A 55,498-nucleotide genomic window follows, 5' to 3' on the forward strand; every position below is an offset into this window, starting at 1 on the left:
CGGGGCCCTGGCGGGAAACCTCGCCGCGCTTGCCTCGGCGCTGGGATTCGCGCTGTTCACCCTTGCGCTGCGCTGGGGGCGGCTGGGTGACATGATGCCCGCTGTTGCCATTGGCGGCATGCTGTCGATGGTCGTCGCGCTGGGGATGCTCGGGCTCACCGGCGAGCCGCTTTTGGTGCCCGCGCGTGACATCGCCATCGCCATGGCGATGGGCGCGGGCCTGCTGGCTGTGGGCATGGCGCTGTACACCATGGGCAGCCAGGTGGTGCCTGCCGCCGAACTGACGCTGATCACCATGATCGAGTCCATGCTGGCACCGGTCTGGGTCTGGTTGGTCCTCGGAGAACAGGCCAGCGCCGGTACGCTTTGGGGCGGCGCGATCATCCTCGCCGCCGTCGCTCTGAACGCAGTCAGCGGCATGCGACGCAAACCCGCGATCCCTCCGATGGCCTGACCCACAATCACCTGACCCCCTTGCCAAATCGCGCGCGGTACGGCACCCCCGGCACATGCAGTTGAACACGATCATCCTGGGCGCTGGCGCCGCCGGCATGATGTGCGCGGCCCATGCGGGACCGGGCACGCTGGTGCTCGATCATGCCCGCGCGCCGGGGGAAAAGATCCGCATATCCGGTGGCGGCCGCTGCAACTTCACCAATATGTACGCAGGCCCCGAGAACTTCCTGTCGCAGAACCCGCATTTCTGCAAATCGGCGCTGGCCCGCTATACCCAGTGGGATTTCATCGAGCTGGTGAACCGCCACGGTATCGCCTGGCACGAGAAAACGCTGGGCCAGCTCTTCTGCGACAGCTCGGCCAAACAGATCGTCGCCATGCTGCTCTCGGAGATGCAGCGCGCGGGCGCGACCCTCTGGCTGAACACCAGCCTCAAGGACCTGTCCCATGCCGATGGGCGCTTCCGCCTGATGGTCGAACGCGAGGGCAAGACAGAACGGCTCACCACCCGCAACCTGGTGCTGGCCACCGGCGGCAAGTCGATCCCCAAGATGGGCGCCACCGGGTTGGCCTATGACATCGCCCGGCAATTCGGCCTGACGATCACTGAAACCCGCGCGGGCCTTGTCCCGTTCACTTTCCCCGAGGGTCGTTTTGCCCCGCTCGCCGGGCTTTCCCTGCCCGCCCGCCTGTCGAACCAGCGCGCCTCGTTCGACGAGGCGCTGCTCTTCACCCATCGCGGTCTGAGCGGGCCAGCCGTGCTGCAACTCTCCTCCTATTGGCGAGAGGGAGAGGAAATCGGCGTCGACCTCGCCCCCGACCGCGATCTCTATACCGAACTGCGCGACCAGCGGCAGACCTCGGGCCGCCGCGACCTGACCACCGAACTGGCCCGCCTCCTGCCCGCTCGTCTGGTCGAGTTCCTGGCGCCGAAACTGGGCTTCAAGGGCCGCCTCGCCGACCAGTCAGACAGCGCCTTGCGCGGTCTCACCGACGCCCTGCACGACTGGCGCCTGACGCCCTCGGGCACCGAGGGCTATCGCACCGCCGAGGTCACGCTTGGCGGCATCGACACGGACGGGCTCGACGCCCGCACGATGGCGGCAAGATCCCTACCCGGTCTCTACGCAATCGGCGAGGCGGTGGACGTCACCGGCTGGCTCGGCGGCTATAACTTCCAATGGGCCTGGTCCTCGGGCCACGCCGCCGGAACCGCGATTGCCAAGGCACAGCGCTGACCGCAAGCGCCGATGCGAGGCGCTGCCTGGCGCTCCGGAGTATTTGCGGCGAAATGAAGCCCGGACAGTCCCCATATCTTCATTTCGCTCAAAATACTCCGGGGGAGTCACCGCAGGTGACGGGGGCAGCGCCCCCTAACCCCCCAGCCGCCCCCGCACCTCGGCCATGAAATCCTCGCCGCGCCGCTCGAAATTGTCGTATTGGTCGAAACTCGCCGCCGCCGGGGCCAACAGCACGGTATCGCCGGGCTCAGCCTCGGTCATGGCGCGGGCGACCGCCTCGTCCATGGTGGTGCAGACCTCGCTCTCGGCTTCCAGTTGCAGCGCGAAACCGGCGGCCTCGCGTCCGATCACATAGGCCTTCAGCACCTCGCCCAGCCCGTCGTTCAGCGCCGCGATGCCACCCTCTTTCTGCAAGCCGCCGCAGATCCAGCGGATCCGCTTGAACGCGCCCAGCGCCTTGAGTGCGGCATCCACATTGGTGGCCTTGCTGTCGTTGACATAGGTGACCCCGCCCGCCTCGGCCACGATCTGGCTGCGATGCGGCAGGCCGGGATAACTGCGCATTCCCGCCTCGATCACGCGCGGGCTCAGCCCCAGCGCCCGGCAGGCGGCATAGGCCGCACAGGCGTTCTGGTGGTTATGCGCCCCCGGCAGGCCGCGAATGTCGCGCAGGTCGATTGACCCCGCCTGCCGCCCCTTGCGGTACTCGCTCAGATACCCCTTGCGGGCAAACACCTGCCAACCCGGCCCGGTCAGCTTGCGGCTGACCGACACCCGGATCACCCGGTCATCGCCCGGCCCCTCGGACATCTGGCCCGCCAGATACAGCCCCTCGGCCTCGTCCACCCCGATCACCGCGCGGTCCGGCCCGCCCTCGGCAAAAAGCCGGCGCTTGGCCGCGAAATAGCCGCCCATGCCGCCATGCCGGTCCAGATGATCCGGCGAGAGATTGGTGAACACCGCCACATCCGGCGTCAGCGCGCGGGCCAGATCGGTCTGATAGCTGCTGAGTTCCAGCACCACGACCGAGCCCTCTTCTCCCGGCTCGATATCCAGCACCCCGCGCCCGATATTGCCCGCCAGTTGCGCGGGCCGCCCGGCCTCGGTCAGGATGTGGTGGATCAGCGCCGAGGTGGTCGACTTGCCGTTCGACCCGGTCACCGCCACCACGCGGGGCAGCGTGTCCATGCTGTTCCATTCGGGTCCCGCGAAGGAGCGGAAGAAGAGGCCGATATCATTGTCTACCGGCACCCCTGCCTCCAAAGCAGCGGCGATCACCGGGTTGGGTTCGGGGTAAAGGTGCGGGATGCCCGGCGACACGATCAGACAGGCGGTATCGTCCCAGACGCCCTGTTTACGCAGATCGCGGATGAGGAAGCCCTCGCCCTCGGCCGCCTCGCGCGCGGCGGGGTTGTCGTCCCAGCACAGCGCCTCGGCGCCACCCACCCGCAAGGCCCGCGCCGTGGCCAGCCCCGACCGGCCCAGACCCAAAACCGCCACCCTGGCGCCCGCAAACCCTTTGACCGGGATCATGCCTGCTCTCCCTCAAACCCGTTTCGCGCCACCCTGTACCGAGGCTCTGGCGGATTGCAAGCGGGGCAAGGGAGGGGAAAGGAACATATCCGTTCCTTGGCGCGGTTCGCGAAGCTTGCCCGCCTCGCCATCGAAATCCGCGCTGCCAACCGGGCACGTCACCGCTCTACCGGCGACACGGCTCGCAGATAAAGGTGCCAAGTCGTATGGCCGAGTATCGGCAGGGTAAAGATCAGGCCCAGGAATGCCGGAACCATCGACAACAGCATGGTGACCAAAATGATCGCAGCCCAGCCGAGCATCACCACCGGGTTCTCCCGCACCACACGAACCGAGGTGAGCATGGCGGTGATGAAATCGACCTCGCGGTCCAGCAGCATAGGCATGGCGACAACCGTCACCGAGAACAGCACCGCCGACAGCAACGCGCCGACACAGGCGCCGATCGCAAGGAAGATCCAGCCCTCCGGGGTGAAGAAGACCGTGTTCAAAAACCCGTCCAGATCCGAGAAGGACGAGTTCTGCAGGGTGATCACCAGAACGGTCCGGAACTGGTAGAACCACACCCAGAAGATGAACAGCGTGACAAAGGCCATCCAGCCCATTTCGCGCCTGCTCTGACTGCTCATGACGTTAAGGATGTCCGACCAGCCAAACTCCTCCCCGCGCGCCAGTCGGCGGGACATCTCATAGAGTCCGGCGGCGGCAAAGGGTGCAACAAGCGGAAAGCCGATCGCGGCGGGAATGACCATCCAGACCGCGCCGAGCCAGACCAGGCACCAGACGAACAGGATCCCGAACACCGCATAGAACAGGCCAAAGAACCCGCTCATCACAGGCCGCGCCAGAAAGTCGGCAAAGCCTGCCTTCAGTGACGCCCGGATATCATCCGCCGTCAGCCCGTTGACCTCGGGCATTCCCTGCTGCGGCGTCGCATGGTCCGACGGTGCGGGGTCCGAGCCACTGGATGTCATGTCTCCCTCCCTCCAAAGCATGCCACAGCCCGGGTCCGTTCGACCTTGAGACCCCGCAGTGAAACACTGCATCTCTTCTCTGAGCCAAAGTCTGCAACAGCTTGGGACACCGGGCAAGGAGGGAGTGTGGCGGCATGTACCGGGGAAATGCCCGCAAGCCTCCGCATCCTTGGCGTCGCCATTAAATGTCCGCTCTTCCTCGAAAGGCATGTTTGGCGGTCAGCGAACGTCAAAAACGAGGTCTGCCCGACCCCTAGAAAACGGTCAATTCGTAGGACAAAAGGCCCGCCTCAGCGGACCTTGAGTGTGGCCAGCCCGATCATCGCCAGGATCAGAGAGATGATCCAGAACCGGATCACGATGGTGGGTTCGGCCCAGCCCTTTTTCTCGTAATGGTGATGGATCGGGGCCATCAGGAACACCCGCTTGCCGGTCCGTTTGAAATAGAGCACCTGGATGATGACACTCAGCGCCTCGACCACAAATAGCCCGCCGACGATGGCCAGCACCAGCTCGTGCTTGGTCGCCACCGCGATGGCGCCCAGCGCGCCGCCCAGCGCGAGGCTGCCGGTATCGCCCATGAACACCGCCGCCGGGGGCGCGTTATACCACAGGAAACCCAGCCCCGCGCCAAAGAGCGCGGCGGTGAAGATCAGGATCTCTCCGGTCCCCGGCACGTAATGCACATCAAGATATTCGGTAAAGTCGACTCGCCCCACCGCATAGGCGATGACGCCCAGGGTAGAGGCCGCGATCATCGCGGGCATGATCGCCAGACCGTCCAGACCATCCGTCAGGTTGACCGCATTGGCCGAGCCGACGATGACGCAGATCGCAAAGGGCACATAGAGCAGCCCCAGATTGATCAGCGTGTCCTTGAACACCGGCAGCGCCAGCTGGTTCTGCAACTCGGCCGGATGGTTGTAGCCTGCCCAGAGCGCGGCGATCACCGCGATTATGATGCCCAGCGCCAGCCGCATCTTGCCTGACACGCCCTTGGTGTTCTGTTTCGACACCTTGGCATAGTCGTCGGCAAAGCCGATCAGCGCATAGGCCAGCGTCACGAACAGCACCATCCAGACAAACGGGTTGTCCCAGCGCGCCCAGAGCAGCGTCGAGGTCAACAGCGCCCCCACGATCAGCAGCCCGCCCATGGTCGGCGTGCCCGCCTTGGAGAAATGCCCCTCGGGGCCGTCGTCGCGGATCGGCTGGCCCTTGCCCTGCTTGCGGCGCAGCACGTTGATCAGGGGACGCCCGAACAGGAACCCGAAAATCAGCGCCGTCATGAAGGCCCCGCCCGCGCGGAAGGTGATGTAGCGGAAGAGGTTCCAGACATCCCCCCCGTCCGACAGGGCAGTCAACCAGTAAAGCATGCGACGGCGTCCTTGTTACGTTTCCGACTCTTTCGATCCGGCCCCATGGCCCATTTCACGCAGCCCGTCAACAAGACGCGCCAATCCCATGCTGAGCGAGCCCTTGACCAGCACCGCATCGCCCGGCGCGACCAGCGCGGGCAGTTCGGCCAGCATCTGGGCACCGGTCTCGGCCCAGCGCCCGCGTTTGGCCTCGGGCAGAGCCGCGTGCAGGGCGCGCATCAGCGGCCCGATGCAATGGACCTCGTCGATCCGCGCCATCGCCGGCAGCGCGGCCAGACCGGCGTGCAGCGCCAGTTCCTCGGGACCAAGCTCCTTCATGTCACCCAGAAAGGCCACGCGACGGCGACCCGGGGCGCTGGCCAGCACTTCGAGCGCGGCCCCGACCGAGGTGGGGTTGGCATTATAGCTGTCGTCGAACAGGGTCAGCGGCCCGCCGGGCAGGGTCACGATCTCGCGCGCACCGCGCCCCTTGTAGGGGGTCCAGCGCTGCAACCCTTGCAGCGACGCCCCCGCATCGGCCCCCAGCGCATCGCAGCAGGCCAAAGCCCCCAGCGCGTTCATCGCGAAATGCGTTCCCGCCGATTGCAGGGAGAAGCTGACCGGACCGGCCGGTGTGTCAGCGCGGGCATGGGTCATCCCATCCGCCACCTCGACCCCGGTCAGGCGATAGTCTTGCGCGGCACGCCCGAAGGAAACCTGCCGGGCGCCCTGAGCGGCAGCGCGCAGGATATCCGCCTCGGGAATATCGGCGTTCAGAACCGCCACGCCGCCGGGCTCCAGCCCCTCCATGATCGCGGCCTTTTCGCGCGCGATACCCGCCACGTCGTCAAAAGCCTCCAGATGCACCGCCGCGACGGTGGTGACCATCGCCACATGCGGGCGGGCCTGGCGGGCCAAGGGCGCGATCTCGCCGGGATGGTTCATGCCGATCTCGATCACCGCAAACTCGGTGTCCCGCGGCATCCGAGCCAGAGTCAGCGGCACGCCCCAATGATTGTTGTAGCTGGCGACGCTGGCATGGGTGCGGCCCTGAACGCCCAGCATGGCGGCCAGCATTTCCTTGGTCGAGGTCTTGCCGACACTGCCGGTCACCGCCACGACGCGTGCCTGCGTGCGGGCACGACCGGCGCGACCCAAGGCCTCAAGCGCGGTTTGCACGTCTTCGACCAGCAACAGCGGCGCGTCCGGGACCACCCCCTCGGGGATGCGCGCAACCAGCGCGGCGCCCGCGCCCTTCTCCAGCGCCTGTGCCACGAAGTCATGCCCGTCGCGGGCGGCGGTCAGCGCCACGAATAAATCGCCGGGCGCGATGTTGCGGGTGTCGATCGAGATGCCGCTGACCTGCCAGTCGCCCATGGCGCGGCCCCCGGTGGCCTCGGCGGCCTCGGTTGCGGTCCAGAGTGTCATGCCAGCCGTCCTTCCAGAGCGGCCACCGCGATGCTGGCCTGTTCCACATCGTCAAAGGGCAGCACCTGATTGCCCACCACCTGCCCCGTCTCATGCCCCTTGCCGCAAATCAGCAGCGCATCGCCCGGTTCCAGCGTGTCGACACCGCGCAGGATCGCCTCGGCCCGGTCGCCCACTTCGGTGGCACCGGGGGCGCCCTGCATCACGGCGGCGCGGATCAGCGCCGGGTCCTCGCTGCGCGGGTTGTCATCGGTGACAATGACGATATCGGCGTTTTCCACCGCCGCCTTGCCCATCAGCGGGCGCTTGGTCGCGTCACGGTCGCCACCGGCGCCGACAATGGCCACCAGCCGGCCCATCACATGTGGGCGCAGCGCCTTGAGCGCGGTCGCCACGGCATCGGGGGTATGGGAGTAATCGACAAAGACCGCAGCGCCATTGGCGCGGGTCGCGGCCAGCTGCATCCGCCCCCGGACCGTGCCCAGATGCGGCAGGGTCTCGAACACACGTACCGGTTCCTCGCCGCAGGAGATGACCAGCCCGCAGGCCAACAGGATATTTTCCGCCTGAAAACCGCCGATCAGGTCAAGCCGCGCCTGATAGGCCTTGCCTCGCCACGAAAACAGCATGTCCTGACCGGTGGCGTCAAAGCGCTGGTTGGTCAGGCTCAGGTCACAGGGGCCACGCCCCACCGTCAGCACGTTCTGGCCGCGCGCGGCGGCAATCGCGCGCATCTCGGCGCCCTTGGGGTCATCCATGTTGATGACCGCCACCCCGTCGGGCGGCAGCACCCGGCGAAACAGCCCCGCCTTGGCGGCGAAATAGGCCTCGAAAGTGGCGTGATAATCCAGATGGTCCTGGGTAAAATTGGTGAACCCGGCGGCCTTGAGCACCACTCCGTCCAACCGCCGCTGTTCCAGCCCGTGGCTGGAGGCCTCCATCGCCGCGTGGGTGACGCCGTTTGCCACCGCCTCGGCCAGACAGCGATGCAGGGTGATCGGTTCCGGCGTGGTATGGGCCAGCGGCGCGGTCCAGGCGCCCTCGACCCCGGTGGTGCCAAGATTGACGGCAGCATGGCCCAGCTCGGTCCAGATCTGGCGCACGAAGGTCGAGACCGAGGTCTTGCCATTGGTGCCGGTGACCGCGACCATTGTGGCGGGCTGCGCTCCGAACCACAACGCGGCCGTCAGGGCCAGCGTCTGGCGCGGATCCTCGACCACCACCAGCGCCGCCTGCGAGGCGTCCAGTTCGGCGGCCGCGATGCGGGCGCCCTCGGCATCGGTCAGGATGGTGCTGGCGCCCATGCGCAGGGCGTACTGGATGAACTCGCCGCCATGCACCCGGCTGCCGGGCAGCGCCGCGAACAGGAACCCGTCGCGCACCTGACGGCTGTCGACGGCCAGCCCGGTGATTTCAGGGTCACGCCCGCCCCGGGCGGTCAGCGCCAGATGGCTTAGTCTTCGTGCCGAGTCACCCATGGCGCCCTCACCTCATGTTCAGTTCGAGGTGAGCGTATAGCCAGCCCCCTGCGCGGGCTCAAGCTGTGGCCTGAGACCCAGAAGCGGCGCCACCCGGCCGATCAGTTCGGCTGCGACCGGCACCGCCGTCCAGCCGGCGGTGCGGCGCTTCTCGCCATAGGCCAGGATCGACGGCTCATCCAATGTCACCACCAGAACGTATTTCGGGTCCGAGGCCGGGAACAGGCTGGCAAAGGTTGCGATCACCTTGTCCTCGTAATAGCCGCCGCGCGGCTTGGGCTTGTCGGCGGTGCCGGTCTTGCCGCCCACCTGATAGCCCGGCACCTCTCCAAAGCTGGCGGTGCCGCTGGTGACCACCTTGCGCAGCATCGCCCGCGCCTGCCGGGCGGCGCTTTCCGACATCACCCGGGGGCCATATTGCGGGCCTTTCTGTTTCAGCACCGTCGGGCTGACATATTGCCCGCCATTGGCGATGGCGGCATAGCCCGCCGCCAGATGCATCGGGCTGGTCGACAGGCCATGGCCATAGGAAATGGTGACGGTGCTCAACTCGCCCCAATTCTTGGGCTTGAGCGGTTGTCCGCCCGAGGCCTCGACAATCTCGAACGGGGTCGGATCGAACATGCCCAGACTGTTGAGAAAGGCCTGCTGCCGCTCGGCCCCGATCTGAAGCGCAAGCCGCCCGGTGCCCCGGTTCGAGCTGTGCACGATCACGTCGGCGATGCTGATCTTGCCGTAATTCTTGTTGTTGAATTCGCCGATCGGAAACTTGCCGATCCGCATCGGCCCCGAGGTGTCGATGATGGTATCGGAACTGACCAGCCCCAGATCGACCGCCTGCGCAGCGGTGAAGATCTTGAAGACCGAGCCCAGCTCGTACACCCCCTGCACATAACGGTTGAACAGCGGGCTGTCCGAAGGGTCAAAGCCGCTGGTGGGCGGGTGTGGCCGGTCATTGGGATCGAAGGAGGGCAAGGAAGAGGCGGCAACCACCTCGCCCGTATGCACATCCATCAGGACGGCCGAGGCGCCCTTGGCGCTCATGATCTTCATGCCGCCGTCCAGCACCTGCTCCATCGCCGCCTGCACCGTCAGATCAAGAGACAGCTGCAAGGGCTTGGTCCCGTTGGCCGGGTCACGCAGGTAGCCGTCGAATTGCTTTTCGACACCGGCAACGCCGATCACTTCGGCGGCGTCCACCCCTTCGCGGCCGAACCCGGCACCACCCAGGACATGCGCGGCCAGCCGGCCATTGGGATAAAGCCGCATCTCGCGCGGGCCAAACAGCAGGCCGGGATCGCCGATATCATGCACCGCCTGCTTCTGCTCGGGGCTGATGCGTTTCTTGATCCAGATGAACTTGCGCTTGCCGGTAAAGTCGCGCACCAGCCGGTCGCGGTCGAGATCGGGGAAGATGCGGACCAGCCCCTCGGCGGCGGCGACGGGGTCGACCATCTGCGGCGGCTGGGCATAGAGCGAATGGGTCTCGAAATTGGTGGCCAAGAGCCGCCCTTCGCGATCGACGATATCCGCGCGCTGCGCCGCGATGGTGGCCCCGGGGGCACTTGCCATCGGCTCCTGCGCCTCGGACGAGGCCAGCATGCCCATGCGGGCGCCGACCACCGAAAAGGCACAGAAGAAAAAGACACCCAGCACCAGCAGCCGCCCCTCGGCGCGGGCGCGCGAACGGTCCTGCATCTCTTCATGGCGCAGGCGGATGTTCTCGCGTTCGATCAGATCGGGGTTCTCACCCTTGGCACGGGCATGCAGGACACGGGCAAGCGGGCGCAGAGGGGTGCGGATCATGGCTGTTGCTCCGGCGGCAGGGTTCCGGCGTCCGAGAAATTCGACACGTCGATCCCGTTGATGATCGGCAAGGCGGGATCCTCGGCATACATGATTTCCGAGACCCGCCCGAACTGGTCGGCGCGCATGGGCAACAGGCCCAGACGCTCGAAATTCAGGTCAGCAAGTTCGCGCAGGCGGTCGGGACGGTTGAGATAGGCCCATTCGGCGCGCAGCACGTTCAGCCGCACCTGCGCCTCGCCGATCTGGCGTTGCAGGCGCTGGGTATCCTTCAACACCTCCTGGGTGCGGTAATTCTCCTGATAGGCCCAGAGCGCCAGTCCCAGAACCGCCAGCGCGGTCAGCACATAGATCACACTTTTCACCGCGTTCCCCCCCTGAGTTGCGGCATGCCGATGGATTTGGCATCGACCGCGCCCGCCGGCGCGTCGGTGCGCAGCGCGACCCGCAGCTTGGCAGAGCGCGCGCGCGGGTTCTCGGCCAATTCCTGGTCGTCGGGTCCGACGGCCTTGCGGGTCAGCAGCTCGAACTGCGGTGCATCCTCGACGGTTTCAGGCGCATAGCGGTTGGCCCGCCCGCTTCGCCCGGCCCGCGCCTGCAGGAAGCGCTTGACCATCCGGTCCTCGATGGAATGAAAGGTGACAACCGCCAGCTTGCCGCCCGGTTTCAGCGCCCGCTCGGCCGCCATCAGCCCCTCGAACAATTCGTCATATTCAGCATTCACCGCGATGCGCAGCGCCTGAAAGCTGCGGGTGGCGGGATGCGACTGGCCCGGCTTGGGCCGGGGCAGACAGCTTTCGACGATGGCGGCCAGTTGCAGCGTCGTCTCGATTGGCGCCTCGGCGCGCGCCTTGACGATGGCCCGCGCGATGCGGCGGCTGGCGCGCTCTTCGCCATAATGAAACAGGATATCGGCCAGATCGGCCTCGGTCGCGGTATTGACCAGATCGGCGGCACTCGGCCCCTCCTGGCTCATCCGCATGTCGAGGGGACCATCCTTCATGAAGGAAAACCCGCGCTCGGCGAGGTCAAGCTGCATCGAGGAGACCCCGAGATCGAGCACAACTCCATCCAGATCGCTGGCATAATCGTCCATGCGGGAAAACACGCCCTGCTGCATCACCAGCCGGTCGCCATATTCGCCGGCCCAATCCGCCGCCAGTTCAAAGGCCAGCGGATCGCGGTCCACCGCGATGACGCGGTCAGCCCCGGCGGCCAGCAGGCCGCGGGTATAGCCACCGGCGCCGAATGTACCGTCCAGCCAGACCCCCGACACCGGCGCAACCGCCGCCAGAAGCGGGCGCAGCAGAACGGGAATGTGGGGATCGTCGGGAGAGGGGGCAGCGGTTCCGGACATGACCTCAGCTGCCCCCGGCCCCGTCGAGATACTGCATCGGATCGAAATCCTCGGGCAGCTCGTCCAGCCATTCCTCGGCGGCGGCCAGCTCTTCCTCTTCATAGGTGGCCGGATTCCAGATCTGGAACGTATCACCCGCCGCGATAAAAAAGGCCTCGTCGCCAAGCGCGATCTTGGTGCGCAGCTTCGCGGGCAACACCAGGCGCCCGGTCTCGTCGACGCTGGTGGGAAAGGACTGACCGTGGAACATGCGCTGAAGCATCTTGCGTTCCATCGAGCCGCGCGGCAGTGCGTCGATCTTGGCATCGACCTCGTCGATCGCCTCCATCGTGTAGCATTCGAGGAACTTGCGGCGGTGATCGCCATAGACGATTACCAGCTCGGGATTGCCGCCGGATTGCCAGTTCGGGTCGCCCGCCTCCAGGACACGGCGAAACGAGGCGGGAATGGACACCCGCCCCTTGCTGTCAACCTTATGGTTGCTTTCGCCTCTGAACCTGCGCGCCAAGCCGACTGTCCCTTTCGCCTGCGCCCCCGTTGAATTTCCGTCCCCAGAAACGTGAAAACGGCGGGTTGATCTGCTGCCACTGATCAACCCGCCGCCTTAGCCCGCTTTGCGGGGTGTCCGACTGCGCGCGCCACCTGGGGGGATGTCTGCTCGCTCGCGCGCCGGATCTCTTGGTTCGATGAAAGCGAAGTGCCTGTATGAAACCTTGTTATTTTTGGTTGGGGTCGTTTGGTGCCCCTGTCGCCTCGTCCTCATCGGATGAACAAGGGATGCCATGGGAAATTATGGAAATCAACACCAATCTATGGACCCACATCATAACCCCCTCTGAACAAATTAGGAACAAGCCAGCAGGATTGGATATCTCGACACGACATACAGACAGTGAGTTACAGATAACAACTAAATATGGGTATATTTACCCCATCCCAAAATTTCCCTCGATTTCCCAAAAAATTTCTACATCTAGCGATGCCCGGCTCTTTGTTTCTTTTTTGTTCTCATTAACGACACGAATCACCACCCGTTTCCCCTGAAAAACTGGATCGCATCGGCGAGCGGACCTATCCATCCCACGATTTCCCATGACGACCGTTCAGATCGGCCGCTCCCCAATTCCGACCAGCCGCGAGTCAGCGCGGCGGCGGCCGCGTCCGTTTTTTTTCGTGCCTAAAATCAAATCACGTCGCGTAAGTCTCAGACACTCGCTCTTGGGCGGTTCCAGACCGATAAATAGCGACCGAATGCGTCGGTTCGGAAAACCTCAATAAAATATGGCTCTTTGTGCGATTCCCGAACTTATCCAACTAATCTATGCACTTGCTGCATAGCAGCATTGAATCGAAGAGCTATTGTGCACTTGCAGCAATCGCCTATCTTCAGCCTCAAGCAAGCGCCACAACACGGTGCGGACGAAACGGATACGGATAAGAACGATGGCTGTGACAAGCGAACATAGCACCCTGAAAGGCCACCACGGTCTTGGCGTTCTGGCGCTGATCGAGGCCGCGCGGAGCCGGTTTGCCGAGCATCGCATCTATCGCCAGACGGTGAACGAACTGTCTGCGCTGTCGGGACGGGAACTGGCCGATCTGGGCCTGCACCGCTCGATGATCAAGCGCGTCGCCATGCAGGCGGCCAAGGACTACACGGCGCGCTGAGCGCCACGAATTTTCGGGATCAGGCCCTTCTCCTCCTCCCTAGGGCCTGAGACGACGCGGCGGCATCCTCCTCCTCCCTGATGCCGCCGCACTAATACCGGCAAAGAAAGCCGGACGTGGATACACCGGGCTCTCCTCCTCCCTGTCCGGTGTAGAAAGCGCGCGGCGGTGCTCTCCTCCTCCCTGCACCGCCGCGACCCTCATACCGGGCGTCGATCCCGGGTTCGGATACATCGGGGCTTCTCCTCCTCCCTGCCCCGGTGTTGCAAAGAACGGCGGTTCCCCTCCTCCTCCCTGGGAACCGCCGTTTTCTTTTGTTCGTGGAAAACCTAAACTGAAGTCACAATTTCCATGGGGGGATGCCGAATGCCTGCCTACTTCATTGCGCAAATAGAAATCCGAGATCCGACAGGATATCAGGAGTATCTCGCAGGCTTCATGCCGATTTTCGAACGCCACAATGGCCGCCTGCTTACGGTTTCGTCAAAACCGGTGGAATGCGTCGAGGGAACTTGGCCTGAAGGCGGGGTGGTGCTGATGGAGTTTCCAGATATGGAAAAAGCCCGGGCCTGGAAGAATGACCCGGACTATCAGGAGCTGGCGAAAATCCGACAGCGTACCGCGACAACCAACATGGTTCTTGTCGAAGGCCTCTAGAACGGCACGTCGTCTTTGGCAGACAGAAAACGGGCAACAACCTTCTTGAGTCCGGCCTTGTCGAAATCGACTTCGACCTTGTCGCCCTCGATGCCGATCACCTGTCCATAGCCGAATTTCTGATGAAAGACGCGCTCGCCCAGTGTGAAACTGGCCACCGCGTTGAGATCGATCACCGTGGTGCGGCTTTCGCGCGGTTGTGAAAGCCCATGTTGACCCTGACGCGCCTGGAGCCGTTTCCAGCCGGGCGAGTTATAGCCATCCGCCGCCGCTGCGCGACTTTCGATGCCGGGGCTGGACAGGCCACCGCCATAGAGGCCCGGTGGCGTCAACACCTCGACATGATCCTCGGGCAATTCGTCGATGAACCGCGAGGGCAGCGCGTTCTGCCACTGGCCGAACACCCGCCGGTTGGCGGCAAAGGAGATGGTACAGACCTCTTCGGCGCGGGTGATGCCCACATAGGCCAGCCGCCGCTCCTCTTCGAGCCCCTTGAGGCCGCTTTCATCCATCGAGCGTTGCGAGGGGAACAACCCGTCCTCCCATCCCGGCAGGAAGACGGCGGGAAATTCCAGCCCCTTGGCCGCGTGCAGAGTCATGATCGAGACCTTGGCCCCGCCGCTGTCCTGCTCATTGTCCATCACCAGGCTGACATGTTCCAGAAACCCTTGCAGGTTCTCGAAATTGTCGAGCTGGTTGACCAGTTCCTTGAGGTTTTCCAGCCGCCCCGGCGCCTCGGGCGTCTTGTCGTTCTGCCACATGGCGGTATAGCCGGACTCGTCCAGGATCACCTGCGCCAATTCGATATGCGACATTTCGGGCGCACCGAATTGCATCGGGGCGGTGTCATCGTCCACAACCGACTCGTCGTCGATCTCGATTCGCGGGCCGCGCGTCAGTGCAGCCCAGCGGGCCAGACCGTCGGTCAACTCGCCCAGCGCCTTGCCGCCCTTCCCCTTGATCAGGCCGTTCTCCACCGCGATCCGGGCACCTTCGACCAGCGACACCCCGTTTTCGCGCGCAACCGCGCGAATGGCCTGTTGCGCCTTGTCGCCCAGGCCGCGCTTTGGGGTATTAACGATCCGCTCAAAGGCGAGATCGTCCTCGGGGCTGGTGACCAGCCGGAAATAGGCCATGGCATCGCGGATCTCCATCCGCTCGTAAAAGCGCGGGCCGCCGATCACCTTGTAAGGCAGGCCGATGGTCAAAAAGCGATCCTCGAACGCGCGCATCTGATGCGCCGCGCGCACCAGGATCGCCATTTCATCCAGCGAGACCGGCTGCACGCCCCGTGTGCCGCCCTGCATCGCCTCGATCTCTTCGCCGATCCAGCGGGCCTCTTCCTCGCCATCCCAATGGCCGATCAGGCGGACCTTTTCGCCCTCTTGCGCATCGGTCCACAGCTCCTTGCCCAACCGCCCCTCGTTGCCGCGAATGACATTGGATGCGGCGGCCAGGATATGCGGGGTCGAGCGATAGTTCTGCTCCAGCCGCACCACATGGGCACCGGGAAAATCCTTTTCGAACCGCAGGATATTGCCCACTTCGGCACCGCGCCAGCCATAGATCGACTGGTCGTCATCACCCACGCAACAGATGTTGCGATGCCCGCCCGCCAGCAGCCGCAACCACAGATACTGGGCGATATTGGTATCCTGGTACTCGTCCACCAGCACATAGCGGAACCAGCGCTGATACTGTTCCAGCACATCCGGGTGGGTCTGAAAGATGGTGACCATGTGCAACAGCAGGTCACCGAAATCGACCGCGTTCAGCTCGCGCAGGCGGGTCTGGTACTGGGCATACAGTTCGGGCCCGCGATGGTTATAGGCGCCAGCCTCGGCAGCGGACAGCTTGTCGGGCGTCAGCGCCTTGTTCTTCCAGCCGTCGATGATATTGGCCAAGAGCCGCGCGGGCCAGCGCTTGTCGTCGATATTGGAAGCCTGCACCAGCTGCTTGAGGAGGCGCAGCTGGTCGTCGGTGTCGAGAATGGTGAAGTTCGACTTCAGGTCGACCAGTTCCGCATGCCGGCGCAGCAGCTTGACACAGATCGAATGGAAGGTGCCGAGCCAGGGCATGCCCTCGGCGGGTTGGCCCAGCATGCGGCCGACGCGGGTCTTCATCTCGCGCGCGGCCTTGTTGGTAAAGGTCACGGCCAGGATCTCGTTGGGCCGGGCACGGCCGGTCATCAACAGATGCACGATGCGCGCGGTCAGCGCCTTGGTCTTGCCGGTGCCCGCGCCCGCCAACATCAGGACGGGACCGTCCAAACGCTCCACCGCCTCGCGCTGAGCGGGGTTGAGGTCATCCAGATACGGCGTGGGGCGCGCCGCCATGGCGCGCGCGGAAAGCGAGACGCCTTCAAAGGCGTCCATGTCGTCATAACTGCTCATGGGGGCAAATTACGCCGGAACGGGGCCGAGGGAAAGGGTTTGTTCACGGCTTGTTCACAGGTTATTTCGGTTCTCCATCACGTTTTGCAGCAAGTTTAACGATTTTGGCGGAGCGCTGGGGGAATCTGTTAACGGCTTTGTAAACTCGCGCACCCAGCCTTGAGACGGTTTGGGCGAGCGCGGGAGAGAAGCTTGGGACACAGGGCCTCCGTCAGTTGGCAACTAAGATGGGTCGGCCTGGCCCTGTTTCTGAGCGCGATGGTGGGCGTCGCCGCCTGGTCGGTGTTTCGCCTGCCCACCCCGGTCGTCGACCGGATGATCGAGTCCGATATCCGCAAACAGGCGCAGCTGTGGACCCGCGGGATCACGATGCATCTGGAGCATCTGCCCGAGGTCTTTGCCAGCGGCGAGCTTGACGAACATGACATCGAATTCCTGATGTTGATGCCCAGTACCTCGGATGCCTACCGGCTCAAGCTGCTGAACGCAGAGGGGCGGGTGATCTGGTCCACCCGCAGCGCCGAGCTCGGCACGCTTACCCCGGATGCCCCATTCTTTGACGTGGTGGCACGCGGAGGAACCCACTATTCTCTGGTCGAGCGACCGATCACCGAGGTTGACGTCGCCATGCCCGCCGCGCGGGAGGGACAGCAGGACGACGCGCGTTGTATCGCCGAGGTCTATACCCCGGTGATCGTGGACGGCCAGTTTCTGGGAGCGCTGAAATTCTATGCCGATGTCAGCGAGCGCCGGCAGACCTTTGCCACGCGGTTGCAACTGGTGCTGGCGGCGCTCAGCAGCTTTGCCCTGTTGACCATGTGCGCGACGATGCTGGTGATCTACCGCACCAACCGCGCCCGTTTCGCGGCGCTGCAATCGCGCACGGCGACCGAGCGCTCGCTGATGGACGAACAGTTGCGGCTGGCGCGCGAGGTGCGTCTTCTGGGCGAGTTGAACGAATGGCTGCAGTCGTGTCGCGCGCTGGAAGAGCTGTTCGCGATGGTGTCCCGTTTCATGGAGCATATCCTGCCTGATGCCGAGGGTAGTCTTTATGTCTATTCCAACTCTCGCGATGTGCTGGATGGCAGTGCCGGATGGAACGGCGGCGCGTTCAAGGATCATATCCACCCCGAGGCCTGCTGGGGCCTGCGTCGGGGGCGGTCCTATGAATACGGCGCCTCCGAGGTCGATTTCGTCTGTGACCATGCCGAACCGCATGACGGCCGGCCCTATTTCTGCTTTCCGATCCTGGCTCATGGCGAAACCGTCGGGCTGATGCATCTGCGGGCGCGGGCCGGGGCCGAGGCGGATTTCTCGACCAGCAAGCGGTTGGCACAGATGTGCGCCGAACAGATCAGCATGGCGATTGCAAACGTGCGGATGCGCGACCAGTTGCACGACCAGTCGGTGCGCGACCCGCTGACGGGCCTGTTCAACCGGCGCCACCTGACCGAGACCCTGCGCAAGCAGCTGCTGCATTGCCAGACCCGTGGTGGCAGGCTCAGCCTGATCGCGGTCGACGTGGATCATTTCAAGAAGTTCAACGATATTCATGGCCACGATGCCGGCGACATGGTGCTGCGCGCGGTCGGAGCAGCATTGGAACAGGCCTGCGACCGGGACGAGGTGGCCTGTCGCATCGGCGGTGAGGAGTTCATGCTGGTGCTTCCCGACTGCACACCCGACGATGTGATGACACGCGCCGAATTGCTGCGCCAGTCGGTCGAAGAGGTCACCGTCCGCTATGGCGAAAAGACCCTGCCGCGCGTGACCATCTCGGCCGGGGTGGCGCATTACCCCCGCCACGGAACCATGCCACAGAACCTGATGCGCGCCGCGGACGACGCGCTGTACGAGGCCAAGGGAATGGGGCGCAATCAGGTGCGGGTGGCGCAATCCGCCGGTGCCGATCAGCGCGAACCGTCCGGACCGAAACCCGCAAAGACAGCCGCGCCCCCTGACGATCCACCTCGGGCCGAGGGGAGTTTTGCCGCAGAATAGGCCGGGGGCGGGTGACCAGCCGCCACCGCCGCAGCGCAGAAAAATCTTGAGGGAATGACATATCCGGGACTAGACTTTTCCCCGACGTCACCCATTAATGCGCCGCATGGATGTGCACAGTGCGTTTCCCGGTATCATGGACCTGAAATGGCGTGCCAAGCGGCGCCTGCCTCGCTTCGTCTGGGAGTATCTGGACAGCGGTACCGGGGTCGAGGCCACCAAGGCCCGCAACCGGGCGGCGCTTGATCGCATCGGGTTTCTGCCCTCGGTCCTGCATGGCCCGCTCGAACATGATCTGACCACGACGCTCCTCGGCATGACCTACGACCTGCCCTTTGGCATTGCCCCCGTGGGGATGTCCGGTCTGATCTGGCCCGATGCCGAAGGCCATCTGGCCCGCGCCGCCGCCCGCGCCAACATTCCCTATTGCCTGTCCACCGTCGCGGCGCAAAGCCCAGAGGACCTCGCCCCCCATATCGGGCCGCAGGCCTGGTTCCAGCTCTACCCGCCGAAGGACCCGGATATCCGCCGCGACCTGGTCGAGCGGGCGCGGCAGGCCGGGTTCAAGACGCTGGTCCTGACGGTTGATGTGCCAGTCGCCTCGCGCCGCGAGCGGCAGGTCCGTTCGGGCCTGACCCAGCCACCGAAACTGACCCCGCGCCTGCTGGCACAGGTGGCCATGCGCCCGGCCTGGGCGATGGGCATGGCTCGCAGCGGCATGCCGCATATGCGCACGCTGGACAAATACAGCCAGGGTCTGACCAATCTGCCACCCACCGCGCATATCGGCTATCTGTTGCGCACCTCACCCACCGAGGATTACGTGGCCTGGCTGCGCGATGCCTGGCAGGGGCCGTTTGTCGTCAAAGGCGTCCTGCGCCCCGAGGATGGCGAACGGATGGAGCGTCTGGGCGTCGATGCGCTCTGGGTTTCGAACCATGCCGGGCGCCAGTTCGACGGTGCCCCGGGCGCGGCCGAGATGTTGCCGCAGATCCGCGCCGCGACCAGTCTACCGCTGATCTTTGACAGCGGCGTCGAGGGTGGGCTCGATATCTTGCGCGCGCTGGCGCTGGGGTCCGATTTCGTGATGCTGGGCCGGGCCTTTCATTTCGCGCTGGCGGCACTTGGCCCGCAGGGCGTCGCGCATGCCATCGACATCCTGCAAAAGGACATCGAATCGAACCTGGGCCAACTGGGCGCCGCGCGCGCCAGCGACTTGCCGCCCACCCGCCCCCTGAGCGCCGCACAGTGACCCTCTCCGCACCCGGTCATATCGAAATGCGGCGGATGCGAGCGATAACATGCCGGTTCTACCCAGAACTACCAATATCACTGCGGCTATTGTCCGCGTAAACCCCACTGCCAACTGACCAATTACCGGGACCTGCCATGACCGAATTCAAGAAGATCCTGATTGCCAACCGGGGCGAGATCGCCATCCGCGTGATGCGCGCCGCCAACGAGATGGGCAAGAAGACGGTTGCCGTCTATGCCGAAGAGGACAAGCTGGGCCTGCACCGGTTCAAGGCCGACGAAGCCTATCGCATCGGCGAGGGCATGGGCCCGGTCGCCGCCTATCTCTCGATCCCCGAGATCATCCGGGTGGCCAAGGAAAGCGGCGCCGATGCGATCCATCCGGGCTATGGCCTGCTGAGCGAGAACCCTGATTTCGTCGATGCCTGCGTCAAGAACGGCATCACCTTCATCGGGCCGCGCGCCGAGACCATGCGCGCGCTGGGGGACAAGGCAAGCGCCCGCAAGGTAGCCATTGCCGCCGGTGTTCCGGTGATCCCCGCGACCGAGGTTCTGGGCGACGACATGGATGCGATCCGCGCCGAGGCCGCCGAGATCGGCTATCCGTTGATGCTCAAAGCCTCGTGGGGCGGTGGTGGACGCGGCATGCGCCCCATCCACAGCGAAAAGGAACTGGCCGAAAAGGTCATGGAGGGCCGCCGCGAGGCCGAGGCCGCATTCGGCAACGGCGAGGGGTATCTGGAAAAGATGATCATCCGCGCCCGCCACGTCGAGGTGCAGATCCTGGGCGACAAGCATGGCGAGATCTATCACCTGTGGGAGCGCGACTGCTCGGTTCAGCGCCGCAACCAGAAGGTGGTCGAACGCGCCCCCGCCCCCTATCTGAGCCAAGCCCAGCGCGAGGAACTTTGCGATCTCGGCCGCCGTATCTGCGCCCATGTGAACTATGAATGCGCCGGTACCGTCGAATTCCTGATGGATATGGACAGCGGCAATTTCTATTTCATCGAGGTCAACCCGCGCGTGCAGGTCGAGCATACGGTGACCGAAGAGGTGACGGGCATCGACATCGTGCAGGCCCAGATCCTGATCGCCGAGGGCAAACCGCTGGCCGAGGCCACCGGCAAGGCCAGCCAGGACGAGATCGCGCTGAACGGCCACGCGTTGCAGACCCGGATCACCACCGAGGATCCGCTCAACAATTTCATCCCCGATTATGGCCGCATCACCGCCTATCGCTCGGCCACCGGCATGGGCATCCGCCTGGATGGCGGCACGGCCTATGCGGGCGGTGTGATCACACGCTATTACGACTCGCTCTTGACCAAGGTCACCGCCTGGGCGCCGACCCCGGAAAAGGCCATCGCCCGGATGGACCGCGCCCTGCGCGAATTCCGCATCCGTGGTGTCAGCACCAATATCGCCTTTGTCGAGAACCTGCTGAAACACCCGACCTTCCTGTCGAACGAATACACCACCAAATTCATCGACACGACGCCGGACCTGTTCCAGTTCAAGAAACGGCGCGACCGGGGCACCAAGGTGCTGACCTATATCGCCGATATCACGGTGAACGGGCATCCCGAAACCCGCGACCGCCCGATGCCCGCCGCCGAGGCCCGCATGCCCAAACCGCCCGCCAAGCGGGGCGAGCCGCGCATGGGCACCCGCAACCTGCTGGAGCAGAAGGGCCCGCAGGCGGTGGCCGACTGGATGAAGGCGCAGCGCCAGCTGCTGATCACCGACACCACGATGCGCGACGGTCACCAGTCGCTGCTGGCAACCCGGATGCGTTCGATCGACATGATCCGGGTGGCACCCGCCTATGCCGCCAACCTGCCGCAACTGTTCAGCGTCGAATGCTGGGGCGGCGCGACCTTTGACGTGGCCTACCGCTTCCTTCAGGAATGCCCCTGGCAGCGACTGCGCGACCTGCGCGAGGCGATGCCCAACCTGATGACCCAGATGCTGCTGCGCGGCGCCAACGGGGTGGGCTATACCAACTATCCCGACAACGTGGTGCGCGAATTCGTGCGCCAGGCCGCCAAGGGCATCGACGTGTTCCGCGTCTTCGACAGCCTGAACTGGGTCGAAAACATGCGCGTCGCCATGGATGCGGTGGTCGAGCAGAACAAGATCTGCGAAGGCACGATCTGTTACACCGGCGATATCCTGAACCCCGACCGCGCCAAGTATGACCTGAAATACTATGTGGCCATGGGCAAGGAACTGCGCAACGCGGGCGCCCATGTGCTGGGTCTCAAGGATATGGCGGGCCTGTTGAAACCCGCCGCGGCCAAGGTGCTGATCCGCGCGCTCAAGGAAGAGGTGGGCCTGCCCATCCACTTCCACACCCACGACACCGCCGGCATCGCCAGCGCCACCATCCTCGCCGCGTCTGAGGCCGGGGTGGACGCGGTCGATTGCGCGATGGACAGTTTCTCGGGCAATACCAGCCAGGCGACGCTGGGTACCGTGGTCGAGGCGCTGCGCCATACCGACCGCGACACCGGGCTGGACGTCAAGGCGATCCGCGAGATCAGCGATTATTTCGAGGCGGTGCGCGGGCAATACGCGGCCTTCGAAAGCGGGCTTCAGGCCCCCGCCTCCGAGGTCTATCTGCACGAGATGCCCGGCGGCCAGTTCACCAACCTCAAGGCGCAGGCGCGCTCGATGGGGCTGGAAGAGCGCTGGCATGAGGTGGCGCAGATGTATGCCGATGTGAACCAGATGTTCGGCGATATCGTCAAGGTGACCCCCAGCTCGAAGGTGGTGGGCGACATGGCGCTGATGATGGTCAGCCAGGGCCTGACCCGCGCCCAGGTCGAGGACCCCAAGAGCGACGTGGCCTTCCCGGATTCGGTCATCGACATGATGCGCGGCAATCTGGGCCAACCGCCGGGCGGCTTCCCCACCGCGATCCTGTCCAAGGTTCTGAAGGGAGAGGCGCCCAATACCGAGCGCCCGGGCGCGCATTTGCCGCCCGTCGATCTGGAAGCGGTCCGCGCCCAGGTGTCCAAGGAGTTGGAGGGCAAGGAGGTCGATGACGAGGACCTGAACGGATATCTCATGTATCCCAAGGTGTTCATGGATTACATGGGCCGCCACCGCCAATACGGCCCCGTCCGCACCCTGCCCACACGCACCTTCTTTTACGGGATGGAGCCGGGCCAAGAGATCACTGCCGAGATCGACCCTGGCAAGACGCTGGAAATCCGCTGCCAGGCCATCGGCGAGACCGACGAGAACGGCGAGGTCAAGGTGTTCTTTGAACTCAACGGCCAGCCCCGCGTGATCCGGGTGCCGAACCGGCTGGTGAAGTCCACCACCATGCAGCGCCCCAAGGCCGAGCCGGGCAATGCCAACCACCTGGGTGCGCCGATGCCCGGCGTGGTGGCCACCGTCGCGGTGCAGGCCGGGCAGCAGGTCAAGGCGGGCGATCTGCTGCTGACCATCGAGGCGATGAAGATGGAAACCGGCATCCATGCCGAGCGCGACGCCACCGTCAAGGCGGTGCATGTCCAGCCCGGCGGCCAGATCGACGCCAAGGACCTGCTGGTCGAGCTGGAATAGGCCCGAGGCCCATCCCGAGACACAGGCCGCGCCCCCAACCGGGCGCGGCTTTTTCATACCTGTCCCCGCCCGTGCCAGCGCCCGGAAAACGGGGCAAAGAATTTTCCGCCCGGCCCGCATTTTCCACTTGCAGGCCCCGGCAGTAGTTTATATCTCCCTCCTCACTCAAACGGGGCGGGCGTAGCTCAGGGGTAGAGCATTACCTTGCCAAGGTAAGGGTCGTGAGTTCGAATCTCATCGCCCGCTCCAGATTGAGACCTCAGGCCGGATGGCCAAACGGATGCGGGCGTAGCTCAGGGGTAGAGCATTACCTTGCCAAGGTAAGGGTCGTGAGTTCGAATCTCATCGCCCGCTCCAGATCACTTCAGAACAGTTCGGATTTCTGTGGATCGGAGCGGTCCGTCTTGGGCCGGGTCAGCCCATTTCTTCCTGACACGCAATCGCGGCCTCCAGCGCGGCCATGCTGCCGGTAAGGTCGATCGACATCACCTCGCCATTCTCGTTGTACAGCGTCATCGTGTACCTGGCGGCGATGTCATACAGGAAATCGGGGTTGTCGAAGAGAATATCCGCACCCGGTAAACCTTCGAGATACATACCGCGCGCCTCGGCCTCGTATTCCTCGCCGTCAAGCGCGAACAGGACCGGATACCACTCCCCTTCAACGATACCGCCCCAGGCTTCGTTGAAAGCGGTCACGTAGCCCGCCCCCTGCAGGCGGTCGAAGCCGATACGCACGATCGAGCCGTCGGTGAATTCCGACTGGATCAGACAGCCGTTCCCAAGCGTCGGATCGATCATCACATCCCAGTAATCCGAGGATCCCCAGTGCTCCAGAGACTGGGCCAGAACGGGAACCGCAACCGTCGACCCAAGCGCCAGCGCGAGTGCTGCAAGTTTCATGATAAGTACCTCCCCAATGGTCTGGCCAGCATGGTCCGGTTTCGTGCGGGCTATCAATGGTTTTCGACACCACCGGCGCGGCTGTCCGCAATCGCTGCACGATTTCCCTTGCGGGCCGGGCCTTGCCCAACTAATCACCGCCCCACGGATGCGGGCGTAGCTCAGGGGTAGAGCATTACCTTGCCAAGGTAAGGGTCGTGAGTTCGAATCTCATCGCCCGCTCCAGATACTCGGACAGGCCGCCCAATGGGCGGCCTTTCGCGTTTCGGGATGGTTATCCGTCGCACCTTCATTTTGATCAAAAATTTTGACGCCGCCCGCGATCTGCGGCAATGCTTGGCGCAACTGACTCGCCGCCCCGTGCGGCTAACCGGAGGTATCTGGCCATGGCCCCTGTGATCTATCCCACCACCAACCTTGCCGCCACCGAACAGCTTGTGCTGGACCATGGCAAGGGCATCTATGTCTATGACGCGGACGGCAACGAGTATATCGAGGGGCTGGCCAGTCTCTGGTGCACCTCGCTGGGCTATGACAATGCCGAGGTGATCGGCGCGATCACCGATCAGCTGAACAAGCTGCCCTTTTCCCACACCTTTGGCGGCAAGACCCATGAGCCGATCATGAAGCTTGCCGAAAAGCTCAAGGCGATGGTGCCGGTCGAGGATGCCTATTTCTTCTTCGGCAACTCGGGTTCGGATGCCAACGACACCCATTACAAGATGCTGCGTTACTACTTCAACGCCATCGGCAAGCCGGAAAAGCGCAAGATCATCACCCGCGAGCGCGGCTATCACGGGGTGACCGTGGCCGCCGGTTCGCTGACCTCGCTGCCCGCGAACCTGGCGCATTTCGATGCGCCGGTCGAGGCGCTGCATATCCTGCGCTCGGACGCGCCGCATTACTATACCGGGCGTCAGGGCAACGAGACCGAGGCGCAGTTCGTCGACCGCATCCTCGACAATCTGGAACAGCAGATCCTGGCCGAGGGCGCCGATACCATCGCCGCGATGATCGTCGAGCCCATCACCGGCGCCTCGGGCGTGATCGTCCCGCCCGAGGGCTATTACGAAAAGCTCCAGGCCCTGCTGCGCAAGCATGACATCCTGGTCTGGGCGGATGAGGTGATCTGCGGCTTTGGTCGCACCGGCGCCGATTTCGGCTGCACCACCATGGGGATCAAGCCCGACCTGATGACCTTTGCCAAGCAGCTCAGCTCGGCCTATTTCCCGATCTCGGCCTCGGTCATCCCGGGCTGGATGTATGAAAAGATGATCGCGCCTTCGGCGGCGGTCGGCGTGTTCGGCCATGGCTATACCTATTCCGGGCATCCGGTGGCCTGCGCCGCGGCGCTGAAAACGCTGGAGATCTACGAACGCGACAAGATCTTTGACCATGCGGCCGAGGTGGGCGCTCATATGCAGGAGCAGTTGCGCGCCATCTTCACCGATCACCCGCTGGTGGGCGAGGTGCGCGGCAAGGGACTGATCGCGGCGCTGGAGCTGGTGTCGAACAAGACCACCGGTGCGACCATCGAAAAAGGCGCGGGCGGCGCCACCGTGCAGCGGCTGGCACAGGAAAACGGTCTGCTGATCCGCGCGGTCGCAGGCAATTCGGCCGCACTCTGCCCGCCGCTGATCATCACCAGGGACGAGGTGGACGAGATGCTGCGCCGCCTCAAGAAAGCCGTCGACGCCGCCTATGCCGAGTTGAAGGACAAGGGGCTGATCGCCGCCTGACCCTTCGACCTTTGGCGCATGGACAGATCGCCCGTGCCTCGGCCAAGCTGGGGTATGGAGCGCGACTCTGACACCCCGGCATCCGGTCGCACCGGACGCGCCGCCCGCGTGGCGGCGCTTCTTGTTGCGGGTCTCGCTCCCGCGCCCGCAATCGGCGAGGCCGACTGCACCAGCGATGCGATGATCGTGTTCGACGCCTCCGGCTCGATGGCCGAGATGGGGTATAATGGCCTCGACCGGCCCCGCATCCTGGACGCGCGCGAGGCGATGCATGACACCCTGCCCCGGATTGCCACCCTGCGCCGGCTGGGTCTGGTCACATATGGTGCCGCCATGGATGGCGCAGCGGACGGTGATCTGTGCAAGAGGGTCTCGATGCCCTTCGCCCCCAGCCCCGATGCAGCGGGGCCGATCCTGAATCTCATCGACGGGATCGAGCCCGATGGCAACACCGCATTGACCGATGCCGTCGACCTGGCCGCCCGCGTGTTTGACGAGCCGCCCCGCCCAGGTGTTATCGTTCTGGTCACCGATGGCGAAGAGACCTGCGGCGGTACGCCATGTGCGCTGGCGACCGATCTGGCCCGTACCGCACCCGGCCTGACCGTGCATGTGATCGGGTTCCGGGTGCGTTCGCAATTCTTCGGCTGGGAAGGGGGCGACGGCAACCCCACCGTCCCCGAGACGATCAGCCCGGCCGAATGTCTGGCCCAGGCCACGGGCGGGGAATATGTCTCGACCGAGACCGTCGAAGAGTTGATCCGCGCCCTGAACCAGACGCTGGGCTGCCCGCTCTACGGCGCGCTGGCGCCGCTCAGAACGCCTTGAACGTCATCGTGGTCAGCGAGCGTTCGATATTGGGGATCACCAGCAGATGGTCGTTGATATATTTGCCCACATCCGCGCCCGCCGGGATGTAGAGCTTCATCAACAGGTCGTATTCGCCGCTGGTGGAATAAAGTTCGGAATGAATCTCGCGCAGCGCGATATCCTCGGCCACCTTGTAGGTGCTGCCGGGCTTGCAGCGGATCTGGATGAATACGCAGGTGGTCATGCCGCCTCTCTCATGCTTGTTCGGCCAAAGGCTGACACGCGCCGCCACCGGGTGCAATCCCCTGTTTTCGCGCAACAGATCGCAGCGCCCGAGTCGCGGCACTCTGGCATTTGCACGCGCCCCGTGCCAAAAGCCAGCCGAGATCAGAAGGAACCCGCCCATGCGCCGTGCCAGCATCAGCCGCCAGACCGCCGAGACCGAGATCTCGGTCGAACTCAACCTCGACGGGACCGGAGCCTATGACAACCAGACCGGCGTCGGCTTCTTCGACCATATGCTGGACCAGCTGGCGCGCCATTCGCTGATCGACATGACGATCCGCGCCAAGGGCGACTATCACATCGACGACCACCACACGGTCGAGGATACCGGCATCGCGCTGGGTCAGGCGCTGAGCGCCGTCCTGGGCGACAAGCGCGGCATCCGCCGCTATGGCGAATGCCACTTGCCGATGGACGATGCGCAGGTGCGCTGCGCGCTCGACCTGTCGGGTCGGCCTTTCCTGGTGTGGAACGTGGACCTGCCGACAGCCAAGATCGGCACGTTTGATACCGAACTGGTGCGCGAGTTCTTTCAGGCCTTCAGCACCCATGGCGGCATCACCCTGCATGTCGACCAGCTGCACGGGCTGAACAGCCACCACATTGCCGAGGCCGCGTTCAAGGCGGTGGCCCGTGCCCTGCGTCAGGCGGTGGAGGCGGACCCGCGCAAGGGCGACGCCATCCCCTCGACCAAGGGCACGCTCTGATGCTCACCGCCATCATCGACTATGAATCGGGCAACCTGCACTCGGCCGAAAAGGCGTTTCAGCGCATGGCGCGCGAGACCGGCGCGGGCGAGGTCGTGGTGACCTCGGACGCCGATGTGGTGGCCCGCGCCGACCGGCTGGTGCTGCCGGGCGATGGTGCCTTCCCCGCCTGCGCGGCGGAACTGCGCGGCCACAAGGGGCTCTATGACGCGATGGTCGAGGCTGTCGAGCAGAAGGGCCGTCCCTTTCTGGGCATCTGCGTCGGCATGCAACTGATGGCCACCACCGGCCACGAATACGAAGAGACACCCGGGCTGGGCTGGGTCGCGGGCGACGTGGTGCGCATCACGCCTGCGGATGTCGCGCTGAAAGTGCCGCATATGGGCTGGAACGATCTTGTGATCGAAACGGAACACCCGGTCTTTGACGGGATCACCAGTGGCGATCACGTCTATTTCGTGCATTCCTATCACTTCCGGGTCACCAATCCCGCCGAGCGGCTAGCGCATGTGGATTATGGCGGGCCTGTCACCGCGGTGGTTGGAAGAGATACGATGGTTGGCCTGCAATTCCATCCCGAGAAAAGCCAAGCCATCGGCCTGCGCATGATCGGCAATTTCCTGACCTGGCGCCCCTGAAAGGGGGGCCGTTTTCCGGAACGGATAACGGGTCGGAAAACAGATGTTTTCCGGGCCGGAGTTCTTGCAGAACTCCGGCATCCTAGCCTCACCCACTGCGCAGCGCCATCGGCGCCGCCCCATAGGCGCGGCGAAAGGCGCGGGCAAAGGCCTCGGGCGAGCCATAGGCATAGCGCCGCGCCACCCGGTCGACCCGGTCGCCGCGACCGAGGTCCTGCGCCGCGAGGGTCAGCCGCCAGCGCCTAAGATAGCCCATCGGGGTCTCGCCCACTTGTGCTGCAAAAAGCTCGGCGAAACGTGACAATGACAGACCGGCCTCGGCCGCCAGATCGCCATTGGTCCAGACCCGGCCCGGATGGTCATGCATCGCCACGATAGCCCGGCTGAGGCGCGGATCGGCGAGCCCGGCCAACAGGCCCGGGCGGGTCGCCCCCTGTGCGATCTGGTCCCGCAACAGGCGCACCATCAATACCTCGCCCAGCCGGTTGATCACCGATTGCGCCCCGCAGCGCCGCGCCGCGACCTCGACCCGGATCAGCTCCACCACCGCGCGCGCCTCGGGATCGGCGCTCAGATCGAACCGGACCACTTCGGGCAGCGCTGCCAGAAACGGGTTGCTCTCTCCCGACCAACTCACGCGCGCCGCAAACAGCGGATCGCCCAGCTGCCCAGTTCCCGCAGGATAGAACAGCAATTCAACCGGCCCCCCGTCAGCCCCAGCCAGGGCCAGCAGATTGGCTTCCTCCGGCGCGGCGGCCTCGACCCGCAGCTGGAACCGCTCCATCAATGTCGTCAGCCTGTCCATGCCAATATCGGAGCCCCTGTCAGAAAATTCGGATTTCCCGAACATTAAACCCTGCGACAAGGCGGGGCAATTCACATCCCAAGGAGATCTCCGATGCTGATGCCCCGTCAGACCACCCCGCCCCTGTCGCTGCCGCTGGTGGGCGGTGGCCAGTTCGATCTAAGTGCCGAAACCTCGACGCGCGGCACGCTGATCTGTTTCTATCGTGGCCTGCATTGCCCGATCTGCGCCACCTATCTCAAAGAGCTGGAAAAGCGGGTGGCGGATTTCGCCGAACGCGGCGTGTCCTGCGTTGCCGTCAGCTCGGACAGCGAAGAGCGCGCGCAGGCGATGGCGGAAAAGGTCGGCGGCGAGCGCGCTTTGCGCTTTGCCTATAACCTGCCCCTGGCCGAGGCGCGCGACTGGGGGCTCTATATCTCCACCTCCCGCGGCAAGACCTCGATCGGGATCGAGGAACCGGCGCTGTTCTCGGAACCGGGCCTGTTCCTGGTCACGCCCGAACGCACGCTCTATTACGGCGCGGTGCAGACCATGCCCTTTGTGCGTCCGCATTTCGCGGAACTGGTGGCGGCGCTGGATTTCGCAATCCCCAACAATTACCCAGCGCGGGGCGAATACACCGGCGCCGTCTGAATTCGCCCGTCGAAGGCAGGGGCAAAAGCCCCTGCCGTTTCCAGACTCAGTTGACGCGTTTCCAGGTCTGGCCACGGCAAATCAGTCCACCGGCGACGCAGCCTTTGACGGTCAGCGCGTTTCCATCGAGCGACATCTTGGAGCTGTAGGTCTTGTTGGAATCGGGCGCCCAGATCTGCCCCCCCGAATAGGACCCGCCGCCACCCGGCTGCATGTCCCAGATCATACGCTTGCCCTTGTGTTCGTAATCTGTCTGCTCGGCCCCATCCTTGTCAAAAGCAGTCTTGATGGTCCCGCAAACATTCGAACCGCAAGGCGCGACAGCAACGTGAAGATAGCCGCCCGTATCGCCCGGTTCGGTTTTCCAGGTACCTGCCGCCGGATCGGCAAGGGCGGCACTCGCGGCACCAAGACCAAGCGCAGCGGCGAGAATCAGTCTGTTCATTCGTATTCCCTCCTGTTTGCAGCCAGTGTGGCGCGCCCGGCGCCAGTCGAGCAAGGCTGACTTTGGGTCGCGTTGCATCGCCTTGCTGTCTTGTGCCATATCGCGGCCGTCACTCAGCAGAAAGCCGCTTGCCCATGATCCTCTACCCCGCAATCGACCTCAAGGACGGCCAGGCCGTGCGTCTCGTACATGGCGAGATGGACCAGGCGACCGTGTTCAATGATAATCCCGCCGCGCAGGCGCTGGAGTTTGTCGCGGCGGGCTGTGAATGGCTGCATCTGGTCGACCTGAACGGTGCCTTTGCCGGAGAGCCGGTCAATGCCGCTCCGGTCGAGGCAATCCTGGAGCAGTGCAAGGTACCCGCGCAGCTGGGTGGCGGCATCCGCGACATGGCCACCATTGAACGCTGGCTGGACAAGGGGCTGGCCCGTGTGATCCTCGGCACCGTGGCGGTCGAAAACCCCGATCTGGTGCGCGAGGCGGCGCGGGCCTTCCCCGGCAAAGTGGCCGTGGGCATCGACGCCCGCAACGGCCGCGTCGCCACCAAGGGCTGGGCCGAAGAGACCGACGTGATGGTCACCGATCTGGCCAAATCCTTCGAGGATGCGGGCGTGGCCGCGATCATCTATACCGACATTCTGCGCGACGGCGCCATGAAGGGGCCGAATATCGAGGCAACTGCCGATCTGGCCCGTGCCGTGTCGATCCCGGTCATCGCCTCGGGCGGGGTCTCCTCGCTGGAGGATCTGATCGCGCTGCGCGATTGCGGCGCGGCGCTGAACGGCGCGATTTCGGGCCGGGCGCTCTATGACGGGGCGCTCGACCTGAAACAGGCGCTGAGCGCGCTCAAGGGCTGAGGACTGCGACACCGCGCCCGGTTTCGGGACCGGGCGCTTTGCTGTGTGATCCGGGCAGACCTCAAGGGGAACGCATATGACCCGCAGCTATGCTGTTGTCGAAAAGACCCCGCTGCCCGCAACCGCGCAGCTGTGGCAGGCGGTGCAGCCTGGCGATTTCATCGATGGCTATGCGGTAGAGAGCCGGATATCGCCGCGCGAGGCGGCAGAGATCGGGCTGTCCCTGCCCGGCTGGGCCAATGCCCTGCTACGCCTGCGCAACTGGATCGTGCGGCCGCTTGGCCTCAAGACCGAGGTTTCCGACACTGGCGACAAGGCGATCTTTCCGGTCACCTACGAGGGTGCGGACGAGCTGATCCTGGGCGCCGATGACAGCCACCTGAACTTTCGCATCGCGCTGGTCCAACAGGCCGGGCGGCTGCACATGGCGACCTGGGTGCATCGCAACAACCTGCTGGGGCGGGTTTATCTGGCGGTGGTGATGCCGTTTCATATCCTGATCGTGCGCGGGGCCATGCGCCGCATCGCCCGGCACGGCGGCGCGATTGCATCCGCGCCGGGGGCACAGTAAAGACGGGCGACCCCGGCAACCCGCGAGGCCGCCATGCTGAAGACCCGCATCATCCCCTGTCTCGACGTCGCCGATGGCCGCGTGGTCAAGGGCGTGAATTTCGTCGGCCTGCGCGACGCGGGCGACCCGGTGGATGCCGCCCGCGCCTATGACGCGGCGGGCGCGGACGAGATCTGTTTTCTCGACATCCACGCCACCCATGAAAACCGCGGCACCATGTTTGACGTGGTCAGCCGCACCGCCGAGCAGTGTTTCGTGCCGCTCACCGTGGGCGGCGGCGTGCGCACGCATGCCGATGTGCGCGCGCTGCTGCTGGCGGGCGCCGACAAGGTCAGCTTCAACTCGGCTGCGGTGGCCAATCCGGACGTCATTGCCGAGGCCGCCGACCGGTTCGGCAGCCAGTGCATCGTCTGCGCCATCGACGCCAAGACGGTAGCGCCGGGCCGCTGGGAGATCTTTACCCATGGCGGGCGCAAGCCCACCGGGATCGACGCGGTGGAGTTTGCCCGTCTTGTCACCGCCAAGGGGGCCGGAGAGATCCTGCTGACCTCGATGGATCGCGACGGCACCAAATCGGGCTTCAACCTGCCCCTAACCCGCGCCATCGCCGATGCGGTCGACGTGCCGGTGATCGCCTCGGGCGGCGTCGGCACGCTGGATCACCTGGTCGAAGGTGTGACCGAGGGGCATGCAAGCGCGGTGCTGGCCGCCTCGATCTTTCACTTTGGCGAGTATACCATCCGCGAGGCCAAGGAACACATGGCCGCCGCCGGCATCCCGATGAGGCTGACATGAGTATCCTGCACGATCTTGCTGCCACCATCGAGGCCCGCAAGGGTGCCGACCCGGACAGCAGCTGGACCGCCAAGCTGCTGGCCAAAGGGCCCGAGAAATGCGCCGAGAAATTCGGGGAAGAGGCGATAGAGGCGATCATCGAAGCGGTGAAGGGCGACCGGGCCAAGCTCACCTCAGAGGCGGCGGATGTGCTCTATCACTTCCTCGTCATGCTGGCCGCGCGCGATGTGGCACTGGATGATGTGCTGGCCGAGCTGGCCCGCCGCCAGGGCCAGAGCGGCATCGCCGAAAAGGCGGCGCGGACCAAAGGTTGACCCTCCGGCGCTGAGCGGTACGATCCAAGCACCGGAACCGACGATCCCGACCGAGGTATCCCATGATCACATTCCGCGCCCTGCTCGCCACGCTGGCCGTGCTGCTGTTGACCGCCTGTAGCGACACGCAAACCATCAGCCAGAAAGACGTGGCCGCGCTGGCGCAACACCTACGCGCGCTGGGGCCGGAGGTGGACCCCGCCGAAGCGCAGCGCGCCGCCGAGATTTCATACAGTTACGGTCGGCAACTGGCGCGCGAGTATAACGTGACCAGCAGCCCCATCGTGCATAACGCCAAGGTTCTGAACGGCTTTCGCGAGCGCGGCCTGTGCGTGCACTATGCCCAGGACATGCAAAAGCGCCTCAATCAGGAAAATTTCCGCACCCTGGTCGTGCATCGCGCCATTGCCGATCCCGACAGCATCTGGCGGATCGACCACAGCACCGCCATCCTCAGCCGCCGGGGCGATGACATGTTCGACGGCATCGTGCTGGATCCCTGGCGCTATGGTGGAGACCTGTTCTGGGCCCCCACCCGCGAGGACACGCGCTATAACTGGCGCCCGCAGCGCGAGGTGCTGGAGAAGAAAGCTGCCGAGAAACTGGCGCGCCAGCCCTCTTAAAGCTTGGACGAGATGATGCCGGTGGCGAAACCGCCCATGCGCAATTCGCCAAAGAGCCGTTGATATTCGATCTTGGGGCAGCGGTTCTGGATCACGTCGATCCCGCGCGCCTCGGCCTGCGCCGCAGCCTCGGCATGCTCGACCCCGATCTGCATCCAGATCGTCTTGAGGCCGGGAAAAACCTCCAGCGCCTCCTCGACGATGGGCGGCACCGCATCAGAGCGGCGAAATATATCGACCATATCGACCGGTTCGCTGATCTCGGACAGACCCGCGCGCACCGTCTCGCCGAACAGGCGCTGGCCGGCATGGCCCGGATTGACCGGAATCACCCGGTACCCTTTCAGCCCCAGATAGCGGGCCACGTAATAGCTGGGGCGCACAGGGTTCATCGACACGCCGACAACGGCAATCACCTTTGTGCGCTTGAGAATCTGTTTAAGATGATCGTCGGAATAGTCTGGCATGACCGAACCCTAAACCACCCGGAGACAAGAAAAAAGCGCCCAAGTCATGCTTGGGCGCCAGGTACGGAACGAGGGACAGTGAAATGACGCACGGCAGTTCCAGTCCGCGGTCATTGTGACATTTAGGCACTCATATTCAGAAAAAAAGAGGGGCGCGCCAAAAAAGTGATGACAGGGCGTCGACGCAGCCGCGCAATTACCGGTCCAGGACAGCCGGCCAGTTGCGGCGGGCGCCGTCGATATTGCCCGCGATATCCTCGGCCCAGAGCCGGGCAACCTCGGGAGAGTGGATGAGAAACAGCTCTCCGTCGACGATCTGCCAGGCGGTGGGATCGGTGTCGGTGGTATAGCCGCGCGCAACCGCATAGGCGCAATACCCGCCGAATTGCGGTGCAAAGGCGCGGGGATTGGCCTCGAACGCGGCGCGGTTCTCGTGGCTGGCAAAATGCCAGAGCGCCCCTTTCCACATCACCGCGATCGTGGGCGCCCCCGGTACCGGGGTGCCTTCGGTGAAATAGGCCACCGTGTCATAACCGCGAATCGCAGCGCCGTCTTCGGCAAAGAAAACGGGTGTCTCCGCCCAAAGAGGCAGGGCAGCGGCGGTCAGGACACCGGCAAGGCCGGTCAAGAGGGTACGTCGGTTCAGCATCGTCACGCGATATGGTTTCGTCGTGGGATAAAATGCCGCTCTCGAAGCCAATAGGAAAGAGACTTGACGGTTATGTGATCGACCCGTGTGCGGGGATCAGTCGAAGATATCCTCGACCTTGTCCCAGACCTCATCCAATGCGCGCGAGAACAGCCCCTTGCGCTTCTTTTGCTTCTTCGGCTTGCGCTTCTTGTCCGGCTTTTGCTGCGGTTGCGAAACGACCTGCTCGACGTCCGGTTTCAAAGGCACCGGCGCGGGCTTCGTTCGCTCGGGCGCCGGGGCGGCCTCGACCTGCTGGATGGGCGCGCCGCAGGCCTCGCAGGCCAGCATGCCCGACCGCCCCGCCGCCAATGTCGCGCGGGCGCCGCAGTAACAGCAGGTGACAAGCTTGGGCATGGGGTCTGGGTCCGGTTAATGCGATTTGGAAGCATATAGGGCGATTGCCGCCGCATTCGAGACGTTGAGCGAGCCGAAACCGCCTGCCGCGTCGATCTTGACCAGCTTGTCGACCGTTTCCTTGGTCTTTTGCCGCAACCCCGGCCCCTCGGCCCCCAGCACCAGCGCCACCGCACGGTCGCGTTGCCCGGCCAGCGCGGTCTCGATCGTCTCGTCGGCCTCGCCATCCAGCCCCAGCACCAGATAGCCCATGTCCTGCAACTCGGTGATAGCATCGGCCAGGTTGCGCATCCGCAGATAGGGCTGCCGTTCCAGCGCGCCGCTGGCGGTCTTGGCCAGGGCACCGGTTTCGGGCGCCGAATGGTGGCGGGTGCCGATCACGGCGCTGGCGCCCAGAACCTCGGCCGAACGCAGGATGGCGCCCACGTTATGCGGGTCGGTCACCCGGTCGAGCAGAATCAGCCGCGGGCTTTCCGCCCCGATCGCGACCTCGGCCAGACTGCCCCAGTTGAGCGGCTTGACCTCAAGCGCCGCGCCCTGATGGACCGAGCCGGGGTCGATCGGCGCGGTGAACTTGCGGGCATCGGCCAGTTCCGGTTCGATCCCCGCCGCGTCGATGGCCTCGGCCAGTTTTTCCCGCGCGTTCAGCGTCACGATCAGGCGGAGTTTTTCGCGTTTCGGGTTCATCAGCGCATCGCGCACGGCATGCAGACCAAACAGCCAGACCGTCTCGGAGGCGGACGCTTTTTTGGCCTGTTCCTTCTCGACCACCCATTTCGGTTTCTTCATGTTCAGCGCCCTCCGGGTGCGGCAAAAGTTTCCTGCGCCAAAGCGGATTTTTCCTGTTGACGCTCCATTGGGACGCTAGTAATCACGCCTCCACGTCAGGCGCAACGCCTGACAGTGGGCGACAGGCCGCAAGGTGTGGCAGGGGACTGTAACTCCCTCGCGGAGACGCACGCCTGGTTCGATTCCAGGGTCGCCCACCACTCAGTCTTCCTAAAACCGTATTGGATACCTGCTCTCTGATTAGAGTGTATTTTTCCGCAGGTCACGAGGAGTGGTGGCGGTAGAGACCGGCATTGTTGCAGAACTCTGACCATGAAGGATTCACATCACGAATCCATGCGGTTAGACGGATGATAAGAGCAAGCCCAAGCCCGCCCGTTACCGCACGACAAACTGGTCCACCTACAATGCTGCGCTCCGCAAACGTGGGTCGTTGCTTATCTGGCTGGACAAGGAGATGGCGTGGTTCGCGCCGCATGAAGGCTGCCCTGGGCGCCCGCCGGTGTTCTCTAATGCAGCGATCCAATTCTGTCTGTCGATCAAGGTGCTGTTCAAATTGCCTCTCAGACAGACCGAGGGGATGGTCGCGAGCCTGTTGAAGCTGGCGGGACTGGATTGGCCGGTGCCCGACTTTTCCACCCTCTGCCGCAGGCAGAAGACCCTTGCCGTTCAGGTCCCATGTCGCCGTGGCGACGGACCGCTCAACCTGCTCGTGGACAGCACAGGCATCAAGTTCCTCGGCGATGGCGAATGGCAGGCCCGCACGCACGGGGTGCAGTGGCGGCGCCAATGGCGCAAGGTACATCTGGCCATGGACCCGACCAGGTCCGACATCCGTGCCGTCGAATTTACCCCCAACCGGGATGGCGACAGCCCCGTGCTGCCCGACCTGCTAGGCCAAATCCCGGCAGACGAGCAAATTGGCAAGGTCACCGCTGACGGTGCCTATGACACGCGCCGCCGCCACACCGCCATAATCGCGCGTGATGCTGTGCCGATCATCCCGATACGCAAGAATGGGCGGCCTTGGAAAGAAGACTGCCCGGTCGCCAAGGTCCGCAATGAGACCTTGCGCGCGACCCGCTACTACGGCCGGGCGTTCTGGAAGCGCTGGACCGGATACCACGCCCGCAGCCGGATCGAGGCGAAGATGCGCTGCCTGAAAGCCTTCGGTGAGCGCATCATGGCGAGAGACCCCGACCGCCAGACCGCCGAAATCCACATCCGCATTGCTCTCATGAACCGCTTCAACGCCCTCGGCACCGCCGAAATCGTCCGCATGGAATGACCTCAGTGGGGTAAGGGGAAATCACGCCGCAAGCCGGAGTTCTGCAACAATGCCCGTTCAGCCCCCCGATGCTCGCCAGCAGTTCGACAACCTGATCGATCCCGGTCCGATGACGCAGCGCGGTGAATACGAATGGACGCTCCTTTCGCATCCTGCGCGCATCCCGCTCCATCACCTCCAGCGACGCGCCCACATGCGGGGCCAGATCGGTCTTGTTGATGATCAGGATATCGGATTTCGTGATCGCCGGCCCGCCCTTGCGGGGGATCTCCTCGCCCGCTGCGACGTCGATCACGTAGAGCGTCACATCCGCCAGTTCCGGGCTGAAAGTGGCCGACAGATTGTCGCCGCCGCTTTCGATCAGAACGATATCCAGGTTGGGATGGCGTGCGCAAAGCTCGGCCACGGCGGCCAGGTTGATCGAGGCATCCTCGCGGATCGCGGTATGCGGGCAGCCGCCGGTCTCAACCCCGATGATCCGGTCCTGTGGCAGGATCTGCATCCGCATCAGGGCCTCGGCATCCTCTTGCGTATAGATGTCATTGGTGATGACACCGACGGAACAGACATCGCGCAGGGCCTCGGCCAAGGCGGCGGTCAAGGTGGTCTTGCCCGCGCCGACAGGTCCGCCGATGCCGACGCGCAGGGGGCCGTTCATGCTGCTCATGTTCGAAAGATCCTTGAATACTGGGTTTCATGTTTCATCGACGCGATATCGGCCAGGAACGCGGTCGAACTCAGATCGTCCAGCCCAGCCGCAAGCGCCTGTTCCGCAAGCTGCGCGCAGAGTGGTGTCAGCTCACGGATCAACCGCTGCGCCTCTGTCTGGCCCAGGGGCACAAGGCGGGTGGCGCAGGCGACCAGATTGCTCATGAAAGCCTGAAGGAAAATCTGCGTCGTCAGCAAGAGCGGCAGATCCTGCAAGCGCGCCGCATGTCCCACTGCGACCGGATAAGCAAGTCCGCCCAACTCGAAGCCCCAGACATCGCCGGTCACGGACCCAAAGGCCTGCCCCAGAAGGTGGGTTTCCATTACCCGTTCGGACGAGGCGCAAAAGGCCCGCGCGGTGGCGTCGATACCCGCCAGTGCGCCTGCATCCCCCGCCCGATGGGCCGCGACAAGAAACAGCGCATCGTTCCAGCCCGCCCCGTGGTCCAGCACATCCGCGATCCAGGCGCCGGTGTCTTGCACGGTTGTGACCGCACCCGCGTCAATCGCGGCCTCCAGCCCGTGGGAATAGGCGAACCCCCCCACCGGGTAGGCCGGGGACAACCATTGGGTCAGCGTCAGGATAGCGGTGTCAGTGGGCGTGGCCATGGGTCCTGCCGTGGCCATAGGCCCCGCCTTCGGGAGTGAAGGGTTCGACAACCTCGCGCAGCTCGGCCCCCAGCTTCAACAACATGTCGCGCAGGACATGATCGCGCTGGATCAGCAGGCGGGTCGGCTCGATCTGGCAGGGCGTGTGCCGGTTCCCGATATGCCAGGCCAGTTGCAACAGGTTGTCGCCGCCAACCTCGAGCAACTCTTCGGGGGCCGCGACGATCTCGACCTCGCGCCCGTCCTCCAGCACCAGCACGCCACCATGGTCGAGCGAGCGGGTCTGCGCCAGATCGACCAGAAAGGTCTCTCCCGCATCCGTGGCCAGCATCTTGCGGCGCAGAAAGCGGCCGTCATAGTCCAGCGAAACCTGGGCGAAAGCCGGCGCATGAGGGTGATCGCGGTAGATGCGAGCGGTCTTTATCGCGGTGCTCATCGGGGGTCTCCTTGCGGGCTCAGAACAGGAAATAGCGCTGCGCCATCGGCAGCACCACGGCAGGTTGGCAGGTCAGCAACACGCCATCAGCGCGAACCTCGTAGGTTTCCGGATCGACCTCGATCCGGGGGGTCGCGTTGTTCAGCAGCAGGTCGCGCTTGCCGATCGCGCGGGTGTTGCGCACGGCAACCGTCTGTTTCGCCAGCCCCAGCCTTGCGCGTACGCCATCGACCTGCGCGGCATCGGAGACGAAGATCACGGCCGAGTGCTCGACCGAGCGGCCATAAGCGCCCCACATCGGCCGGGAATAGACCGGCTGCGGCGTCGGGATCGAGGCGTTGGGATCCCCCATCTGGGCACAGACGATGGTGCCGCCCAGCAGCACCATTTCCGGTTTCACCCCGAAGAAAGCCGGATCCCACAGGACGAGATCGGCGCGTTTGCCTTCCTCGATACTGCCGATCTCATGCGCGATGCCGTGGGCGATAGCCGGGTTGATCGTGTATTTCGCGATGTAACGGCGAACCCGGAAATTGTCGTTATCACCACTTTCCTCGGCGAGCCTGCCGCGCTGTTTCTTCATCTTGTCGGCGGTCTGCCAGGTGCGGATCAGCACCTCACCCACCCGGCCCATCGCCTGACTGTCGCTGGCGATGATGGAAAACGCGCCCATGTCGTGCAGAATGTCCTCGGCCGCGATGGTCTCGCGCCGGATGCGGCTTTCGGCGAAAGCCACGTCCTCGGGGATCGACTTGTCGAGATGGTGGCACACCATCAGCATGTCGAGATGTTCCTCGACCGTGTTCACGGTAAAGGGGCGCGTGGGGTTGGTCGAGGAGGGCAGAACATGGTCCTCGCCGCAAATCCGAATGATGTCGGGGGCATGGCCGCCGCCTGCACCCTCGGTGTGAAAGGCATGGATCGTCCGGCCCTTCATGGCCTTGACCGTCTGTTCCACGAAACCGCTCTCGTTGAGCGTATCGGTGTGGATCATCACCTGCACGTCCATCGCGTCCGCCACCGACAGGCAACAGTCGATCGTCGCTGGTGTCGTACCCCAGTCTTCGTGCAATTTCAGGGCGCAGGCCCCGGCCAGCACCTGTTCCTCCAGCGCGGCGGGCAGCGCGGCATTGCCCTTGCCCGCAAAGGCAAGGTTCATCGGAAAGGCATCGGCGGCCTGCAACATCCGCCCGATATGCCAGGGGCCGGGCGTGCAGGTGGTGGCCAGCGTGCCATGGGCCGGCCCGGTGCCGCCGCCCAGCATGGTGGTCAGGCCCGAATGCAGCGCGTCCTCGATCTGTTGCGGGCAGATGAAGTGGATATGACTGTCGAAGCCGCCCGCGGTCAGGATCCGCCCTTCGCCGGCGATGATCTCGGTGCCCGGTCCGATGATGATGTCGACGCCGGGCTGAGTATCCGGGTTCCCGGCCTTGCCAATCTTGTGAATGCGCCCGTCTTTGAGGCCGATATCGGCCTTGGTGATGCCCGCGTAATCGACGATCAGCGCGTTGGTGATCACCGTGTCCACCGCGCCCGCCGCACGGGTGGCCTGCGACTGACCCATGCCGTCGCGGATGACCTTGCCACCGCCGAACTTGACCTCTTCTCCATGAACAGTCAGGTCCCGCTCTACCTCGATGATCAGATCGGTATCAGCCAACCGAAGCTTGTCGCCGGTGGTGGGGCCGAACATTGCGGCATAGTCGCTGCGCTTTATCTGTGCCGGCATCAGAGAGGCCCCATGACCTGTTGGTTGAACCCGTAGATATTGCGTGCCCCGCCGATCGGGATCAGCGAGACCTCACGGCTCTGCCCCGGCTCAAAGCGCACGGCGGTGCCCGGTGCGATGTCCAGCCGCATCCCGAGCGCGGCTGCGCGGTCGAACTGCAAGGCGGGGTTGGCTTCGGCGAAATGATAGTGTGACCCGACCTGGACGGGCCGGTCGCCGGTGTTCGACACCATCAGTGTGGTCGCCATGGCATCCGCGTTCAAAAGGATCAGCCCCTCTGCCGGGAACAGCTCTCCCGGGATCATCTGGGCAACCGCGACAACAGGGCAATGACGATAAGGGCGATCAACGCCAGCCCCACGCCCAGGCTCGCATGATCGGTTCCATGAGCGTGTATATGGGTATCGGTATGGGCCATGGCGGGGCTTGCGAACACGAGCGCGGCAAACAGCATGCGGGTCATTGGAAACTCCTTGTCAGATCAGCGGATGGGGTTGTGGACGGTGACCAGCTTGGTTCCGTCCGGAAAGGTGGCCTCGACCTGAACGTCGTGGATCATCTCGGGCACGCCTTGCATGCATTGGTCGCGGGTGACGACCTCGGCCCCGGCCTGCATCATCTCGGCGACCGAACGGCCGTCGCGGGCGCCCTCGACAACCGCCTCGGTGATCAGGGCAATCGCCTCGGGGTGATTCAGCTTGACGCCCCGCGCCAGCCGCCTGCGGGCAACCTCGGCGGCCATGGCGACCAATAGCTTGTCTTTCTCACGCGGTGTCAGGTTCATGTCAGAGCATCCAGCATCGGGGTAAGGTGTCGTCATTGAGCAGGCGCAGAACCGGCAGCAGATCGCGCCTGAGGGTAAAGCTGTTTTCAGCGAGCATCCGGATCACCAGCAGGTCCGGCTTGATCAAACTGGCACCGGCTGTGTCGGGCAGCAGCGCGCGGACCGGGGTCAACCGCACCTCGGCGGTTGGCGCGGCCAGAACGACCAGCGCCATTGCCCCGGCGCCATTGGCGATGTGCGGCCTGGCGAGATGGGCATGCAGATCGTCAGAGAACCGCATCGCATCCAGAAAGACCGGCGCCGCGCCGCGCCGGATCTCGACCCGGTCGCGCAGGCGGATATCGGTCAGGGTCTCTCCCATCGCGGCACGGCCAAATACCAATGGCTCGACCATCAGCAGGGTTGCATCCGGCGCCATGTCGATGCGCAGACGACGATCCAGCGCGCTGCGGTTGAACAGGATGGTCTCTTGCGGCAGCCAGTTCAGTCTTGCGCCGGGTTCGATCGTCAGGCTTGTAGCGACCTGCCCCCAGCTATCGGGTTGCGCCTTGTAGATGCGTTCGCATGCCTGCGAAGTCAGGGTCAGCGTCGTACCCGAGGCGGCCGCGCCGGTGAACCGGAACCTGTCCCCCCCGGTAATGCCACCCGCGGTGTTCAGCAGGACCGCGTCCAATCCCCGGCCCGCCGGGCGGGGAAACAGGCATTTGAACGACCCCGCCTGATGCAGGTGGTCCAGAACAGACCTGTCGCCCAAAGGCTTGGTGCACAGCCGAATCGCACCCTTGGCGCGCGGGGCCGCCTGTGCCTTGTCGGGCGATATGGGAGCAAGGTGGGTAATGGGGCACCTTCAACGGGCTGTTTCGCACCACCTGTTTCGCCGCTGCAGCGTCAGAGCACTATTCCACCATGCGGCCAGCCGGCCCGATTCCCTCGCCCCTGATCATCTTTTAGGCAGCAGTCCGACCCACAGATCAAAAAACGGGCAGATACAGCCGAAATGTGGAAATGCTGAACAGGCCGGTTGCGCAAATTGCTGCATTGCAGAAATCGTATGAATGCCCACAGCGGAGAGACATTCCGAAGGGTGTGTGACGGCTGCGCGAATTGGACCTCGGACACAACCGCCACACGGAACGCAACAACAGTTGCGGGGATCAGGTAGTAGAAGAGCACGCCGTGACGCAAGCCCTCTCTCCCGGCCCCGCCAGGAGGATCATATGACATCTTTCAAATCCACACTCGCCGGTTCGGTCGTATTTGCCGCCATGGCCACCGCCACGCTTGCGGCCGAAGACACGATCAAGGTGGGCGTGCTGCATTCGCTGTCGGGCACCATGGCGATTTCTGAGACCACCCTGAAGGACACGATGCTGATGCTGATCGACCAGCAGAACGCCAAGGGCGGGCTGCTGGGCAAGCAGCTTGAGGCGGTCGTGGTCGACCCGGCCTCGGACTGGCCGCTGTTCGCCGAAAAGGCACGCGAGTTGCTGACTGTACACGAGGTCGACGTGATCTTTGGCAACTGGACCTCGGTCAGCCGCAAATCAGTTCTGCCGGTGATCGAAGAGCTGAACGGGCTGCTGTTCTACCCGGTGCAATACGAGGGCGAGGAATCGTCGAAAAACGTGTTCTACACCGGCGCCGCCCCGAACCAGCAGGCGATCCCGGCCACCGATTATTTCCTGGATGAACTGGGAGTCGAGAAATTCGCGCTGCTGGGCACCGACTATGTCTATCCGCGTACCACCAACAACATCCTCGAAAGCTATCTGAAGCAGAAGGGCATCGCCGACGAGGATATCTTTGTCAATTACACGCCTTTCGGCCATTCCGACTGGTCCAAGATCGTGGCCGATGTGGTCGCCCTGGGCGCGGATGGCAAGAAGGTGGGCGTCATCTCGACCATCAACGGGGATGCCAATATCGGGTTCTACAAGGAGCTGGCGGCGGCCGGTGTTTCGGCGGATGACATCCCCGTCGTGGCCTTCTCGGTGGGCGAGGAAGAACTCTCGGGTCTGGATACGACCAACCTTGTCGGCCACCTTGCAGCCTGGAACTATTTCCAGTCGGCCGATACCGAGGCCAATGCCGAATTCGTCGAGACCTGGAAGGCCACGATGGGCGAGGATCGGGTCACCAACGACCCGATGGAGGCGCATTACATCGGTTTCAACATGTGGGTGAACGCCGCGACACAAGCGGGCTCGACCGAGGTCGACGCGGTGCGGGCCGCCATGTACGGTCAGGAATTCCCGAACCTGACCGGCGGCACCGCGGTCATGCTGCCGAACCACCATCTGGCCAAGCCGGTCCTGATCGGCGAAATCCAGGCGGACGGTCAGTTCGACATCATCAGCGAGACCGACGTGGTGCCGGGCGACGCCTGGACCGACTATCTGCCGGAATCCGCCGTCCTGAAATCGGATTGGAAGGATCTGGGCTGCGGCATGTACAACACCCAGACCCAGACCTGCGTTCAGACCCTGTCGAACTACTGATCCCAATTGCAAGGCGGGCGCCCCGCCCGCCTTGCCTCAGGACATCCGGGTTTCACCACATGTTTAGACTTTTCCTCGCGAGCCTCGCACTCGTGGGCACCTGCCTGACGGCCTCGGCGCAAGAGGCCGCATTGCAGACGATCCTGCAGGAACATCGGGCGACGATTGCCGAAAGCTCGCGCAAGACGATCGGACCGGCAATTGACGCGATTGCCGCCAGCGGCTTGCCGCAGGCCCAACGGATGCTTGAGACATGGGCCGCCAAGGACATGTGGATGCGCAAATCCGACGGTCTCTTCTTTGCCGGCAGAAAGGGTGAGGGGCGCACTTATGTCCTGACCGATTTCGATACCGGCGCGACCGTCGGCAGCTTTGCCTCGTCCGAACTGGCACAGCTGAAACCCAATAGCGGCATACGGGCGATGATCGGTACCGCGCTGGTGCGGTTCCAGCTGTCCGACCCCGACCGGGGCAAGCGGCTGTCTGCGCTCGATTCGATCCAGCGCGCGCCCGAGGCGGCCCTGTTGCCCCCCTTGCGCGCGTCGATCGCAGCTGAACCCGATGCCGGGATCAAGGCCCGCAAGCAGCGGCTGGAGCGGTTGCTGACCATCGGCTACGACACCGACCCGCGCGCCCGTGTTCAGGCCATCGACGACATGTCCGCCGGGCTTGGCCTCGACCTGCGCGCCGCCCTGAACCCTTTGCTTGTCACGTCCCGCCATGTGGCGCCCGCGCTGCCGGATGAGGCCAATATCGCCGCCGTTCTCGAACCGGGACGAGAGGGTCTGTCCGTTGTCGACGCCTATGACCTGCTCGTCGCAAGGGATCTCGCCCCGCCACGCGTTTCGCGGGATGACATTCGAAATGCCCTGGCGGCACATATCGTTGGCGGGCGCGTCGGCGACGTGCCGGTCGCGCAACTCGATACCGACGCCGCGCGCGCGCAGGCCTATGCCGCACTGGCCCGTGCCGGCGCGGTGCCCGCGCTGGTCACCCAGGCCGATATGGCTGCCGCAGTGGCCGGGCATGTGTTCTTCGATGCCTATGTCGAACCGTCAAGGGCTGTCACCGATGCTGCCCAACAGGCATTGGACCGGATCGACCTGAAGGTCGGCATGAACCAGACGCTCGACCTGGCGCTGGATGCGGTCTCGCTGGCGTCGATCTACTTCCTTGCGGCGATCGGTCTGGCCATCACCTTTGGCGTGATGGGAGTGATCAACATGGCCCATGGCGAGTTCATCATGATGGGCGCCTATACCGGCTATGTGGTGCAACAGGTCATCCCGGATCACACGCTCTCGATCATCGTCGCGATCCCGATGGCCTTTGCCGTCACCTTTGCCGCCGGCGTCGCGATGGAGCGGCTGGTGATCCGCTGGCTCTATGCCCGCCCGCTCGAGACCCTGCTTGCCACCTTTGGCATCTCGATCGCGCTGCAACAGCTGGCCAAGAACATCTTTGGCACCCAGGCCCGCCCGCTGACGGCACCCGGCTGGCTGGATGGGGCATGGGTGCTCAACGATGTGGTGTCGATCAGCTATATCCGCATCGCCATCTTCGCGCTGGCGCTGATCTTTCTGGCGCTGTTCCTCTATATCGCGAAACGCACCCGGCTCGGCCTTGAAATGCGGGCGGTGACGCAGAACCCGCGCATGGCAGGATCAATGGGCATCAACCCCGGCCGGGTGAACATGCTGACCTTTGGGCTGGGCTCGGGCATTGCCGGGATCGCCGGCGTCGCCATCGGTCTCTTTGCCAAGGTCACTTCGGATTTGGGCAGCGACTATATCGTGCAAAGCTTCATGACCGTGGTTGTCGGCGGTGTCGGCAACATCTGGGGCGCGCTGGCCGGGGCCGGAATGATCGGTTTCCTGCAAAAGGGGATCGAATGGATGAACCCGTCCAATACCCTCGCCGCCCAGACCTACATGATCGTTTTCATCATCATTTTCATCCAGTTCCGGCCAAGGGGCATCATCGCCCTCAAGGGCCGCGCCGCGGGGGATTGAGCCATGGACCGCAGCTTTGTTGCAAGAAACCCGTCGGTGCTGGTCTTTCTGGCCCTGTTGTCGCTGTTCACCCTCGTCGTCACCGTTCTGTCCGAGGGCTTTGGCATCGGCGTGATCTCGACCAGTTTCGTCAAGACGCTGGGCAAGACCCTGTGCCTGTGCCTGATCGCGGTGGCGATGGATCTGGTCTGGGGCTTTACCGGCATCCTGTCGCTGGGCCATTTCGCCTTTTTCGGGCTGGGCGGCTACATGATCGGCATGTGGCTGATGTACGAGCGCACCCGCCTGATCGTGGTCGATGCAATGTCCCAAGCCGAGATCCCGCCCACCCCATCCGAGGTGGTCGATGCAATCGGCAGCCAGATCTTCGGCGTGGTCGGATCATCCGAGTTTCCCTTGGTCTGGGCCTTTGCCGACAGTCTGGCGCTGCAACTGGTGCTGGTGGTGCTGGTGCCGGGCCTGCTGGCGCTGGTCTTTGGCTGGCTGGCCTTTCGCAGCCGCGTGACCGGCGTGTACCTGTCCATCCTGACCCAGGCGATGACGCTGGCACTGGCGCTTTACCTGTTCCAGAACGACAGCGGTCTGCGCGGCAATAACGGCCTGTCCGGCCTGCAAAACCTGCCGGGTGTCACCGCCGCGCAGGATATCGTGTCGATCTGGTTCCTCTGGGCCTCGGCGCTGGCGCTGGGTCTGGGATACCTGCTGGCCGCCTGGATCGTGGCGGGCAAGTTCGGCTCGGTGATCCGCGGCATCCGCGACAACGAGGCACGGGTCCGCTTTCTGGGCTACTCGGTCGAGGTCTACAAGCTGGCGGTGTTCACCCTGACCGCCTGTCTCGCGGCCATCGCGGGCGCGCTCTATTATCCGCAGGCGGGCATCATAAACCCCGAGGAGATGGCGCCTATCGCCTCGATCTATCTGGCCGTCTGGGTGGCGATCGGCGGGCGCGGGCGTCTTTATGGCGCGGTGATCGGGGCGGCCTTTGTCAGCCTGCTCAGCACCTGGTTCACCGGCGGCCAGGCCCCGGATATCCCGCTGGGTTTCTACACGATCAAATGGGTCGACTGGTGGCAGGTGCTGCTGGGAGGTTCCTTTGTGCTGGTCACCCTGTTCGCGCCGCAGGGTATCGGAGGGCTTTTCGACCTCTGGTCGAACCGGCGGCACCCGGATCGCCATGGCGCCAATCTGGGCCCCGACGCCGGTTCCCTGCGGGAAAAGGAGGCAACGCAATGAGCACCCTGCTGGAAGTGAGCGGCGTCTCGGTCTCGTTCGACGGATTTCGCGCGATCAACAACCTGTCGTTCCGCATCGGCAACGCCGAGTTGCGCGCCGTGATCGGGCCGAACGGCGCGGGAAAGACCACATTCATGGATATCATCACCGGCAAGACGCGCCCCGACGAGGGCCGCGTGATCTGGGGCGAGAAATCCGTGTCGCTGCTGCGCCTGAGCGAGGCCGCGATCGCGCAGATGGGCATCGGACGCAAGTTCCAGAAACCCACCGTGTTCGAAGACCAGACCGTGCAAGAGAACCTGTTGATGGCGCTGAAGAACACGCGCGGCTGGCTGGGCGTGCTCTTCTATCGCCCGACGGCAGCCGATCTGCAAAAGGTCGATGATCTGGCGACCGAAATCGGCCTCCGGCAAGAGCTGACGCGCAAATCGGGAGAGTTGAGCCACGGTCAGAAACAATGGCTGGAAATCGGCATGCTGCTCGCCCAGGAACCGCGCCTGCTGCTGGTGGACGAACCCGCCGCCGGGATGTCCCCACAAGAACGCGAACACACGACCGACCTGCTGGTTCAGGCTGCCAGGACCCGCGCCGTTGTGGTTGTCGAACATGACATGGAATTTGTCCGGCGCCTGAACTGCAAGGTCACCGTACTGCACGAAGGGTCGGTTCTGGCCGAAGGCAGCCTTGACCACGTGACCTCCAATCAGGACGTCATCGACGTCTACCTGGGACGCTAGACCATGCTGAAACTGACCGATCTGACCCTGCACTACGGGCATTCGCAAATCCTCAACGGTATCTCGATGGAGGCCAGGCAGGGCGAGGTGACTTGTGTGATGGGCACCAATGGCGTCGGCAAGACCAGCCTGATGAAGGCGATCTCGGGCACGCATCCGCGCTCGGGCGGCACGCTGGAACTGGATGGCGAGCAAGTCGGCATCTTGCCTGCACACGGGATGGCCTGGAAAGGCGTCGCTTATGTGCCGCAGGGGCGCGAGATCTTTCCGCTGCTGACGGTGCGCGAAAACCTGGAAACCGGCTTTGCCTGTCTGCCCAAGGATGCGCATGTCATCCCCGACGAGATCTTTGACCTGTTCCCGGTGCTCAAGCAGATGCAGAACCGGCGCGGCGGTGATCTTTCAGGGGGCCAGCAGCAGCAACTGGCCATCGCCCGCGCGCTGATCACCAGACCACGTCTGTTGCTTCTGGACGAACCCACCGAAGGCATCCAGCCCAACATCATCCAGCAGATCGGAGAGGTCATCCGGCATCTCAAAGCCTCGGGTGACATGGCGATCGTGCTGGTCGAGCAGTATTTCGATTTCGCCTATGAACTTGCCGACCGGATATTGGTGCTGCGGCGCGGAGAAGTCATCACCCGCGGCAGCAAGGCTGAGCTGTCGCGAGAGGCGGTCTTGGCGGGGATCTCCGTCTGAGTGCCCGACCGCCCCGGAGAGCCGCCCCGCTTGCGTTGTTCGCGGCGGCGGTTCCCTGCTGCACTTGCTGCGGCCGTCAGAGGAAAGGCAGCTCGCAAAGGGTCCCTTCGACCGCGCCCGACCCACGTTGCACCAGCACCCGGTCACCGGGTTTTGCCGTGACCGAAACAAGGGCAAAACCGATGTTCTTCTTCATCCGGTAAGACCAGACGCAGGTGGTGAGGTCGCCGATCTTCTGCCCGTTTCTCTCGATTTCGCTCCAGGTGAATTCGGCCTTGGCTGGTTCGGGATCGTCCAGAACCACACCCAGTTGGTGCCGTTTCGGCCCCTCGGCCACGATGCGCCGCAACGCAGTGATCCCGATGGTGTCGTCGGGTACATGCAGATCGACATATTTGCCCATCCGCACCTCGAACGGGTTGGTGTGCCCGTCCGAGTCGCCGCCATAGGAGACCAGGCCGCTTTCGACCCGTTCGCACCAGTTCGGGTTCCCCGGCCCGATGCCGTACGGCTGACCCGCTTCCTTGACGATATTCCAGAGCGCGCTGCCCTTGGAGCCATCCATCAGATAAATCTCGAAGCCGCCCTGTTTCGACCAGCCGGACCGGGCCACCGCGACCGGAATGCCGTCTACCTCGGTCTCGCGGAACCAGAAATACTTCAGATCCCGCACCCAATCGCCAAAGATCGAGGCGACCACGGTTTCCGCCTTGGGTCCCTGCACCGCAAGCGGCGACACGTCCGGCTCGCTCACCTCGACATCCAGACCGCGCTCGCGCGCAATCGCCTCGGCCCAGAACCAGATGTTGCTGTCGGCAATCGAGAGCCAATAGCGTTCCTCGTCCAGCTTCAGCAGGATCGGGTCGTTGATCAGCACGCCATGGTGATTGCACAATGGCACATATTTGCCCTGCCCGACCTTGCATTTCGTCAGATCCCTGGGCGCCAGTATCTGCGCCAGCCGCCCTGCATCCGGCCCTTTCAGCTGGACCTGGCGTTCCACCGCCACATCCCACATCGAAACGCCGTTGATGATGCGCCAGTACTCTTCTTCGGGATGACCGTAAGAGGTCGGCATCAGCATCTGGTTATAGGTCGTCATGGCGCAGACACCGTCGGCCAGCGTGGCCTCGTAATAGGGCGACGTCCGCAGGCGGGTCGAGGGCGAGATGGAGAACATGATTGCACCGGTTGTTCGGGTGGACGCAAGAAAACGGCCGCCAGTCCGGGTCGACCGGCGGCCAGGGGTCAGTCTGCTGGTGTCACTGACGGGGAGTGATCCGGATCAGGCGAGCCAGACGTTGCGCAAGGTCTGGCCAAATCCACCCATCGCACCGACCGAATGCGGCGTATAGCCCATGACGTTCTTCGCCGTTGCCTCAAGCTGGTTCTGGAACACAGGGTTCACGAACCCGCCGTCGTCATTCATCATGTGCAGCATGTCGCAATACATCTGCGCCCGCTTGGCCTCATCCAGTTCGGCACGCGCGGCAAGGATCATGGCGTCGAACGCATCCGAACCCCACATGGTTTCGTTCCAGCTGCCGCCTTTCATGTGCGCGATGGTCAGAAAGGCGTCCACGGTGGGCCGCGCCTGCCAGCCCGACATGGTCATCGGCTTCTGCATCCAGATGTTCGACCAATACCCGTCCGAAGGGGTCTTGATGACCTTGATATCGGCAGCGCCCTTCGCGGATTGCTGGAAGGTCAGCGCGATGTCATTGGCCGTGCTGCCGGCGGTCTCCGAGGTGTAGAGTTCGACAGCGTTGACCCCGGCCTTGTCGAAATGGAACTTGGCCTTGTCGAGGTCGTATTCGGCGGGCTTCACGTCCTCGCACCAGTACTTGTAGGTTGGTCCGATCGGCGTGTCGGCCGAAATCGTGCCGATGCCCTTGAACACCTGGTTCAGGATCAGTTCGCGATCCAGCGCATGCTTGATCCCCTTGCGGAAATCCGCGTTGTCCGTCGGCGCCCGGTCAACCATCATGACGATGTTGGTGAAGCCACCCGTGGGCGTGTTGTAGAGCGTGATCGCATCATTGCCGCTCAGTTGTTCGACCGCAAAGGCGGGCACATCGCGGATGGCGTCCACGTCACCGGCCAGCAATGTGCTGAGCGTCGCATTGGCGTCCGGAACCGGGATGAAGTCGATCCCGTCGAGATAGGGTTTGCCCTCTTCGTGGTAGTTGTCAAAGCGTTCAAGAACGACACGCTCACCCGGAATGAACTCCATCACCTTGAACGGACCGGACCCGATCGCATTGGCAAAGTCGGTGTGCCCCGCCGGATGAATGGCAAGGTGATAGTCCGACATGATTACCGGCAGGTCGGCATTGCCCGAGGACAGGGTGATCTTGACGGTCGAGGCATCCGGCGCCTCGATTGCCGTAACGGTGGAAAGCAGTGCCTTGGCCGGAGATTCCGAACCTTCGGCGATGTGCCGCGACAAGCTTTCGACCACATCCGCCGCCGTCACCGACTGACCGTTGTGGAAGGTCAGCCCGCCGCGCAGCTTGAAACTCCACTCGGTCGCCTGTGCATTCACGCTCCATTCCTCGGCCGCGTCGCCCTCGACCTCCAGTGTCGGAGCGAACCGGGTGAGGCGCTGATACACGCAGTTCGAATAGATGCCGTCATCGGTGTCGACCATACGCACTGGTTCCAGCGTATTGTCGGTGTTGCCCTGCGCGATCCGCAGCCAGCCGCCGCGCTTGGGTTCTTCGGCATGTGCCGGGCCAGCCATCGTGAGGATACTGCTTGCCGCAGGCATCAGCAGGCCAAAGGCGCCTGCGCGTTTGAAAAAGCCGCGGCGGCTGAGCGCGCCGGCCTTGTATTGCCGTACCAGGCTGTCGATGTCGGACATGTCATTTCCTCCCAGATGACCGAAGACGGGCAGTCCCCGCTATGCCACAAAGAGTGCGGGGCGCGCGTGCGTGGCACAAACAACCGATTTCATGACTTTGCCATAACTGTGGTTATGCATTGCATCCGCTCCTTCAGCGAGACAGGAACGAAGCGCCCGTCATACCTTCGGGAACAGAGACCCCCATCCTCGTCAGGATCGAAGGAGCAAGCGCCAGCTGGTCCAACAGGACATCTTCGGATGGCAGGGCGCTGCTGCCGAAATAGTACAAGGCCACATCCTGCTGATCTTCTCCGGCGCCACCGTGATGGCCAAGATCGTCCTGCCCGTGATCGGCGGTGACAATGACGTCATACCCCAGTTCGCGCCAGCGGGTCACATAGGGCGCCAGGGCCGCATCCAGATAATAACAGGCATCGCTCATTTCCTTTCGTCCATGGCCAAAGCGATGCCCCATGCTGTCGAGCGTCGACGTGTGCAGCAATCCGTAATCCAGGCCCTTCGCCTCGCAAAGATAGGTCAGCGTGGCAAAGAGATCGGCATCCGAAGGGCTCATCTGGTTTGCATCGGTCGCATCCGCCATCGTGTGAAACCGACCGTGATGTATCGGGCCAACTGCGTTGTCGCTCTCGATGTCACGCACCGGGTCAAAGGGCATCCGGTGAAACAGCTCGCTCCACCAGCTCAGCGCCACGGCGCCGGTTTTTCGCCCGGCGCCCGCCAGCTCCGAGAACACGCCCGGCACCTCCAGTCGCCGCCTGTGCTTGTTGCCGACGACACCATGGCGATGCGGCGGCAAGCCGGTGTGCATCGAGGCATAGCAGGCCGAAGACGTCGATGGCAGCACCGAACGCATGCGCCTTACGCGGGCCTCTCCCGATGCGACCAGTCCTTCGAGATTGCCGAACAACCGACGGAAGTTCCTGTAAGGAACACCGTCCAGAACGATGAGCAAGAGTTTGGCGGGCATGGTCGAGGTCCTTTGCAGTTCCACTCCGTTTTGCTGCCTTGCAAACCGTCCCGACAAACAACAAAAAAACGGTCATTGCCCAAAAAGTCGAAAACGCATGCCGTTGCCATAACCAAAACGACCCCATTCGGGTTGCTATGGTTGTTTGTCCGAACCCGGGCTTGGGCCGAATATACCGGCAGCCTTGAAGGGAGGAACAAGGTGCACCGGATCATTCTGACCCGTCTGGCGCAGGGTGTGCTCACCCTGCTGCTGGCATCCATTATCATTTTCGGCGCCACCGAGATTCTTCCCGGTGACGTGGCCGAAGCCATTTTGGGCCAAAGCCGAACCGAAGAGGCGCTCGCGACCCTGCGTGAGGAGATGGGCCTCAACCGCCCCGCGATCGTGCGCTATTTCGACTGGCTGGGCGGCATGGTCCAGGGGGACCTGGGCACCTCGCTGGCGACCAAGCGGCCGGTGGCCGACATGATCGAAAGCCGGATGTGGAACACGCTCCGCCTGGCCCTGCTTGCGGCCGCAATCTCTGTGCCGTTGTCGCTGGCGCTGGGTCTCTGGTCTGCGATGCGCGCCGGTGGGCGGGTCGACAAGACCCTGGCCATGACCACGCTCGCGCTGATCGCGGTGCCCGAGTTCTTTATCGGCCTGATCCTGATGAAGGTCTTTGCGGTCGAGTTGAAATGGCTGTCCGCGTCGGCCAACACGCGGCCCTATTTCGACTTCTGGCAGAATGCCCGCGCGCTTGCCCTGCCCGTCGCCACACTCAGCTTTGCGGTGCTGGCACACATGATGCGGATGACGCGTTCCTCGGTGATCAACATCTTCACATCTCCCTATATGGAGATGGCCGCGCTCAAGGGCTTGCCGAAACGCCGCCTTGTGGTGCTGCACGCCCTGCCCAATGCGCTGTCCCCGATCCTGACCGTGATCGCCCTGAACCTGAGCTACATGGTCTCGGGCGTGATCATCGTTGAAACCGTGTTTGGCGTGCCGGGTCTGACCCGCCTGCTGGTCGATGGCGTCACGCTGCGGGACATCCCGCTGATCCAGGCCTGCGCCATGATCTTCGGCGCCGTCTATATCCTGTTGAATCTGCTGGCCGATGTCCTGTCCATCATGGCCAATCCGCGCCTGAGGTATCCGAAATGAGCGACGCAACCGAATTCGCCAAGCCGCGTGCTTCGGTCTTTGCCGGCCTGCGCCTGACCCGGACCGCGATTTTCGCGGGTGGTATCCTGCTGTTCTGGTTGGTCCTCGCCCTGTTCGGACCGTGGATCGCCCCCCATGGAGAGGCCGATATCATCTCGACCAAGACATTCGCTCCGATCGGCGAAGGCGGGTGGCTCGGCACCGACAAGCTGGGGCGCGACGTGTTTTCGCGGCTGATCTACGGCGTCCGCACAACGCTGTTGCTGGCGCTGGTGACAACGGTAATCTCCTTTACCTTTGGCGTCACGCTGGGCTTTGCCGCTGCCATCCTCAAGGGCTGGTTCGATATCGTGGTCAGTCGCATCGTCGAGGCCTTCATGGCCTTTCCCTCGACCCTGCTGGCGCTGGTGGTGATCGGCGCCTTTGGGACCTCGATCACGGTTCTGGTCCTGACGGTCGGGTTGGTGCTGTCGACCAGCGTCTTCCGGGTATCGCGCGCATTGGGCTATGACATCGGCGTCATGGATTTTGTCGAGGCCGCGCGCGCGCGAGGCGAAGGCACCTGGTGGATCCTGACCCGCGAGATCCTGCCAAACTCAATGGCGCCACTGATCGCGGAATTCGGCTTGCGCTTCACCTTTTCGATCCTGTTCCTGTCGGGTCTCTCCTTTCTGGGTCTGGGCGTTCAGGAGCCTGCCGCCGACTGGGGGCTGATGGTGCAGGAAAACGTGGGGGGGCTTTTCCTCGGCTCTTCTGCCGCGCTGATCCCTGCCGCCTGCATCGCCTCGCTGACCGTATCCATGAACCTGCTTGTCGACTGGTTCCAGCAGCGTCAGCAGGGTGAAACCGTTCTGGAGAAGATCGACCAATGAGCGACATCCTGACCATCAAGAACCTACGCGTCGAGGGCCGCCCGCCCGGGGGCGCCTATGTCCCGATCGTCAAGGGCGTGTCGCTGAACGTGGCCAAGGGCGAGGTGCTGGCCCTGATCGGCGAGAGCGGGTCAGGGAAATCCACGATCTCACTGGCGTCCATGGGCTTTGCCCGCCCCGGCTGCCGCATCGCGGGGGGCGAGGTCTGGCTGAACGGGCGCGACATCATGAAACTGTCACCGCCTGACCGCCACGCGCTGCGCGGTGACGAAGTCTCGTATGTGGCGCAATCGGCGGCCGCCAGCTTCAACCCGGCGCTGCGGATCGGCAAACAGGTGATCGAGGCGCCGCTCTGGCATGGCGCGGGCGATGCCGCGACCCTGACCGCCACCGCCGTCGATCTTTATCGCAAGCTGGACCTGCCCAATCCCGATACCGTGGGCAACAAGTTCCCGCATCAGGTCTCGGGCGGTCAGTTGCAGCGGCTTATGGCGGCGATGGCCATGTCCTGCGGGCCGGATTTGCTGATCCTGGACGAACCCACAACGGCGCTGGACGTGACCACCCAGATCGAGGTGCTGAAGGCGTTCAAGGACATCATCCGCGATCAGGGCACGGCGGCGATCTACGTGACCCACGACCTTGCGGTCGTGGCGCAGGTGGCGGATCGCATTCTTGTGCTGAAGAACGGTGAAATGGTCGAGGAAGGACCAACCGCCCAGATCCTGCATGACCCGCAGCACGAATATACCCGCACGCTGATGGCGGCGGTTCGGCCCGCACCGCACCTGGTCGACCATGTTGACGCCAGCGCGGCGCAAGCGCCGGTGATCTCGGCTCGCAACATCACCGCGGGCTATGGCGCGCTGACCATCCTGTCCGATGTCTCGGTTGACGTCCCCGCCGCATCGGTCGTCGGGGTGATCGGCGAAAGCGGCTGTGGGAAAAGTACGCTGGCGCGGGTCGTCGCCGGCCTGACACCGCTGCGAGAGGGCGAAATCAAGCTCGATGGAAAGGTTGCCGCTCCAAGCGTGAAGGATCGCCCCCGCGATACGCTCAAGGATTGCCAGATCGTGTTCCAGATGGCCGACACGGCGCTGAACCCGCGCCAGCGGATCGGAGACATCCTGGGCCGCCCGCTGGAGTTCTATCAGGGGCTCAAGGGGCGCGCGCGCGCGGACAAGGTGGGTGACCTGCTGGAACTCGTCGACCTTCCGCGCAGCTTTGCCTCGCGCTTTCCCGGTGAACTGTCGGGGGGCCAGAAACAGCGGATCAACCTGGCGCGCGCGCTGGCCGCCGACCCCAAGGTGA

The 55,498-nt window shown here is 63.9% G+C and carries 54 protein-coding genes, 4 tRNA genes and 1 pseudogene (2 of these 59 only partly in view); 30 read left to right on the top strand and 29 right to left on the bottom strand.

Going from position 1 to position 55,498, the window contains the following annotated elements; translation table 11 throughout:
- On the top strand, positions 1–454 hold the 3' portion of the coding sequence (locus tag AC2FLM_RS04540; protein WP_496856101.1) for a DMT family transporter. 431 nt of this gene lie to the left of the window's left edge; the window shows 454 of its 885 coding nt (coding positions 432–885); its start codon lies off the left edge, out of view; it ends in the stop codon at positions 452–454.
- A 55-nt stretch (positions 455–509) separates the two neighbouring features.
- Positions 510–1,694 carry a BaiN/RdsA family NAD(P)/FAD-dependent oxidoreductase gene (locus tag AC2FLM_RS04545; RefSeq protein ID WP_496856103.1) on the top strand — a complete coding sequence of 395 codons (1,185 nt, stop codon included), beginning with the start codon at positions 510–512 and terminating at the stop codon, positions 1,692–1,694.
- Between the two features lie 135 nt (positions 1,695–1,829).
- Here the strand turns inward: AC2FLM_RS04545 and murD are convergent, their stop codons facing one another.
- From murD to mraZ, 9 genes are all read right to left on the bottom strand, one after another.
- Complete coding sequence (gene murD / locus AC2FLM_RS04550; RefSeq protein ID WP_496856105.1) at positions 1,830–3,230, bottom strand: UDP-N-acetylmuramoyl-L-alanine--D-glutamate ligase; 1,401 nt, start codon at positions 3,228–3,230, stop codon at positions 1,830–1,832.
- 158 nt (positions 3,231–3,388) lie between these two features.
- Positions 3,389–4,204, bottom strand: coding sequence for a DUF2189 domain-containing protein (locus AC2FLM_RS04555; RefSeq protein ID WP_496856107.1), 816 nt, complete (start codon positions 4,202–4,204; stop codon positions 3,389–3,391).
- A 290-nt stretch (positions 4,205–4,494) separates the two neighbouring features.
- Positions 4,495–5,577 carry a phospho-N-acetylmuramoyl-pentapeptide-transferase gene (gene mraY / locus AC2FLM_RS04560; protein ID WP_234143355.1) on the bottom strand — a complete coding sequence of 361 codons (1,083 nt, stop codon included), beginning with the start codon at positions 5,575–5,577 and terminating at the stop codon, positions 4,495–4,497.
- 15 nt (positions 5,578–5,592) lie between these two features.
- Positions 5,593–6,987 carry a UDP-N-acetylmuramoyl-tripeptide--D-alanyl-D-alanine ligase gene (locus AC2FLM_RS04565; protein WP_496856109.1) on the bottom strand — a complete coding sequence of 465 codons (1,395 nt, stop codon included), beginning with the start codon at positions 6,985–6,987 and terminating at the stop codon, positions 5,593–5,595.
- Entirely contained in the window at positions 6,984–8,465 is a 1,482-nt protein-coding gene (locus AC2FLM_RS04570; RefSeq protein ID WP_496856111.1) for a UDP-N-acetylmuramoyl-L-alanyl-D-glutamate--2,6-diaminopimelate ligase, read from the bottom strand. Before AC2FLM_RS04570 ends, AC2FLM_RS04565 begins: the two co-directional genes overlap by 4 nt.
- Before the next feature lie 18 nt (positions 8,466–8,483).
- Positions 8,484–10,271, bottom strand: a complete 1,788-nt coding sequence (locus tag AC2FLM_RS04575) for a peptidoglycan D,D-transpeptidase FtsI family protein (RefSeq protein WP_496856113.1) — start codon at positions 10,269–10,271, stop codon at positions 8,484–8,486.
- Positions 10,268–10,636, bottom strand: coding sequence for a cell division protein FtsL (gene ftsL / locus AC2FLM_RS04580; RefSeq protein ID WP_234137705.1), 369 nt, complete (start codon positions 10,634–10,636; stop codon positions 10,268–10,270). Before ftsL ends, AC2FLM_RS04575 begins: the two co-directional genes overlap by 4 nt.
- Positions 10,633–11,628, bottom strand: coding sequence for a 16S rRNA (cytosine(1402)-N(4))-methyltransferase RsmH (gene rsmH, locus AC2FLM_RS04585; protein ID WP_496856116.1), 996 nt, complete (start codon positions 11,626–11,628; stop codon positions 10,633–10,635). The genes ftsL and rsmH overlap by 4 nt, the downstream gene beginning before the upstream one ends.
- A gap of 4 nt (positions 11,629–11,632) precedes the next feature.
- Positions 11,633–12,136 (bottom strand): division/cell wall cluster transcriptional repressor MraZ, encoded by a 504-nt coding sequence (gene mraZ, locus AC2FLM_RS04590; RefSeq protein WP_234137703.1) that lies wholly within the window; start codon positions 12,134–12,136, stop codon positions 11,633–11,635.
- A 935-nt stretch (positions 12,137–13,071) separates the two neighbouring features.
- On the opposite strand from mraZ, the gene AC2FLM_RS04595 reads away from it, so the two are divergent.
- Together AC2FLM_RS04595 and AC2FLM_RS04600 are read left to right on the top strand one after the other, a co-directional pair.
- Positions 13,072–13,296: a DUF1127 domain-containing protein gene (locus tag AC2FLM_RS04595; RefSeq protein WP_234137702.1), complete on the top strand. Its 225-nt coding sequence runs from the start codon at positions 13,072–13,074 to the stop codon at positions 13,294–13,296.
- A 366-nt stretch (positions 13,297–13,662) separates the two neighbouring features.
- Complete coding sequence (locus tag AC2FLM_RS04600; RefSeq protein WP_234219233.1) at positions 13,663–13,953, top strand: DUF1330 domain-containing protein; 291 nt, start codon at positions 13,663–13,665, stop codon at positions 13,951–13,953.
- Here the strand turns inward: AC2FLM_RS04600 and AC2FLM_RS04605 are convergent.
- Positions 13,950–16,346, bottom strand: coding sequence for an ATP-dependent helicase (locus AC2FLM_RS04605; RefSeq protein ID WP_496856119.1), 2,397 nt, complete (start codon positions 16,344–16,346; stop codon positions 13,950–13,952). The genes AC2FLM_RS04600 and AC2FLM_RS04605 overlap by 4 nt on opposite strands.
- Before the next feature lie 258 nt (positions 16,347–16,604).
- Here AC2FLM_RS04605 and AC2FLM_RS04610 point away from each other — a divergent pair, with 258 nt between their 5' ends.
- The 5 genes from AC2FLM_RS04610 (at position 16,605) to AC2FLM_RS04630 (ending at position 23,531) form a co-directional block, all read left to right on the top strand.
- On the top strand, positions 16,605–18,347 hold the full coding sequence (locus AC2FLM_RS04610) for a sensor domain-containing diguanylate cyclase (protein ID WP_496856325.1): 1,743 nt from the start codon (positions 16,605–16,607) through the stop codon (positions 18,345–18,347).
- A 97-nt stretch (positions 18,348–18,444) separates the two neighbouring features.
- Positions 18,445–19,599, top strand: coding sequence for an alpha-hydroxy acid oxidase (locus tag AC2FLM_RS04615; RefSeq protein WP_496856121.1), 1,155 nt, complete (start codon positions 18,445–18,447; stop codon positions 19,597–19,599).
- Between the two features lie 137 nt (positions 19,600–19,736).
- Complete coding sequence (locus AC2FLM_RS04620; protein WP_496856123.1) at positions 19,737–23,174, top strand: pyruvate carboxylase; 3,438 nt, start codon at positions 19,737–19,739, stop codon at positions 23,172–23,174.
- Between the two features lie 174 nt (positions 23,175–23,348).
- Positions 23,349–23,423 (top strand) — tRNA-Gly (locus tag AC2FLM_RS04625).
- 33 nt (positions 23,424–23,456) lie between these two features.
- Positions 23,457–23,531: transfer RNA gene (locus tag AC2FLM_RS04630), tRNA-Gly, on the top strand.
- A gap of 57 nt (positions 23,532–23,588) precedes the next feature.
- Here AC2FLM_RS04630 and AC2FLM_RS04635 read toward each other — a convergent pair.
- Complete coding sequence (locus AC2FLM_RS04635; RefSeq protein WP_496856125.1) at positions 23,589–24,077, bottom strand: hypothetical protein; 489 nt, start codon at positions 24,075–24,077, stop codon at positions 23,589–23,591.
- A gap of 150 nt (positions 24,078–24,227) precedes the next feature.
- On the opposite strand from AC2FLM_RS04635, the gene AC2FLM_RS04640 reads away from it, so the two are divergent.
- The 3 genes from AC2FLM_RS04640 to AC2FLM_RS04650 all read left to right on the top strand — a co-directional run bounded on the left by AC2FLM_RS04640 (position 24,228) and on the right by AC2FLM_RS04650 (position 26,644).
- Positions 24,228–24,302: transfer RNA gene (locus AC2FLM_RS04640), tRNA-Gly, on the top strand.
- 161 nt (positions 24,303–24,463) lie between these two features.
- Positions 24,464–25,816, top strand: coding sequence for an aminotransferase (locus AC2FLM_RS04645; protein ID WP_496856127.1), 1,353 nt, complete (start codon positions 24,464–24,466; stop codon positions 25,814–25,816).
- 18 nt (positions 25,817–25,834) lie between these two features.
- Positions 25,835–26,644 carry a vWA domain-containing protein gene (locus AC2FLM_RS04650; protein WP_496856129.1) on the top strand — a complete coding sequence of 270 codons (810 nt, stop codon included), beginning with the start codon at positions 25,835–25,837 and terminating at the stop codon, positions 26,642–26,644.
- On the opposite strand, the gene AC2FLM_RS04655 is transcribed toward AC2FLM_RS04650, so the two are convergent.
- Positions 26,631–26,870: an Lrp/AsnC ligand binding domain-containing protein gene (locus AC2FLM_RS04655; protein WP_044029069.1), complete on the bottom strand. Its 240-nt coding sequence runs from the start codon at positions 26,868–26,870 to the stop codon at positions 26,631–26,633. The two genes, AC2FLM_RS04650 and AC2FLM_RS04655, sit on opposite strands and share 14 nt — an antisense overlap.
- A 160-nt stretch (positions 26,871–27,030) precedes the next feature.
- Between AC2FLM_RS04655 and hisB the strand changes: the two genes are divergently transcribed.
- On the top strand, positions 27,031–27,618 hold the full coding sequence (gene hisB, locus AC2FLM_RS04660; protein ID WP_496856131.1) for an imidazoleglycerol-phosphate dehydratase HisB: 588 nt from the start codon (positions 27,031–27,033) through the stop codon (positions 27,616–27,618).
- Positions 27,618–28,256 (top strand): imidazole glycerol phosphate synthase subunit HisH, encoded by a 639-nt coding sequence (hisH, locus tag AC2FLM_RS04665; protein ID WP_234219218.1) that lies wholly within the window; start codon positions 27,618–27,620, stop codon positions 28,254–28,256. Before hisB ends, hisH begins: the two co-directional genes overlap by 1 nt.
- 88 nt (positions 28,257–28,344) lie before the next feature.
- Here the strand turns inward: hisH and AC2FLM_RS04670 are convergent, their stop codons facing one another.
- Positions 28,345–29,061, bottom strand: coding sequence for a helix-turn-helix transcriptional regulator (locus AC2FLM_RS04670; RefSeq protein ID WP_496856134.1), 717 nt, complete (start codon positions 29,059–29,061; stop codon positions 28,345–28,347).
- Between the two features lie 93 nt (positions 29,062–29,154).
- On the opposite strand from AC2FLM_RS04670, the gene AC2FLM_RS04675 reads away from it, so the two are divergent.
- On the top strand, positions 29,155–29,694 hold the full coding sequence (locus AC2FLM_RS04675; protein WP_496856136.1) for a peroxiredoxin-like family protein: 540 nt from the start codon (positions 29,155–29,157) through the stop codon (positions 29,692–29,694).
- A gap of 46 nt (positions 29,695–29,740) precedes the next feature.
- Here the strand turns inward: AC2FLM_RS04675 and AC2FLM_RS04680 are convergent, their stop codons facing one another.
- The gene (locus tag AC2FLM_RS04680) at positions 29,741–30,139 is read right to left on the bottom strand and encodes a DUF2147 domain-containing protein (protein WP_164131859.1); all 399 of its coding nucleotides are present in this window, start codon (positions 30,137–30,139) and stop codon (positions 29,741–29,743) included.
- Between the two features lie 134 nt (positions 30,140–30,273).
- Here AC2FLM_RS04680 and hisA point away from each other — a divergent pair, with 134 nt between their 5' ends.
- From hisA to AC2FLM_RS04705, 5 genes are all read left to right on the top strand, one after another.
- Positions 30,274–30,996 carry a 1-(5-phosphoribosyl)-5-[(5-phosphoribosylamino)methylideneamino]imidazole-4-carboxamide isomerase gene (hisA, locus tag AC2FLM_RS04685; RefSeq protein WP_234143342.1) on the top strand — a complete coding sequence of 241 codons (723 nt, stop codon included), beginning with the start codon at positions 30,274–30,276 and terminating at the stop codon, positions 30,994–30,996.
- Positions 30,997–31,072: 76 nt separating this feature from the next.
- Positions 31,073–31,567 (top strand): DUF2867 domain-containing protein, encoded by a 495-nt coding sequence (locus AC2FLM_RS04690; protein WP_496856139.1) that lies wholly within the window; start codon positions 31,073–31,075, stop codon positions 31,565–31,567.
- A 33-nt stretch (positions 31,568–31,600) separates the two neighbouring features.
- Positions 31,601–32,362, top strand: a complete 762-nt coding sequence (gene hisF / locus AC2FLM_RS04695) for an imidazole glycerol phosphate synthase subunit HisF (RefSeq protein WP_234216311.1) — start codon at positions 31,601–31,603, stop codon at positions 32,360–32,362.
- Positions 32,359–32,676, top strand: coding sequence for a phosphoribosyl-ATP diphosphatase (locus AC2FLM_RS04700; RefSeq protein WP_496856141.1), 318 nt, complete (start codon positions 32,359–32,361; stop codon positions 32,674–32,676). Before hisF ends, AC2FLM_RS04700 begins: the two co-directional genes overlap by 4 nt.
- A 62-nt stretch (positions 32,677–32,738) precedes the next feature.
- On the top strand, positions 32,739–33,299 hold the full coding sequence (locus AC2FLM_RS04705; RefSeq protein ID WP_234143338.1) for a hypothetical protein: 561 nt from the start codon (positions 32,739–32,741) through the stop codon (positions 33,297–33,299).
- Here the strand turns inward: AC2FLM_RS04705 and AC2FLM_RS04710 are convergent.
- The 4 genes from AC2FLM_RS04710 to rlmB form a co-directional block, all read right to left on the bottom strand.
- Positions 33,296–33,766 carry a CoA-binding protein gene (locus AC2FLM_RS04710; RefSeq protein ID WP_234177101.1) on the bottom strand — a complete coding sequence of 157 codons (471 nt, stop codon included), beginning with the start codon at positions 33,764–33,766 and terminating at the stop codon, positions 33,296–33,298. The two genes, AC2FLM_RS04705 and AC2FLM_RS04710, sit on opposite strands and share 4 nt — an antisense overlap.
- 196 nt (positions 33,767–33,962) lie before the next feature.
- Entirely contained in the window at positions 33,963–34,415 is a 453-nt protein-coding gene (locus AC2FLM_RS04715) for a YHS domain-containing (seleno)protein (protein ID WP_234219211.1), read from the bottom strand.
- Positions 34,416–34,511: 96 nt separating this feature from the next.
- A complete protein-coding gene (locus AC2FLM_RS04720; RefSeq protein WP_234219210.1) occupies positions 34,512–34,811 on the bottom strand; it encodes a hypothetical protein in 300 nt (99 codons plus the stop codon).
- 15 nt (positions 34,812–34,826) lie between these two features.
- A complete protein-coding gene (rlmB, locus tag AC2FLM_RS04725; RefSeq protein WP_496856144.1) occupies positions 34,827–35,600 on the bottom strand; it encodes a 23S rRNA (guanosine(2251)-2'-O)-methyltransferase RlmB in 774 nt (257 codons plus the stop codon).
- 116 nt (positions 35,601–35,716) lie between these two features.
- Here rlmB and AC2FLM_RS04730 point away from each other — a divergent pair.
- Positions 35,717–35,800: transfer RNA gene (locus AC2FLM_RS04730), tRNA-Tyr, on the top strand.
- A 158-nt stretch (positions 35,801–35,958) separates the two neighbouring features.
- Positions 35,959–36,888 (top strand): annotated as a pseudogene (locus tag AC2FLM_RS04735) (IS5 family transposase); the annotation flags it as partial.
- Here AC2FLM_RS04735 and ureG read toward each other — a convergent pair.
- From ureG to AC2FLM_RS04775, 8 genes are read right to left on the bottom strand one after another with little or no spacing between them, the layout of a single operon-like run.
- Positions 36,848–37,555 (bottom strand): urease accessory protein UreG, encoded by a 708-nt coding sequence (gene ureG, locus AC2FLM_RS04740; protein ID WP_496856147.1) that lies wholly within the window; start codon positions 37,553–37,555, stop codon positions 36,848–36,850. The pseudogene AC2FLM_RS04735 and the gene ureG overlap by 41 nt on opposite strands.
- The gene (locus AC2FLM_RS04745) at positions 37,552–38,205 is read right to left on the bottom strand and encodes an urease accessory protein UreF (RefSeq protein WP_496856149.1); all 654 of its coding nucleotides are present in this window, start codon (positions 38,203–38,205) and stop codon (positions 37,552–37,554) included. Before AC2FLM_RS04745 ends, ureG begins: the two co-directional genes overlap by 4 nt.
- Positions 38,189–38,641, bottom strand: coding sequence for an urease accessory protein UreE (ureE, locus tag AC2FLM_RS04750; RefSeq protein ID WP_496856151.1), 453 nt, complete (start codon positions 38,639–38,641; stop codon positions 38,189–38,191). Before ureE ends, AC2FLM_RS04745 begins: the two co-directional genes overlap by 17 nt.
- A gap of 19 nt (positions 38,642–38,660) precedes the next feature.
- Complete coding sequence (gene ureC, locus AC2FLM_RS04755) at positions 38,661–40,370, bottom strand: urease subunit alpha (protein ID WP_496856153.1); 1,710 nt, start codon at positions 40,368–40,370, stop codon at positions 38,661–38,663.
- A complete protein-coding gene (locus tag AC2FLM_RS04760; protein WP_496856155.1) occupies positions 40,370–40,675 on the bottom strand; it encodes an urease subunit beta in 306 nt (101 codons plus the stop codon). The genes ureC and AC2FLM_RS04760 overlap by 1 nt, the downstream gene beginning before the upstream one ends.
- Positions 40,672–40,833: a hypothetical protein gene (locus tag AC2FLM_RS04765; RefSeq protein ID WP_234217032.1), complete on the bottom strand. Its 162-nt coding sequence runs from the start codon at positions 40,831–40,833 to the stop codon at positions 40,672–40,674. Before AC2FLM_RS04765 ends, AC2FLM_RS04760 begins: the two co-directional genes overlap by 4 nt.
- Before the next feature lie 18 nt (positions 40,834–40,851).
- The gene (locus tag AC2FLM_RS04770) at positions 40,852–41,154 is read right to left on the bottom strand and encodes an urease subunit gamma (protein ID WP_234137656.1); all 303 of its coding nucleotides are present in this window, start codon (positions 41,152–41,154) and stop codon (positions 40,852–40,854) included.
- Position 41,155: 1 nt separating this feature from the next.
- Positions 41,156–41,992 (bottom strand): urease accessory protein UreD, encoded by an 837-nt coding sequence (locus AC2FLM_RS04775; protein ID WP_496856327.1) that lies wholly within the window; start codon positions 41,990–41,992, stop codon positions 41,156–41,158.
- A gap of 379 nt (positions 41,993–42,371) precedes the next feature.
- Here AC2FLM_RS04775 and urtA point away from each other — a divergent pair, with 379 nt between their 5' ends.
- The 5 genes from urtA to urtE are packed head-to-tail and all read left to right on the top strand — an operon-like array spanning position 42,372 to position 48,333.
- Positions 42,372–43,652 carry an urea ABC transporter substrate-binding protein gene (urtA, locus tag AC2FLM_RS04780; protein ID WP_234137654.1) on the top strand — a complete coding sequence of 427 codons (1,281 nt, stop codon included), beginning with the start codon at positions 42,372–42,374 and terminating at the stop codon, positions 43,650–43,652.
- A 59-nt stretch (positions 43,653–43,711) separates the two neighbouring features.
- Positions 43,712–45,664: an urea ABC transporter permease subunit UrtB gene (gene urtB, locus AC2FLM_RS04785; RefSeq protein WP_496856158.1), complete on the top strand. Its 1,953-nt coding sequence runs from the start codon at positions 43,712–43,714 to the stop codon at positions 45,662–45,664.
- Between the two features lie 3 nt (positions 45,665–45,667).
- The gene (gene urtC, locus AC2FLM_RS04790) at positions 45,668–46,897 is read left to right on the top strand and encodes an urea ABC transporter permease subunit UrtC (protein WP_234177902.1); all 1,230 of its coding nucleotides are present in this window, start codon (positions 45,668–45,670) and stop codon (positions 46,895–46,897) included.
- Positions 46,894–47,634: an urea ABC transporter ATP-binding protein UrtD gene (gene urtD / locus AC2FLM_RS04795; RefSeq protein WP_496856161.1), complete on the top strand. Its 741-nt coding sequence runs from the start codon at positions 46,894–46,896 to the stop codon at positions 47,632–47,634. Before urtC ends, urtD begins: the two co-directional genes overlap by 4 nt.
- A 3-nt stretch (positions 47,635–47,637) precedes the next feature.
- Positions 47,638–48,333: an urea ABC transporter ATP-binding subunit UrtE gene (urtE, locus tag AC2FLM_RS04800; RefSeq protein ID WP_496856163.1), complete on the top strand. Its 696-nt coding sequence runs from the start codon at positions 47,638–47,640 to the stop codon at positions 48,331–48,333.
- 76 nt (positions 48,334–48,409) lie between these two features.
- Here urtE and AC2FLM_RS04805 read toward each other — a convergent pair whose 3' ends face one another.
- From AC2FLM_RS04805 to AC2FLM_RS04815, 3 genes are all read right to left on the bottom strand, one after another.
- Positions 48,410–49,513 (bottom strand): glycine cleavage T C-terminal barrel domain-containing protein, encoded by a 1,104-nt coding sequence (locus AC2FLM_RS04805; protein WP_496856165.1) that lies wholly within the window; start codon positions 49,511–49,513, stop codon positions 48,410–48,412.
- A 105-nt stretch (positions 49,514–49,618) separates the two neighbouring features.
- A complete protein-coding gene (locus AC2FLM_RS04810) occupies positions 49,619–51,196 on the bottom strand; it encodes an ABC transporter substrate-binding protein (protein ID WP_496856167.1) in 1,578 nt (525 codons plus the stop codon).
- Positions 51,197–51,329: 133 nt separating this feature from the next.
- Positions 51,330–52,166, bottom strand: coding sequence for an alkaline phosphatase family protein (locus AC2FLM_RS04815; RefSeq protein WP_496856169.1), 837 nt, complete (start codon positions 52,164–52,166; stop codon positions 51,330–51,332).
- Positions 52,167–52,367: 201 nt separating this feature from the next.
- On the opposite strand from AC2FLM_RS04815, the gene AC2FLM_RS04820 reads away from it, so the two are divergent.
- The 3 genes in view from AC2FLM_RS04820 to AC2FLM_RS04830 are tightly spaced (each overlapping or abutting the next) and all read left to right on the top strand, a layout consistent with a single transcriptional unit that may run on beyond the window.
- Positions 52,368–53,315, top strand: a complete 948-nt coding sequence (locus AC2FLM_RS04820) for an ABC transporter permease (RefSeq protein WP_234143313.1) — start codon at positions 52,368–52,370, stop codon at positions 53,313–53,315.
- Positions 53,312–54,187, top strand: a complete 876-nt coding sequence (locus AC2FLM_RS04825) for an ABC transporter permease (RefSeq protein ID WP_234137645.1) — start codon at positions 53,312–53,314, stop codon at positions 54,185–54,187. The genes AC2FLM_RS04820 and AC2FLM_RS04825 overlap by 4 nt, the downstream gene beginning before the upstream one ends.
- Positions 54,184–55,498 carry the 5' portion of an ABC transporter ATP-binding protein gene (locus AC2FLM_RS04830; protein WP_496856172.1) on the top strand. The gene runs 479 nt beyond the window's last position, so only the first 1,315 of its 1,794 coding nucleotides appear in the window; the start codon lies at positions 54,184–54,186; the stop codon falls past the right edge of the window. The genes AC2FLM_RS04825 and AC2FLM_RS04830 overlap by 4 nt, the downstream gene beginning before the upstream one ends.

The organism is Ruegeria sp. SAZD011, from assembly GCF_059612545.1.

Coding starts and splice junctions, on each gene's coding strand:
- AC2FLM_RS04810 (WP_496856167.1), bottom strand. CDS start 51,196: ATGTCCGACATCGACAGCCTGGTACGGCAATACAAGGCCGGCGCGCTC.
- AC2FLM_RS04710 (WP_234177101.1), bottom strand. CDS start 33,766: ATGCCAGACTATTCCGACGATCATCTTAAACAGATTCTCAAGCGCACA.
- AC2FLM_RS04650 (WP_496856129.1), top strand. CDS start 25,835: ATGGACAGATCGCCCGTGCCTCGGCCAAGCTGGGGTATGGAGCGCGAC.
- ureC (WP_496856153.1), bottom strand. CDS start 40,370: ATGCCGGCACAGATAAAGCGCAGCGACTATGCCGCAATGTTCGGCCCC.
- urtB (WP_496856158.1), top strand. CDS start 43,712: ATGTTTAGACTTTTCCTCGCGAGCCTCGCACTCGTGGGCACCTGCCTG.
- ureE (WP_496856151.1), bottom strand. CDS start 38,641: ATGAGCACCGCGATAAAGACCGCTCGCATCTACCGCGATCACCCTCAT.
- urtA (WP_234137654.1), top strand. CDS start 42,372: ATGACATCTTTCAAATCCACACTCGCCGGTTCGGTCGTATTTGCCGCC.
- AC2FLM_RS04600 (WP_234219233.1), top strand. CDS start 13,663: ATGCCTGCCTACTTCATTGCGCAAATAGAAATCCGAGATCCGACAGGA.
- hisH (WP_234219218.1), top strand. CDS start 27,618: ATGCTCACCGCCATCATCGACTATGAATCGGGCAACCTGCACTCGGCC.
- AC2FLM_RS04615 (WP_496856121.1), top strand. CDS start 18,445: ATGCGCCGCATGGATGTGCACAGTGCGTTTCCCGGTATCATGGACCTG.
- AC2FLM_RS04620 (WP_496856123.1), top strand. CDS start 19,737: ATGACCGAATTCAAGAAGATCCTGATTGCCAACCGGGGCGAGATCGCC.
- AC2FLM_RS04575 (WP_496856113.1), bottom strand. CDS start 10,271: ATGATCCGCACCCCTCTGCGCCCGCTTGCCCGTGTCCTGCATGCCCGT.
- AC2FLM_RS04745 (WP_496856149.1), bottom strand. CDS start 38,205: ATGGCCACGCCCACTGACACCGCTATCCTGACGCTGACCCAATGGTTG.
- urtE (WP_496856163.1), top strand. CDS start 47,638: ATGCTGAAACTGACCGATCTGACCCTGCACTACGGGCATTCGCAAATC.
- AC2FLM_RS04765 (WP_234217032.1), bottom strand. CDS start 40,833: ATGACCCGCATGCTGTTTGCCGCGCTCGTGTTCGCAAGCCCCGCCATG.
- AC2FLM_RS04770 (WP_234137656.1), bottom strand. CDS start 41,154: ATGAACCTGACACCGCGTGAGAAAGACAAGCTATTGGTCGCCATGGCC.
- AC2FLM_RS04655 (WP_044029069.1), bottom strand. CDS start 26,870: ATGACCACCTGCGTATTCATCCAGATCCGCTGCAAGCCCGGCAGCACC.
- AC2FLM_RS04610 (WP_496856325.1), top strand. CDS start 16,605: ATGGTGGGCGTCGCCGCCTGGTCGGTGTTTCGCCTGCCCACCCCGGTC.
- AC2FLM_RS04825 (WP_234137645.1), top strand. CDS start 53,312: ATGAGCGACGCAACCGAATTCGCCAAGCCGCGTGCTTCGGTCTTTGCC.
- AC2FLM_RS04805 (WP_496856165.1), bottom strand. CDS start 49,513: ATGTTCTCCATCTCGCCCTCGACCCGCCTGCGGACGTCGCCCTATTAC.
- AC2FLM_RS04635 (WP_496856125.1), bottom strand. CDS start 24,077: ATGAAACTTGCAGCACTCGCGCTGGCGCTTGGGTCGACGGTTGCGGTT.
- AC2FLM_RS04570 (WP_496856111.1), bottom strand. CDS start 8,465: ATGGGTGACTCGGCACGAAGACTAAGCCATCTGGCGCTGACCGCCCGG.
- hisF (WP_234216311.1), top strand. CDS start 31,601: ATGCTGAAGACCCGCATCATCCCCTGTCTCGACGTCGCCGATGGCCGC.
- AC2FLM_RS04675 (WP_496856136.1), top strand. CDS start 29,155: ATGCTGATGCCCCGTCAGACCACCCCGCCCCTGTCGCTGCCGCTGGTG.
- AC2FLM_RS04680 (WP_164131859.1), bottom strand. CDS start 30,139: ATGAACAGACTGATTCTCGCCGCTGCGCTTGGTCTTGGTGCCGCGAGT.
- AC2FLM_RS04760 (WP_496856155.1), bottom strand. CDS start 40,675: ATGATCCCGGGAGAGCTGTTCCCGGCAGAGGGGCTGATCCTTTTGAAC.
- AC2FLM_RS04645 (WP_496856127.1), top strand. CDS start 24,464: ATGGCCCCTGTGATCTATCCCACCACCAACCTTGCCGCCACCGAACAG.
- AC2FLM_RS04605 (WP_496856119.1), bottom strand. CDS start 16,346: ATGAGCAGTTATGACGACATGGACGCCTTTGAAGGCGTCTCGCTTTCC.
- AC2FLM_RS04595 (WP_234137702.1), top strand. CDS start 13,072: ATGGCTGTGACAAGCGAACATAGCACCCTGAAAGGCCACCACGGTCTT.
- AC2FLM_RS04555 (WP_496856107.1), bottom strand. CDS start 4,204: ATGACATCCAGTGGCTCGGACCCCGCACCGTCGGACCATGCGACGCCG.
- AC2FLM_RS04545 (WP_496856103.1), top strand. CDS start 510: ATGCAGTTGAACACGATCATCCTGGGCGCTGGCGCCGCCGGCATGATG.
- rlmB (WP_496856144.1), bottom strand. CDS start 35,600: ATGAAGAAACCGAAATGGGTGGTCGAGAAGGAACAGGCCAAAAAAGCG.
- urtC (WP_234177902.1), top strand. CDS start 45,668: ATGGACCGCAGCTTTGTTGCAAGAAACCCGTCGGTGCTGGTCTTTCTG.
- murD (WP_496856105.1), bottom strand. CDS start 3,230: ATGATCCCGGTCAAAGGGTTTGCGGGCGCCAGGGTGGCGGTTTTGGGT.
- AC2FLM_RS04565 (WP_496856109.1), bottom strand. CDS start 6,987: ATGACACTCTGGACCGCAACCGAGGCCGCCGAGGCCACCGGGGGCCGC.
- hisA (WP_234143342.1), top strand. CDS start 30,274: ATGATCCTCTACCCCGCAATCGACCTCAAGGACGGCCAGGCCGTGCGT.
- mraY (WP_234143355.1), bottom strand. CDS start 5,577: ATGCTTTACTGGTTGACTGCCCTGTCGGACGGGGGGGATGTCTGGAAC.
- AC2FLM_RS04670 (WP_496856134.1), bottom strand. CDS start 29,061: ATGGACAGGCTGACGACATTGATGGAGCGGTTCCAGCTGCGGGTCGAG.
- ureG (WP_496856147.1), bottom strand. CDS start 37,555: ATGAGCAGCATGAACGGCCCCCTGCGCGTCGGCATCGGCGGACCTGTC.
- AC2FLM_RS04700 (WP_496856141.1), top strand. CDS start 32,359: ATGAGTATCCTGCACGATCTTGCTGCCACCATCGAGGCCCGCAAGGGT.
- AC2FLM_RS04690 (WP_496856139.1), top strand. CDS start 31,073: ATGACCCGCAGCTATGCTGTTGTCGAAAAGACCCCGCTGCCCGCAACC.
- rsmH (WP_496856116.1), bottom strand. CDS start 11,628: ATGTCCGGAACCGCTGCCCCCTCTCCCGACGATCCCCACATTCCCGTT.
- AC2FLM_RS04815 (WP_496856169.1), bottom strand. CDS start 52,166: ATGCCCGCCAAACTCTTGCTCATCGTTCTGGACGGTGTTCCTTACAGG.
- AC2FLM_RS04720 (WP_234219210.1), bottom strand. CDS start 34,811: ATGCCCAAGCTTGTCACCTGCTGTTACTGCGGCGCCCGCGCGACATTG.
- urtD (WP_496856161.1), top strand. CDS start 46,894: ATGAGCACCCTGCTGGAAGTGAGCGGCGTCTCGGTCTCGTTCGACGGA.
- AC2FLM_RS04705 (WP_234143338.1), top strand. CDS start 32,739: ATGATCACATTCCGCGCCCTGCTCGCCACGCTGGCCGTGCTGCTGTTG.
- AC2FLM_RS04715 (WP_234219211.1), bottom strand. CDS start 34,415: ATGCTGAACCGACGTACCCTCTTGACCGGCCTTGCCGGTGTCCTGACC.
- hisB (WP_496856131.1), top strand. CDS start 27,031: ATGCGCCGTGCCAGCATCAGCCGCCAGACCGCCGAGACCGAGATCTCG.